Raw genomic sequence first — 57,671 nt, forward strand, 5'->3', positions numbered from 1 at the left:
TCGAGGCTCCATTCGGTGTCGGTGGTCCCGATGATCCAGTGCCGGCCCCAGGGGATGACGAACAGGACGGACTTCTCGGTGCGCAGGATCAGCCCGGTGGAGGAGTGGACCCGGTCCTTGGGCACGACCAGGTGGATGCCCTTGGAGGCACGGACGTGGAACTGCCCGCGCTCGCCCACCATCGCCTGCGTGTCGTCGGTCCACACCCCGGTCGCGTTGACGATCTGCTTCGCGCGGACCTCGTACTCCCCGCCGCCCTCGACGTCCTGGACCCGGGCGCCGACCACGCGCTCGCCCTCGCGCAGGAAGCCGGTCACCCGCGCCCGGTTGGCGGCGTGGGCGCCGTAGAAGGCGGCGGTGCGCACCAGCGTGGCCACATAGCGGGCGTCGTCCATCTGGGCGTCGTAGTACTGAAGGGCGCCGACGAGCGCGTCCTTCCTCAGACACGGGGCGACCCGCAGGGCATGACGCCGGCTCAGGTGCCGGTGTGCGGGCAGGCCCCGGCCGTGACCACGCGCCATCGACATGGCGTCGTAGAGCGCCACGCCCGAACCGGCGTACAGCCGCTCCCAGCCCTTGTGCTGCAGCGGATACAGGAACGGCACCGGCTTCACCAGGTGCGGCGCGAGGCGCTCCAGCAGCAGGCCGCGCTCCTTCAGCGCCTCTCTGACCAGTGCGAAGTCCAGCATCTCCAGATAGCGCAGGCCGCCGTGGATCAGCTTGCTGGATCTGCTCGACGTGCCCGACGCCCAGTCGCGCGCCTCGACCAGTCCCGTGGACAGGCCGCGCGTCACGGCGTCGAGAGCGGTGCCCGCGCCGACGACACCACCACCGACGACGAGCACGTCCAGCTCGCTCTCGGCCATGGATGCCAGTGACTCGGCACGCTGCGCCGGTCCCAGTGTCGCTGTCCTCACCGCTGCCTCCCGTTCGTCGGTCGCGCCGGGCACACCCTGTGGGGGCAGGACCGGGCCCGCATCCCCCATGCCCCAATCCTGACCGGGATGCCCGACTTCAGCCACCAGTCGCTCCCAGCCTGTGGACAACATTCGCGGGACTGTCGGGAAACACAGCCGACCAATACCGCATCAGGGTCATATTTACTCCTAGTGTGACATTGCGCTTCGTTCGTTTTGTCCACACGGCTTGCGCACCTGTCCCGCTTCGGTTAAAGGGAAGGACGGCCCACGCCATGCCCGCAGATCTCGCCGTCATCGGACTCGGTCCTCTCGGCCTGCCCCTGGCCCAGGCAGCCGTCGCCGCCGGTATCGCCACGCTCGGATACCGGACCGGGCCGGAATCCGGCTCGCTCAGCCCCGCCGAACTGCGCCGGATGCTCTCGGGGGGCTTCCGGACCGCCGCCGGGCCCGCCGAGCTCGGCCGGGTCCGCACCGCGGTCATCTGCGCGCCGACCCCGCGCGGCGCCGACGGCGGATTCGACCTGAGTCAGGTGGAGGCGGCCGCCCGCACCCTGGCCGAGCGGCTGCGGCCGCACACCACCGTGATCCTGGAGTCCCCCGTGTACCCCGGGACGACCGAGGAATTCCTGCGACCGCTGCTGGAGGAGGTCTCGGGACTGCGGGCCGGGCGCGACTTCCACCTCGCCTACGCGCCGGGCCGGGCGGACCCCGGCAACCGCGACTTCACCCCGGCCAACACCCCCAAGGTCATCGGCGGCCTCACGCCCGCGTGCACCGAGTCCGCCGCCGCCTTCTACGGCCGGCTCACCGACAAGGTGGTACGCGCGCGTGGCCCCCGCGAGGCCGAGACCGTGCACCTCCTGGAGACCAACTACCGGCACGTCAACATCGCCCTCGTCAACGAAATGGCCGTCCTCTGCCACGACCTGGGCGTCGACCTGTGGGACGTCATCCGCTGCGCGGAGACCAAGCCGTTCGGCTTCCAGGCCTTCCGGCCCGGCCCCGGCGTCGGCGGCCACGCCGTCCCGCAGGACCTGGCCGGCCACGGGGGCCGCCCCCTGCGGATGGTCGAGCTGGCCCAGCAGGTCAACAGCCGGATGCCCCGGTACGTCGTGCAGCGTGCCGCGGCCCTCCTCAACGAGCACGGGAAGTCGGCGCGCGGCGCGCGCGTGCTGCTGCTGGGCGTCACCTACAAGGCCGACCTCGCCGACCAGCAGGCCACCCCCGCGCACGAGATCGCGACCCGGCTCATGGAGCTCGGCGCCGCCGTCAGCTACCACGACCCGCACGTGCCGTCCTGGAGCGTCCTGGACCGGCCGGTGCCCCGCGCGGACTCCCTCTACGAGGCGGCGGCCCACGCCGACCTCACGATCCTCCTCCAGCAGCACCGCACGTACGACATGCAGGGCCTGTCGGTGAAGGCCCAACTCCTGCTCGACACCCGGGGCGCAACTCCCACGGGGGCGGCGCACCGGTTGTGAACGGGGGCGCGCGAGGCCGACCCGGACGCCGGGGATGGTGGCACAGGGCACGGCCCGCCGGTACCGTACGAAACAGGTGGAGCCCACCGCAGGGGCTACTGCGGCAGGCTCCTGATGGATCACGGGTGTCCGCCCCTAGCTTTCATAGGGGCCGCCGCTCAGCGTCCAAACAGGTGGAGCCCACCGCAGCGGCTACTGCGGCAGGCTCCTGATGGATCACGGGTGTCCGCCCCTAGGTTTTGTAGGGGCGGCCGCTCACCATCCGAAAAGACGCAAGATCCACCTCCTGCGGCACTGCACCGTCCGAAGACGGAGCCGGTCCCAGCGGGTGGGCTTGCGGTGACGGCCCATGGGCGCCCCCTTCCACGACACCGCCCAGTAGCCCGGTGGACGGTCCGTCGGAACGCGGGCCGGGCCCCGCGGGCCGGGGTCCGGAACCATGTCCTTGGAAGGGGGCGCTCCAGAAACCTGAGGCGCCGAGGTGGACGCTGTCGCCCGCGACCTCTCCGACCAGCCCGTTTCCGCCTCGAAGGCACCCGTGCGCCCCCACCGCGCTCCACACGCCCCTCGCGCCACGCGCCGCGGGCCCAGCGGGCATACGGAAGGGCCGGTCACCTCACCGACGTGAGATGACCGGCCCTTGCCGCCGCCCGGCGCCGTACGCCCGGCGCCGTACGGCCTACCGCTTGTGCTGCGAGTCCGCCACCGTCACCTCGACGCGCTGGAACTCCTTGAGCTCGCTGTAGCCGGTGGTGGCCATGGCCCGGCGCAGGGCGCCGAAGAGGTTCATCGAGCCGTCCGGGGTGTGCGAGGGGCCGGTGAGGACCTCCTCCAGCGTGCCGACCGTGCCGAGGTCGACCTTCTTGCCGCGCGGCAGCTCCTCGTTGACGGCCTCCATGCCCCAGTGGTGGCCCTTGCCGGGCGCGTCCGTGGCACGGGCGAGCGGGGAGCCCATCATCACCGAGTCGGCGCCGCAGGCGATCGCCTTGGGCAGGTCGCCGGACCAGCCGACCCCGCCGTCCGCGATCACGTGCACGTACCGGCCGCCGGACTCGTCCATGTAGTCGCGGCGGGCGGCCGCCACGTCGGCGACGGCCGTGGCCATCGGGACCTGGATGCCCAGCACGTTGCGCGTGGTGTGCGCCGCGCCGCCGCCGAAGCCGACCAGCACACCGGCCGCGCCGGTGCGCATCAGGTGCAGGGCCGCGGTGTACGTGGCGCAGCCGCCGACGATCACCGGCACGTCGAGCTCGTAGATGAACTGCTTCAGGTTCAGCGGCTCGTGCGAGCCGGAGACGTGCTCCGCCGACACCGTCGTACCGCGGATGACGAAGATGTCCACGCCCGCGTCGACGACCGCCTTGGAGAACTGGGCCGTGCGCTGCGGGGAGAGCGCCGCCGCCGTGACCACGCCGGAGTCGCGCACCTCCTTGATGCGCTGCCCGATCAGCTCCTCCTTGATGGGGGCCGCGTAGATCTCCTGGAGGCGCCGGGTGGCGGCGTCGTCGTCCAGCCCGACGATCTCGTCGAGCAGCGGCTGCGGGTCCTCGTACCTCGTCCACAGGCCCTCGAGGTTCAGCACGCCCAGGCCGCCCAGCTCACCGATACGGATCGCGGTGGCCGGGGAGACGACCGAGTCCATGGGGGCGGCCAGGAAGGGCAGCTCGAAGCGGTAGGCGTCGATCTGCCAGGCGATCGAGACCTCCTTCGGGTCCCGCGTACGGCGGCTGGGGACGACGGCGATGTCGTCGAAGGCGTACGCCCGGCGGCCGCGCTTGCCGCGCCCGATCTCGATCTCAGTCACGTCTGTGGCCTTTCCCTCTGCGTTTCAGCGTCTACCAGTATCGCCGACCGGCACGCCGAAGGCGGCCCCGGAGCTCCGGAGCCGCCCTCGTCCACACCTCGGCCGCACCGTCGTACCCGACCTGGTGCGTGTTCTCGTACGACGTCACGCGCGCGTGAGCCGGTACGGGATCACGCGCGCGTGCGGGTCACTTGCTGCGGCTGTAGTTGGGTGCCTCGACCGTCATCTGGATGTCGTGCGGGTGGCTCTCCTTGAGGCCCGCGGAGGTGATCCGCACGAAGCGGCCCTTGGACTCCATCTCCTCGATGGTGGCGGCGCCCACGTAACCCATGGTCTGGCGCAGGCCGCCGACGAGCTGGTGCAGCACGTTCGCGAGCGGGCCGCGGTAGGGCACCTGGCCCTCGACGCCCTCGGGCACGAGCTTGTCGTCGGAGGCGACCTCGGCCTGGAAGTAGCGGTCCTTGGAGTAGGAACGGCCCTGGCCGCGGGACTGCATGGCACCGAGCGAGCCCATGCCGCGGTACGACTTGAACTGCTTGCCGTTGATGAACAGCAGCTCGCCCGGCGACTCCTCGCAGCCGGCCAGCAGGCTGCCCAGCATCACCGTGTCGGCGCCGGCGGCGAGCGCCTTGCCGATGTCGCCGGAGTACTGCAGGCCACCGTCGCCGATCAGCGGGACACCGGCCGCGCGGGCGGCGAGGGAGGCCTCGTAGATGGCGGTGACCTGCGGGACTCCGATGCCGGCGACCACGCGGGTGGTGCAGATGGAACCGGGGCCCACGCCCACCTTGATGCCGTCGACACCGGCGTCGATCAGCGCCTGCGCGCCGTCGCGGGTGGCGACGTTGCCGCCGATCACGTCGACCGACACACTCGACTTGATCTTCGACATCCAGCTCAGGGCGTTGCTGTTGTGGCCGTGCGAGGTGTCGACGACCAGGAAGTCCACACCGGCCTCGGCGAGGGCCTGGGCGCGCTCCAGCGCCTCGGGGCTGGCGCCGACGGCGGCACCGACGAGCAGACGGCCCTCGGCGTCCTTGGCGGCGTTGGGGTACTGCTCGGCCTTGACGAAGTCCTTGACCGTGATGAGGCCCTTGAGGACGCCCTCGTCGTCGACCAGCGGAAGCTTCTCGATCTTGTGCTTGCGCAGCAGCTCCATGGCCTCGACACCGGTGGTGCCGACCTTGCCGGTGACCAGCGGCATCGGCGTCATGACCTCGCGCACCTGGCGGGAGCGGTCGGACTCGAAGGCCATGTCGCGGTTGGTGACGATGCCGAGGAGCTTGCCGGCCGGGTCGGTCACGGGGACACCGCTGATGCGGAACTTCGCGCAGAGCGCGTCCGCGTCGGCGAGCGTCGCCTCCGGGTGGACCGTGATGGGGTCGCTGACCATGCCGGACTCGGACCGCTTGACCAGGTCGACCTGGTTCACCTGGTCCTCGACGGAGAGGTTGCGGTGCAGCACGCCGACACCGCCGAGGCGGGCCATCGCGATCGCCATGCGGGACTCGGTCACCTTGTCCATGGCGGCCGAGAGCAGCGGAATGTTGACGCGCACGTTGCGCGAGATGCGGGACGAGGTGTCGACCGCGTTGGGGAGCACTTCCGATGCACCCGGCAGCAGCAGCACGTCGTCGTAGGTCAGCCCGAGTGTCGCGAATTTTCCGGGCACTCCGTCGACGTTCGCAGTCATGACACCATCCCCAAATAGCCTTGATCGGTGCGGATGTCCATGCTAACGGGAAGCGAGGGTCGCTCATTCCACGGTTCGGAGCGGCTCCCGGCTTCGTATGTTCGTACGGGAACGAGGGATCGCCCGTTCAGGTCCGGCGCGCGAGCGACGGCCCGAACAGGCAGCCCGATCCCCTGCCGCCGACCGACGACCCGGCCCGGCGGCATGACCCGCTCACTGCTCGGCGAGCGCCCGCAGTCGGCTGAGCGCCCGGTGCTGAGCCACCCGGACCGCGCCGGGTGACATTCCCAACATCTGGCCGGTTTCCTCCGCCGTCAGCCCCACCGCGATCCGCAGCAACAGCAGCTCACGCTGGTTCTCGGGAAGGCTGGCCAGCAGCTTCTTCGCCCACTCCGCGTCGCTGCTGAGCAGCGCCCGCTCCTCGGGTCCCAGCGAGTCGTCGGGGCGTTCCGGCATCTCGTCGGACGGGACGGCCGTCGAACCGGGGTGGCGCATCGCGGCACGCTGGAGATCGGCCACCTTGTGCGCGGCGATGGCGAAGACGAACGCCTCGAAAGGGCGGCCGGTGTCCCGGTAGCGGGGCAGGGCGAGGAGGACGGCGACGCAGACCTCCTGCGCCAGGTCCTCCACGAAGTGGCGCGCGTCCCCCGGCAGCCGGGACAGCCGGGTGCGGCAGTACCGGATCGCCAGGGGATGGACGTGGGCGAGCAGGTCGTGCGTGGCTTGATCGTCCCCGTCGACGGCACGGTGGACCAGTGCACCGATCGCCCCCGGGGCAGTGGCCACGTCGTCCTCACGCATCGGACCATGGTGCCCTGCGGCCGATTGGTCCGCGGCACCGCGCCCATCGTTGTGCACCGAAGCGTTATGAGCAGGTGCGCCGGAACTCATCTCCTGCGCCCTCCTCTTCCGCTCGACCGACTCGTCCCCGAGGAACTCCACACCTCAAGGATGCGGCATCCGCGGCGAAACAGGCAGCGGGCAGCGGGCGAGCCCGGTTGCCATCCCCGCCCACCTTGAGGTAGGCGGGGACCACCTGGGACTTCCTACGGGTTCCGCTGCCCCCGCGACGACGCGCCCGGTCCATCCGGCACGCCTAGCGCACCAGGCCCCAGCGGAACCCGAGCGCCACCGCGTGCGCACGGTCCGAGGCGCCGAGCTTCTTGAAGAGGCGTCGGGCGTGCGTCTTGACGGTGTCCTCGGAGAGGAACAGCTCCCGGCCGATCTCGGCGTTGGAGCGGCCGTGACTCATGCCCTCCAGGACCTGGATCTCACGCGCGGTGAGCGTGGGCGCGGCACCCATCTCGGCCGAGCGAAGGCGGCGCGGGGCGAGGCGCCAGGTCGGGTCGGCGAGGGCCTGCGTGACAGTGGCGCGCAGTTCGGCACGCGAGGCGTCCTTGTGCAGATAGCCGCGGGCGCCGGCGGCCACCGCGAGGGCGACTCCGTCCAGGTCCTCGGCGACGGTGAGCATGATGATGCGCGCACCGGGGTCGGCGGACAGCAGCCGCCGTACGGTCTCGACGCCGCCCAGGCCGGGCATGCGTACGTCCATCAGAATCAGGTCCGAGCGGTCGGCCCCCCAGCGGCGGAGGACTTCCTCGCCGTTGGCCGCCGTCGTCACGCGCTCGACGCCGGGCACGGTCGCGACCGCGCGGCGGAGCGCCTCTCGGGCAAGCGGGGAGTCGTCGCAGACGAGGACGGATGTCATGGCCGCCCTCCGCAGCTGATGCGCGTCACCTTGTGCCTCCAGGCTGGTACGAAATCGTCACCTGTGCGGTCGACCGTCTCGGACGCCTGCCCGAGCGTTTGCGTTCTCAACCGCATCCGCACTCTCAACGACGGTCACTCGAAAGAGTTACGGGGCTCTGTGCCATCTTCGGCACTCTACGTGAGGGGACGGACACGGGGCAGTCGCGCGCGGCTGTCCTCCCGTCTTTCATCACAAGCCATGCCCCATTTAGACCTATTTCTTCCCATCTGTTGGTGTCCGAGGCTAGATTCGCAATGAGTCATATTTTCATCTCCTTAGATCGTAGATGTACGGTCGTGAGCACCGTATCCGCTCAGAACGGCTGCAAGGGGTCACGCAATGGCAGATTTCTCCCGCCTTCCCGGACCGAACGCGGACCTGTGGGACTGGCAGCTCCTCGCCGCCTGCCGCGGGGTGGACAGCTCGCTGTTCTTCCACCCGGAGGGCGAGCGCGGGGCGGCCCGGAGCGCTCGTGAGAACTCGGCCAAGGAGGTCTGCATGAGGTGTCCGGTCCGCGCGCAGTGCGCGGCGCACGCACTGGCGGTGCGCGAGCCGTACGGCGTGTGGGGCGGATTGACCGAGGACGAACGCGAAGAGCTCATGGGCCGGGCGCGCAACCGGCTCGTATCGGCGTCGGCCGCCGGCGTGGACGCCGGCTCGAACACCTGAAGGAACGTTTTTTCATATACGCCCGGACATCACGCACGGACGTCACGCACGGACGTCATGACGCGACAATCGAGCGCCATGGACATGCAGGCATGGCCTGGCGGCAGTGCGGCCACCACCGGGGAGCTGTGCGCCCCCGGCATCAGTGATGTGCGGCGCCCCTGTATTTCGTGATGTGCGGCGCCCGGGACGCCCGACGCTTCCGGCCCCTCAGCGGACGGCCGCGCGCTCCAGCTCCGCCAGCGTCGCCGCCACCGCCGGCACCTGGGCCAGATCGGGCAGCGTGAGCGCGACGATGCTCCGCCGCACGGCCGGCTCCACCGTCACCGTGCGCACCCCTCTGGGACGTACGGACTCGACCGCGAGCTGGGGCAGCACGGCGACGCCGAGACCGGCGCCCACCAGGCCGACCACCGCGGGGTAGTCGTCGGTGGCGAAGTCGATGCGCGGGGTGAAGCCCGCGCTCTCGCACGCCTCCACCAGTTGTCCGCGACAGCGCGGGCAGCCCGCGATCCACGGTTCCCGGGCGAGGTCGCCGATGTCCACGGACTGCGCGCGGGCGAGCCGGTGGTTCTCGGGCACCAGGCCCACCAGACGGTCGGTCAGCAGGGAGCGCACGACGAGGTCGTCCCATTCCTCCGCGCCCGCCGCGCTCTCGTAGCGGAAGGCGAGGGCCACGTCGCAGTCGCCGTTGCGGAGCTTCTCGACCGACTCGGGCGGCTCGGCCTCCTCCAGGGAGACACGGGTGCCGGGATGCGCGGCGCGCAGGGCGGCGAGGGCGGCGGGCACGAGGGTGGAGCTGCCGCTCGGGAAGGAGACCAGCCGGACCCGGCCCGCGCGCAGACCCGCGATGGCCGCGACCTCCTCCTCGGCGGCGGTGAGTCCGGCCAGGATGCCGGCCGCGTGCCGGACGAGGGCCTCGCCGGCCTGGGTCAGACGCATCTCGCGGCCGCTGCGGATGAGCAGCGGGGTGCCGACCGACGCCTCCAGGGCCTTCATCTGCTGACTGACGGCGGGCTGGGTGCAGCCCAGCTCGCGTCCCGCCGCCGAGAAGGAGCCGGTGGCGGCGACGGCGCGCAGCACGCGGAGATGACGGGCCTCGATCACCCTTCGAGCATAAGCGCTTCTTGGATGCGGTGCCCAATAATGCGTCGACGCTTTGGGGCCGGGTCCCTTACCGTGCGTCCATGGAGCTTCTCTCGGTGAACCTGGGCCGTCCGCAGGCCGTGCCCTACACGGATCGGGCGGTAGGCCTGACCGGCATCGACAAGCGGCCGGCCGACGGGCCGGTGCGGGTGGCGGCGCCCGGGCCGAAGGGAACCGGCGGGAGCGGGCTGGCCGGGGACGCGGTGTGCGACAGACGGCACCACGGCGGCGACGACCAGGCCGTGTACGCGGTCGCGCGCGAGGACCTCGACGACTGGGAACGCGAACTGGACCGCACGCTCGCCAACGGCGTGTTCGGCGAGAACCTCACGACCCTCGGGGTCGACGTGTCCGGCGCGCTGATCGGCGAGCGCTGGCGCGTCGGGCGCGCGGTGGTGCTGGAGGTGACCTCCGGGCGGATCCCGTGCCGTACCTTCCAGGGCCACCTGAACGAGTCGGCGTGGGTGAAGCGGTTCACGCAGAAGGGTGCCCCGGGCGCCTATCTCCGGGTGATCGAACCCGGAGAGATCAGAGCGGGCGATCCGGTCGAGATCGTGCACCGGCCGGACCACGACGTGACCGTGACCCTCCAGTTCCGGGCGTCCACGACCGAACGGGAGCTGCTGCCGCGACTGCTCCCGGCCGGTGCGGCCCTGCACCCGGAGTCTCTGGCGGCGGCCCGGAAGTACGTGGGACGACGACAGCCTTGAGTCGTCGTCACCCGTCCCCGGGAAATCTCGTCCGGCGGGCGGACCGGGGCCGTCCGGCGGCCGTCCGGACGGCCGCCGCACCGAGCGGACCGATACGGTCCGGGTAACTACCCTTGGGCCATGACAACGGCTCTGATTACGGGATCGACGGCGGGCATCGGTGCCGCGTTCGCGCGGCGGCTGGCCGCGGACGGGCACAACCTCGTGCTGGTGGCACGCGACACCAAGCGGCTTCGGGAGCAGGCGACCGAACTGCACGACCGGCACGGCATCGAGGCGGAGGTGCTGACGGCCGACCTCGCGTCGGACGACGGCATCGACCTGGTGGCGGACCGGCTCGCCGATCGCAGGAGCCCCGTCGACCTGCTGGTCAACAACGCGGGCTTCGGCAACAAGGGCCGTTTCCTCGACGTGTCGATGGCCGACGAGCTGAAGATGCTCAAGGTGCACTGCGAGGCGGTGCTGCGGCTGACGGCCGCGGCGACCGGCGGGATGCGCGAGCGCGGTCGCGGCGGAGTCGTCAACGTCGCCTCGGTGGCGGCCTTCGTGCCCCGGGGTACGTACGGGGCGTCCAAGGCGTGGGTCGTGCAGTTCACCCAGGGAGCCGCACGGGACCTGGCGGGCAGCGGCGTCCGGCTGATGGCGCTGTGCCCGGGATTCGTACGGACCGAGTTCCACCAGCGGGCCGGGATGGGCACGGACAACATCCCGGGCTGGATGTGGCTGGACGCCGACAAACTGGTCGCGGCGGCGCTCGACGACCTGGCACGCGGGAAGACCCTGTCCGTCCCCGACCCGCGCTACAAGGTGCTGATGGGCCTGGTGAAGGTGACCCCACGTGGGCTGCTGGGCGGTGTCACCTCGCGGACGGGGCGCAAATACGGGCCCCAGTGAGCGAGGGCGTGATCGCGTCGCCGCCGGACAGGTGACGCCGCCGCTCCGGTGGGAGAATGACCGGAGGGAACCGGACCCAGGGGGGCCGGAGGCGGCGTCATGACGTTCGTACAGCTCATCGAGTGCAGGACGAGCCGGTTCGACGAGATGAACCGGCTGCTGGACACCTGGGTCGAGGAGACCAGGGGGAAACGGAGCGCGACGCACGATCTGATCGGCAAGGACCGGTCGGACGACGCGCACTTCGTACAGATCGTGGAGTTCCCCTCGTACGAGGACGCGATGCGCAACTCGCATCTCCCCGAGACCGACCGGATCTTCCAGGAGATGGCCGCCCTCTGCGACGGCATGCCGACCTTCACCGATCTGGAGGTGGTGCGCGACGAGCAGTTGTACGCGACCAACGCGCGCAGGCTCCTCGAGCTGATCGCCACCGACGGTGAACTGCCCCCGTTGAACAACGTGATGGCGGAGAACTACCACGACCACGACCCCGCCAACGAGCAGGACACCCTCGGGCTGGACAACATGCGGCGCGAGTTCGAGATGTGGCGGGGCGCCTTCGACTTCGCGTTCACCGTGGACGAGCAGATCGCCCAGGGCGACCGGGTGTGCACCCGCTGGACCTGGCAGGGCACGCACCGCGGCGACTTCCTGGGAATCCCGGCCACCGGCCGCCGGGTGTCGATGACGGGCACGACCGTCTTCCGGTGCGGCGAGGACGGCAAGCTCGTCGAGGGCTGGTGGCAGTACGACAGACTCGGCCTGATGGCGCAGTTGGGAGCACTGGACGCCCTGGGGAACTGAGCCACCGGTTCCCCCACGGACCCGCGAGGGGCGAAGCCCCCGTTCCCCGGACACCGGGGAACGGGGGCTTCCGCCGTGCTGCGCTTCGGCGGTGCGGCGTGTCTCAGTGAGCGCCCATGGTCGTACCTGGCCTCGGCCGCCGTCGGCGAACCCCCTACCGCCGAACCTCTGTCATAGGGGGCGACTAGGATTTCGCACCTGTTGTGAGGGAAAGCCTTGGCCCCGGCGCAAGCGCCCTCCCTCCTCTTGTTACCGCCGTCCCGGAGGTGCCCGGTGCCCGCTGTCCCCAAGCCGACGGCTCCCACCCCGCGGAGGCGCTGGTTCCAGCCGCAGCAGTCCGCGTTCGGCTGGGAGCAGGCCGGGCTGGACCATCTCCGTGAGCTGATGCCGAAGACCGAGCCCTACCGGGCATGGGCCACGTTCCAGTTCACAGCGGCGTCCGGCCGGATCAACGAGTGCGACGTGCTGATCGCCGTGCCGGGCGGGCTCTACCTGCTGGAGTTGAAGGGCCACCCCGGCAGGGTCGTGAACCACGGCGACACCTGGCAGTTCCACAGCGACCGCGTACGCACCCTGCGCAATCCCCTCCATCTGACCGACCTCAAGGCCAAGGAACTGAAGGGACAACTGGAGCGGGCGGCGCGGGTGCTCGGCCTGTCTCCCCGGGATGTTCCGTTCATCAAGCCTGCGGTCTTCCTCCACGATCCCGGGCTCGTCAGCGGACTGGACGAGTTCCAGCGGACCGCGGTCTACGGTCTCAACGACGGTGCGAGCGGCCTGCCGAAGATCTGGGACGACCTGCTGGGCCGCCCGCCCGAGCGGGAGAGCTGGCGGATCACGCCGGTGATCAGTGAGCGCCTGGAACGGCTGATGCAGAAGATCGGCATCAGCCACTCCACCGCCCATCTGCGTTTCGGGGACGACTGGAAGCTCGAACCCCGTGCCCTCGACGCGGGCCCCGGCTGGGAGGACCGGCTGGCTGTGCGTACCGACGGGCTCGTGCAGGAGAGCGGCCGTGTCCGTATATACCTGGCTGGAGCCGCCGCCTCCGAGGAGCAGCGCGCGAAGGTGGACCGGGCTGCCCGTCGTGAGTACCAGGTGCTGCAGGGCATCAACCACCGCGGCATCGTGCAGGCGGCACAGATCCGTGAGCACCAGGGCGGTCCGGCGATCCTGTTCCGGCACCGCGAGTCGGATCTCCGGCTGGACGCCTACCTCGACGCGTACGGCGGCCACCTCGCCCCCGGTCGACGCATCGATCTGGTGCGACAGCTCGCCGAGGCGGTGCGCTACGCGCACAACCGCTCTCTGTACCACCGCGCGCTGTCCGCGCGATCGGTCTACGTCTCGGCGCGCGAGGACGGCAGTGAGCCCGTCCTCAGGATCGCCGACTGGCAGACGGCGGCCCGCGACTTCGAGACGACCCTGCACAGGTCGCTCGGTGACACCCCGCTGGACGGGGGGCTGATCGCGGACACGGCACAGGTGTATCTCGCCCCGGAGACCGACCAGGAGTTCGCCGACCCGGTCGACCTGGACGTCTTTGGTCTCGGCTCGCTCACCTATCTCCTGCTCACCGGCCGTCCGCCGGCGGATCGTCGCAGCGCCCTTCTGGAACGGCTGCAGAGTGACACCGGGCTGCATCCCTACGCGGTCTCCGACTCCGTCTCGGCGGCTCTCGACACGCTCGTCTTCCGTGCCACGGCCGCGGACGTACGGGACCGGCTCGCGTCGGTGGACGAGTTCTTGGAGCTGCTGGCCTCGGCCGAGGCGGACGCGGCCGCCCCTCAGTCGACCGGCGGGCGCGTCGCCGATCCCCTCAGCGTGCAGCCCGGCCAGTCGCTGGACGACACCTGGACGGTAATCCGGGTGCTCGGCACGGGCGCCACGGCTCGCGCGCTGCTGGTCCGGCAGACCGACGCAGGGGACGAGGAGGTACCCGTCCGTGTCTTCAAGGTCGCCCTGGACCAGGAGAAGGACGCCCGCCTGCTCGCGGAGGCGAAGGCGCTGAAGGAGGTGGGCGGCGGACGCATCGTCAAGCTGCTCGCCGAACCGCGCGAGCTCGCGCACCATACGGTCCTGGAGATCGAGTACGCGGGTGGTTTCCGCGCGGAGGACGACCGTGAGCCGGTGAGCCTCGGTTCCCGGCTGCGCGACCAGGGCCCGCTGGGATACGACCAGTTGGAGAGGTTCGGCAACGACCTGTTCGAGGCGCTGGACACCTTGGCGGCACGCGGGGTGCGGCACCGGGACATCAAGCCGGACAACCTGGGCCTGTTCAAGCGCAACGACGGCTCCTGGCAGCTGATGCTGTTCGACTTCTCGCTGGCCGACGCTCCTGACCAGGATGTGCACGCGGGCACCCGCGGGTACCTCGACCCCTTCCTCGGCGGTGCCGGCCGTTCGCGCTACGACGACCACGCGGAGTGGTACGCCGCCGCCGTCACCCTGCACGAGATGGCCTCCGGTGAGAGGCCCGTGTGGGGTGACGGTCAGGGCGACCCGCGGATGGTGGCCGACGCGGCCCTGCACGTGTCGGCCGAGCTGTTCCCGCAGGCTCTCAGCGAGGGTCTGAAGGAATTCTTCGAGCGGGCGCTGCACCGAAACGTCGAGCAGCGCCACGACACTCTGGGGCAGTTGCAGGAAGCGTGGCGGCAGGTCTTCCGCAAGGCCGACGCGGCCCGGCCCGCGACCACGCCCGCCACTGTCGGGACGAGCACGGACGACCTGGAGGACATCCGTGAGCAGGCCGCCGAGGCGGCCCGTCTGAAGACTCCGCTCGCGGCGGCCGGTCTGTCGCCGAGGGCGGTGTCGGTCGCGGAGGGCCTGAAGGCCCACACCGTCGAGCAGTTGCTGGACATTCCGCCGCACCACATCTCCCGGGCCCGCGGTGCGGGCAACGCGATCCGCAAGGAGCTGAACCGCCGGCACCGTCAGTGGACGCAGGCGCTGCGTCGCCGGTCGGCGGTGAAGAAGCCGGTGGCTCTGGAGCCGGACGCTCCGGAGGAGGTGCTGGAGTCGATCGACACGCTGGCCGCGCGCCTCACCCCACCCGAGGGCAAGCGCCGTACCCGGCCCCGGTCCGACGTGGTCCGTGCGACGTTGCAGCTCCCCGGTGTGCTGGAGGCCGGCGAGGCGCTGGAACCGTGGCCGGCCCAGAGCGTGATCGCGAAGGCGCTGGGCATGAGCCAGCCGACCGTTTCCGGAAACCAGCGGGCCGCGGTCGAGGAGTGGGCGCGGCTGCCGTGGCTCGGACGGATCCGTGACGAGCTGGTGGCGATCCTGACCGACCGGGACCGGGTGTCCACGGTCGAGGAACTGGCCTCGGAGCTACGGGCCCGGCACGGCGCGGGCGCCGGCGACCCGGTGGAGGCACAGGCCAGGGCCTTGGCCGTGGTGCGTGCCGCGGTCGAGGTGGAAATCCGTAAGCGGGACGACGAGCGTTCCGATGCCGAGTCCGTCGACACGGCCGAGGCGCCGGCCCGGTTCGCCGTGCAGCGGCGTGGTGGCCGGGTCGTCATCGCACTGGAGGACCAGCCGGGCACGGACGATCCGACGCCCGCCGAACTCGCCGACTACGCGGCGGCGCTGGGCGAACAGGCTGCCGATCTGGCCGGTCGCGAACCGTTGCCCGGCCGTGCCACCGTGCTCCGCGAACTGCGTACGGTGCCCGCGCCCGAGGGCATGACGCCGCTCGCGGACACCCGGCTGGTGGAACTGGCCGCGTCGATGGCGGGTGGCGTGGCGTTCTCCCCGCGGTTGGAGCTGTTCCCCCTCGCCCTCAGTCTGGCCCGCGCCCTGCGCATCTCACAGGCGCCGGCGGGAGTGCGTCCCGACACCGGCATCACCACCGCGGACCTGCTCGCCCGGGTCCGGGCACGGTTCCCCGGACTGGCCGTGCTGGACGAGACGACCTATGTGGAGCTGGCCGAAGCCCTCGCGGAGTCCGGCTTCCCCCTGGTCCACGACCAGCAGCGACGCCGCTTCTTCCCCCGGGCCGACGAGGGCACGAGCAGCCGTCTGGGCCTGTCCTCCTCCATGCTGACCAGCACCGGCTCCCTCTACGCCGCCGCCCAGGGGCGTATCGCCGAGGGCAAGGACCCGCGCGAGGTGCTGTCCGCACGGCTCACGGAGGCTCGCCGCCGAGGCGGCTTCCTGGCCCTGACCCTGAAGGGGGCCGAGCTGCCGGGTGTCGCCCAGGCGCTGGCGGAGCGGTACGACACCACCGCCGTGCCACTGAATGCCCTGTTCCTGGACGCGCTGAAAAGCCTGTCCGAGGAGCAGTCGGTGCGTTGGGAGGCCCTGCTGAAGGCGGACGCCAAGTTCGCGGCGACCGGCACGCTGGGCGCGGCGCTCGCCTCGTACACACGGCTGGCGGCCGAGCGGGTGCGGCGGCAACTGGTCGATCTGGCCGAGGCTTCCGGTCCACGATCCGTCCTGCTGGTCCACGAAGCCGGTCTGGTCGCCCGGTACTGGGAGGCGGGCGGCCGTGAACTGCTGGCCACCGTGCAGCAGTCGGCACGGCGTCCCGCCGACACTCCGCACGGCCTGTGGATGCTGCTGCCGGTCGAGGACCCGCGCGCCACCCCCACCCTGGACGGACGCACGGTGGAGGTGGTGGACCGGGCCACGGAGTGGGAGGTGCTGGACGGACTTTTCCTGAAGGACCTGCGGTCCAGCAAAGTGTGACGATACGCATCCGGGAGACTTGTTTCTGCCATCCGATTACCCTGAATCGCTCGTCAGCCTCTTCGGGCAACCCGGCCCGAGCAACAACCTCTCCGAACACAGAAGTGTCCAAAACCCAGGCTCTGACAGCCGAGACGTCGGGCCGATACCTGATCGGCTATAGCGGAAAGTCCTCAACCATTGCGAAAGCGAAGGCGAGACGTCGGTCCAGCCACCCCACCTTGATAGAGATATCGAGGCTGCTGTCGAACTGCGAGATCCCCTTGGACTCCATAACCAACTGACCTTCGGCTTTCCACTCAAGTTTACGACCCTTCGCAGCCGGAGGGTTGGGGTCGGCCGTCGCCTCCAAGAGGAAAGTAAAGGTCGACTCAAGACCACGCATCGCCAGCTCTTTGGGGCTGTTGTTCGCAAAGGACCATTGGCTTAGGCCCGCGATCTCGGGACGGTCCGGCTGGTCTATGCGCCAACTATGATGAGCGAACTTGTTCGAGGCGGCAATCCGACGGAGCACACCGATCGCCTGACCCGCACCATCCCGGACAGTACGGTGCACCTCCTTGCCGACATTCACGGGATCGTCAAGTGCGCAGAGAACCCGATGGGCCGTCTCATCTTCGTACAGAACCGGATCAGACACTGGATTTGATGGCGAGTCGGTTCGGAAATAGGCGCAGGGAGCATAGGTACTGGCATCCTTCGTCTTTCGGGGTACCCGTACCGCAAGCCGCCCGAGCTGGGGCTTCTTCCCGTGGACGACTGAACGCTCGGTCCTACCGATGGTGAAACGGCGGACGTCCCTCCAATCGACAGCCGGCACAGGGGGACCCAACTCCTGCACCTTACGCTTGCCGAACATAGCTGACGACTCCTCCCGTTGCTTTTCAATGCAGCGATCCGAGCCTAGCGGGGCCACAGCGACAGCGTCACGGGGCCGACATCTGCGGCTCAAGTGTCCGATCCGACTCAATCACTCTGCGCAGCAAGGCAGATGGCAACACGGACCGTCACCGGCAACACTCCCGGGACGCCTCGTCACGCCTCGACGGACGCCGCGCCGTCACGTGCACTCGAAGCGACATGCCTGAAGCTCGACGGCTTGAACAGTTAAGAAACTGAGGGCATTTGTGGGATCATGCACCACAACGCCCCAACAGGCTGCACATACCGCCGGAGGAACCTTGGCGCTTCGCTACAAGAAACTGGAGTGAAGATCTCCCGTGCCTTCCTATGACAGCTCCCGGATGCGATTCAGGCTGGCGAACCGCCACACAGCGGTTTTCGGACATCTTCTGAACGGCGAGAATCCGCCCGACGAATTATGGCCCTCACTCGGCGAACTCGCGCAGATCGGACTCGTCGGCGAGGAGGGCGAACTGGCACCGATCCTCAGGGACATCCTCAGCGCCCTCGCTGCTCCGCTGGTCTTGGTGACCGTGGAGGTAACGGGCGAGCATGGGACGGTCAACCATGGAGTCGTCGTGGGCCAGGACGCGGTGATCGCGCATGAGGGCTGGCCCGGAGATGAAGAGTCTGTGTACACACCCATCGCCCCGCACAGTCTGGTCTGGGAGTTGGCGCGTATGGTCAATCTGCAGGCCGACGACGACTCACACTCCGAGGTCTCCCGCATCGAGACGACCATGGGCGCCTTCGACTCGGCGCTATCCGTGCTGAATCAGGGGGCCGGCGACGAGACTGCGGCCAGGGGGCTTGTGCGCGAGGCGCTGGCAGGGGCCGGGGCCCCCGAGGAGCCAGAGCTGAGCGAGTTCATCGAGCTGATCATGGCGCTCAACGCCACATGGCGTATCTCCACCGCCTGGGACGGCAAGCACGAGGGCGAGCGGGCCGCAATGATCCGGGCTCTGGCGGTATGGGACTGCGGTCCGCGCGGCTACTGGGTAAGGGAAAAGCCCGAAGAGCCCATCCTGGAGGGGCAGGTCGGGCCTGAGAGCAAGTTGCTCCTGGTGCGCAGAAGGAACGGCGAAATCTGGGAGAAAATCACGAACCTTCTCCCGGACAAGGCGGACCTGATCGACATCGAGGAAACTGCGTTCACCGCGTGAGAATTTTGCGGAACAGGGGAGCCACGCACAGATAACACTTCGACGGCTCCCCGCTCCAATCTTCCACCAGGTTTCAGAACCAGTTCTTGGGATTGAGCTCATGGCCGACTTTTTTGGCCGTGCCGACGGGATCATTCACAGCTTCCTCAGCCGCGTCACCGACTGCATCCACCGCCTTACCCGCGCCCTCTTTTATGCCGTCCCAGTGTTGAACGACCTTGGCGCCCACGTAGACGGAACCGAACACGACGGTGGCTCCGATGGTGATAGGCGTAGGAGCGACAGTGGCCGCCGTCAACGAGGCGTTGAACCCGGCTTCGGCGACGTCCGCGACATAAGAAGCGCCTTTCTCACGGGTGGAGAAGTTCCCTTTGTCCCACGGCCATCCGTCGTGGTAAACCGTGTTGGCGCTGATGACGGTGGAGGCGACACCGCTTACGATACCCACACCACGGAAGGCACCAGCCACTTTTCCGGTGGCAGCCAAACCCCTGACCACGGCCGCACCCCGGCCAAGCGCTTCGACGGTGCGCGCATCGGTGTACGCATTGCCTGCGACCCTGAGGAGGTTGGCGCTGGCGGCCCTGGCCGCGATGCCCGCGTGTGTAGTCCCTCCGAATTTCTCCGCAAGCTCGTTGTTCCCGCCAATGAATCGAACGATCGCGTTCGGGCCAAAGTCCATGAACCTCACGCCGGACAACCCGGTCCATGCCCTGGAACTAGCCCAAGTCTGTAGCGCGGACATTCCGGGAAAGCTTCCCAACCGCTGGAATCCCTGGCTTCGGTAGATGAATCCGGCAAGTTTCGTGGGAAGCCAGGAGCCTGGAGCGTTCAGCGATCTCGGCACCGGATACCAATCTCTGACAAACCTGCCGTAGCGCACCAGATTTCTATTGCCGCTCCTTCTCAGCAGCGTGTACACACCGTTCTGGAGGGGTTGCGTCCAGCCGCCCGCACGCCATGCCTCTCGAATCCGATTTCCGACCAGAATTCTCGTCAGTGTTGTCGCGATGAGAGTGGTCTGTGCGGCTGTCTCGGTGAATCCTGTGTATTCTCGGCAGGCCCCGACGATCGCCTCGACAGTCTTATTGTGCGGCTCAAGGCCGAGAATCGTCGTGAAGGCGGTCGCTTCAAGACGCTCGATCCACGCGTCAATCGATTCGTCATCGCCTCGGCGTAACGACTCGGCGGCCGGGTCGTCACTGGCGGCGACAGAGTTGGCCAGCAGCAGCTGGTCCGGATCGAGTCCCTGCCCCTTGTGCTTTCGAATTTCCTCGGCGCTGAAGCCGGCCCAGTAGAGACCCGCTTCCGAGTCACCGTTCTCCAGTCGTGCGTACGCCGCACGTTTGCGAAGATCGGGCGCCGCATCTGTCGCCCAGGCCCGTAAAGGTTTGAGCGCCGTCAACTTACTGGAGACACCGAGCCTGGAGGCTCTTGTGAAGGCTTCATCGAGCTTGTCCTGGATACCTCCCCTCCCGTCCAGGAGCTTGGCGAGCTGCTCAAGATCGTCTGGGTTGACAGTCCTCACGTTCTGCCTCCTTTAAGCTCCTGACGATACTGATCACGGAGGCGACGCTCACAGACGTCGTATCGTGTTCACGCTCGCCTTCGGCCGAGTTCGACTGTGCCGTCCGGGGCCGATCAGTGGTTGACGGCCTGAATCTCCTGGACGGTGACGTCCTGGTCACCGCCGAAGGCGCCGTCAGGCAGGGTGCCGCCGGTACCGCCGGAGCCGGTCCAGGTGATTTTCCAAGTGATGGTGGCCTGGAGCTTGAAAGCGTTGCTGCCGGAGGCCCGGAGGTATCTGATACCACAGGGAGGGATCTCGTCGGCCTTGCCCTTGGCGTATGGTTCGCCGATCGATCCGTCGCCATTGATCGCACATTCACCGGAAGACGGATAGGTCTCCGCGTCTGTGGTCCCGGGCTGCAGCTTCAGGGAGACGGGTGTCGCGGTGGTTGTGGCCCGGATGTTCAGGCCTGGTCCGTCGAGTGAGGCGGTAACGGATACCGGCTTGAACTCTCCCTTGTCCAGCCAGACCCAAGTGGGGAGATTCACCTTGGTCGCACCGGAAGGCGCGAGGGTGACTTCGGTTCCGGGAACCTTGATCTGCTCGTAGGCAAGGCCTGCCAGGATTTCCGGCGTAATGGCGTTCTTGACGTCGGGCGTTTCCCCGTTATCGACCCAGAACGGCAGTTGAGAATTACACGCGGTTCGCTCGAGGATGGGTGCATTGGGGTTCTCGACCGGCCCCCACCACATTCCCTTTCCTTGCTTGTCGAGGTTGTAGTTCTTGTACTCGCCGTCCTTGTAGGTCTGACGGTACTCGTACTGGCCTTTCCTTGCATGAGGAGGCTGATTGGGATCGTTCGAAACCTTCTCGTATGTGGCTTCCGTCTGCTGTGCAAACTCCTTGGCCGACCACAGGGGCGCTAACCAGCAGGCGGGTGGCGCCCAGGAACTGCCTGCCACCGCGACGGGACCGGCGGACGGGCCAGAGCCGTTGCGTGACGTGTCGTAAGAGATCGCCGCTGCTTTGGCATATAGATTCTTGCCCTCAAGGCCGGTGTCGGTCTCCGTCGTGCCCTTGTCGATGGGGCCACCGGCGAGAGCTACTTGGGCCGGACCGAGGAGCAGTGCGGCCGTCACCGCGGCAACGCCGAGCCATCTGTGCTTCACGCCTTGCACTGCGTGGCCTCCTTCTGCACTTCGATGGCCTCGGCGATCCACAGCCCCTTGGTCTCTTTGGACGCCGTCATGACGATTTCGAAGAAGTAGTAATCCTTGTCGCTCGGCTTGGTTTTGAGGATCTTCTTGGACTTGACCTCCTTTCCGTAGAACCTTGAGTCGTCGTCACAGAAGGAAACAGATGCGCGAGTGCCGTCGCTAGTCATGTCAACCTTGCCACGCGTGTACCGCTGGACTCCGGTGACCGTCCAGCCGCCGACGACGTATTGCCTGATCTGCTTCTCGGCGTATGCCTGGGCATTTCCGTTCGGAGTGGAATAGAACTTGTAGGCCGCATCCTCGGCGTCCTGGCGGACGATTCCATAGTTCATGGCCCGTACGAAATTCTCGGCGTCCCCAAGTGCGGCAGCATCGCGGGTATCGGAGGGCTCGACGCGATCGAAGATCATTTCGAAGTCCGAAGGAAAGGTCATCCTCGGACGGTCGATGGCGCCTGCGGTTTCCGAAGCGCTCGGCGATGCTGCCTTCGTGGCATCGGTGTCAGCTCCTGCGATCTCTCGATCGTCAGTGGACCTGTCGCCCCCACCGCCACAGGCCGTCAGCAGCAGGGTTGCTGTCGCGACAAGCGCGGCAGCAAGCGGCAAAGAGCGGCGCTTCACAGTGAACTCCCCGTGAGACAGATGTGCAGTCAAGGCAGCCGACGGTAGCGGGGAGGTTACCGGTTTCGCCAGCGCGAAGTTCGCCTGGCTCAGGAGCAAATTCGGACACACGGCTTACGTAGCCCCAGACGGCACCCTGAACCGCGAAGTCGACGAAGTGGGCCAGCCGGTACGGGACTGCCCAGTCGCCGTGTTCCCTGGCGGTGTTGGTCGTCTTGCGGGTCTGCATGGCAGATCGCATCTCTGCTTTCTCATGCTCCGGCAGGATGGATCGGGATCAGAGGACCTCGGTCGACCGCCGCACGTCGGTCTCACCGAGATAGGCGTCCACTCCGGCCGCCGCCAATGGGGAGAGGGTGCTCGGGTCGGGGCCGCTGTGCAGGCGCAGCAGTACGTGGTCGTCGTCGACCAGACAGTCGGTGTACGGCAGGGTGCGGGACAGGAGTTGGGCGAAGTCGTCGCAGGCGGCCCTGACGTCGACGCTGTGCAGACCGATCCAGACGTGCAGTGTGCCGTCCTGGACGGTCAGTTCGACGTCGACCGGGGTCCCGGCCGCGTCGGCGACCTCGCCGCACCACCTCAGGGTCTCGTGCAGCGCACCGAGCTGTACCCGCAGGGGTTCGAAGGATTCCCGGCGCATGAGATCGCTGACCGTGACGCCGGTATCGGGCGCCTGGTCGCGCCACCAGTCCTGGACGATGTCGCGGACGGTCTTCTCCCACGGCCCGGTGTGCACGGCGCGCAGTACCGCGTCGGCCGCGTGCCGCCGGACCACGCTCGCGCCGTCGGTGCCCTGGGCGGCGGCCATCCGGTGAAGGAGGGAGCGGGGGCCGCGGCGCGTGTCGTCGAGGACCTGTCGGTACAGCGCGCCCAGGGCTTCGGGCACGGGCGCGCCGTCCGGGCCGAGCAGGGTGCCGACCCGCTCGGCCCAGGCCAGGAACGCTTCCGTGTCGCCCGTGGCAAGGAGGTCGGCGCCGAGGTCGCCGCGGGCGAGGATGCGGGTGCGCTGCCGTTCGGTCGGGGTGCCGAGTCCGTCGAGCTGTGCGCGGAAGAGTCCGGTCAGGAGGTCGCGGCGGTGGAGGGTAAGGGTGTCGAAGACGTCGGCGGAGGCGGGGGCGGCGAGGATGTCGAGGATCTCCTGGGCGGTCGTCTGCTTGGCCTCCGGCTTCCCGCTGTGGCCGTCAGGCCTGCCGGTCCACCGGTGAACCCGGCCATTGTTCTCACGCAGGACGGCAGTGGCGGTGTACGTCTTGTCGTGATCTGGACCCGAAGTCTGGTACACGGAGTCGTACGTCATGCCGTACATGGCAGTCAGCGCGTTGAGAACGGTCACCGGGTCATGCCCGTGGTCGAGCGCGGTGAGCCATTCGTCCAGCACTACGGGCCGGCGCCGCAGGAGTTCCGGGCCGCGGGTGCGCCAGGCTGCGGCAACCACGGCCTGGGCCGCGTCAGAAATCGCCGCACGCCCTTCCCCGCGCTCCCCGTGACCGGTCAGCAGCCCGTCGCTGACGGCCAGCACGCCGCCGAGCCGGGCGGTGGCCTCCTCGGACGACGTGAGGAGACGGGTGTCGTCCTCGTCCAGTCGTAGATCGCGGGCGAACGCGGTACGGGCCCTGGTGTGGGCCGCCAAGTGGTCGATGACGAAAGCGCCGTGATGGGCAAGGAGGTCGTTGGCCCGCTGGTGGACGGCGGTGGCCGCGGCCTTGTTCTCGTAGGTCCAGGACGTGTGCGTGAGCGCTTGGGCGAGCAGCCCGTCCGCCCGGTGCCCGAGTTCGAACATGGCCGCCAGGTCGGTGACGGCGTCCCGGTGCCCGAGGTCCGGCAGCCGGTACGGCTGAGGGGGCATGGCCCGGGCCTCGGTCGGCGGGGCCGTCGGGGCGGTGGCCTGCTTCACCACCTGCGGGTACTTGTCCATCAGAGCGCGGGCCGCAGCAACGCGAGCGCCCTTCTTCGAGCGCCCGACGCCGAGCGCGCTCCGTCCGATACCGGTACGGGCGACGACCCGGAAGAGCTTCTCGTGGTCGGGCCCCTCCTCGCCGTCGTCGCCGTAGGTCAGCCCCTCTTTCCCGAAGACCGACTGCGCTTTGGCCACCGGATCGGGCCCCGTCTCCGCCGACGGCCGGTCGAGATCGGCCCAAACGGCTGCAACCAGCCGACGTGCCGTGTCGTGTGCGCCGGTCAGGCTCAGCACGCCGAGGATCTGGCGGGCGACACTCTCGGCCACGGACGCGGCCGGCTTCTGTGCCTCACCCGTTCCCATACGCGGCAGACAGCCATCGGTGGCCCACTTGCCCAGCGCCAGCTCCGCAGCTCGGCGGCGCCGGGTGTGGTCGACCGACTGTTCGCCGGACTTCCGCGGGCGGGCCCACCGCGCGTAGGCGTCGAGGAGGATCACGTCGAGAGTGGTGCCACCGAGCCGGTCCAGCAGGCCGAGGACGTGCGGGGTGACGCGCTCAATATCGCGGCTCTCGTGGAGGTGGCTGCGGTGCTCGGCTGCCAGCCCGAGCCATGCGGTCGCCTCCGGGGTGGTCTCCCACTCGCCGGCGGTCTGCCGTACGGCGGCGACCACCTCGACGCCGGATTCGGCGACCAATTCCGTGGGCGGAGCGACCAACGGCGGATACGTGATGTCACGGGAGGCGAGCTGCCGGTGGGGGCGGGGACCACGGTGTGCAGGTTCGACGGACGGCCGGTGGTCGTCCCTGCCCCTGACCTCACGGACGGGGGCGGGCTTACGACGGGACGACGGCTCCGGCCGACGACGGTCCGGGGCGTGGCTGAAGGTCGCCTGCCGCGGGAACGCATTCCGCTCGTGCGCCTTCTTCGGCGCGACGGCTCCCCGGTCGAGGGCGAAGCGCAGGTCGGCGACGAGCCAGCCGGGCAGCCCTCGCGGGGGTTGACCGCCGTTGAAGAACGCACCGGCCAAGTCGACGCAGTACTGCCAGTGGTCCCACTCGTAGCGGTTCGCATAGTCCTGGGCGAGCCTGCGCAGGGCCGCGCGCATGCGCTCGTACGGAACCTGTCGGCTGCCGAGCGTGTACGACGTGCGCTTGCGGGCCGCATCGATCGCGAGGGCGATGCGGTGCACGGGCGTGGGTGGTGCGGTCTCCCGCAGCGACACGATGCCGACCCAGTGATTCATGGCCCTCCCCCGGCAGGGGTGGCGCGGCCCGGCACGCGGCGGGGTGGCGCGGCATGAGCACGCTCCCCCGGTGACGTACGGGCGCCCCCTCCCCGACCTGCTGTTCCCCTCCTCCCGCCGCGCTCCTCGTCTCCGGTGATCACGGCGGAACTCCCTGATCAGGTTAGGTCGCCGCCCGTTCCCTGGACAGGGGTTCAGGGGATCTTCCCGGAGGCGGATCGTGCCGCATGCCCGCACGGGCGGGGGATGCGGCGCGGGCCGGTGAGCCGCACGATCACGGCTTTCTACCTGGGACGAGGCTTGGTCGCCTGCGAGCCTGTTCCGCTCGCCTTCGCCCGGCGGGTGCCCGTTCCGGGTGTCCCGGACTTCTCGGTGGACTGTGCCTTCTGTTTCGCCTGCAGCCGTTCCGCCTGCTTCTTCTTCCGGGCCTGCTCCCTCCGCCGCTCGCGTTGCAGGTCCGCCGCGGTCAACAGCATGTACGCGGGCGCGATCTTGGGAAAATTCTGCCGTCGGTCCACACCCCTGTCCGCGACGGGGACGGCCCGGACGGCGGGAGCCGCCGAGAGCGAGAGGCCCCGGGTCGGGCGCTTCTTCGCCCGCTTGCCGAGCAGACCCTGTCTTCCGGGTGCGGCCGGGACCGGCTTCTCCGCTCTGACCGGAGCGACCCCCAGTCCGTTGCGTCGCAGCTCGGCGTCGCGGGCGTAGTCCGCTTCAAGCAGAGCGCGTCGGCGCCGGAGCTCCGCCTCCTGCTTGGATGCCCGCTCGGCGGCAGCGCTCGCCTTGGCCCCACCCCTGGCTGTCAGCTTTCCGGGCCGGGGATTCGTACCGTTGTCCATCACACCTCCACTTCTCACTCGTCATCGGGCGTTGTGGCCCGTCGTCCGTGGTCTCAGTTGTCGTCCAGCTGAATGTGGCAGCGCGACCAGTCGACCGACCACTCGTCGGACATCTCGTAGCCGGCCTCGCCCAGCCGCTCGGTCGCCCGCGTCAGGACATCCCGCAGCCCGTCCAGGGTGTCGACGTCCGGGAACTCGTCGCCCGGTCGGTACACGGGCGCGTAGTGCATGATGTGCTGCTCTCCCCAGCGGGTGCCGACGATCTGGAGGACGGGAGCGTCATCGTCGTTCGTGATCGAGGCATGGCAGTGGATCGCGTCCGATTCCTCGTCCGGGTCGTCGCCGGAGGGGTTGAAGTCCTCGCCCTCCCAGGCCGGATTGGTGACGTCGGTCTCGCAAGAGGACCAGACCAGATGCCACGGCCCGACCGTGTCCCATCGCTCCGCGTCCAGCTTCCTCCGGGCGGCTTCGGTGAGGAGGGTGAGCGTCCGGAGCGAGTACGCGCGGAAGTCCGGCGGGAGTTCGCCGCTCAGGTCGAAGGAAGGGTCCTCGAACATCATTCTGTAGGCCTTCACGAGTTCGAGGACCAGCCGGCCGTCGCCCCCGTCGCCCTCCTGGTCTTCCCCGTCCTCGTCGTCCCCCTCGTCCCCGTCGTCCTGCCGGTGCCGACCGTTGTCGACCTTCGCATAGCGCTTCCGGTCCGGCTCGCAGTGCCAGCAGAGGGGCGTGCCGCTACAGACGAGGGCTTCCTCGTCGTCCTCGTCCGTCTCGTCCGTCCACTCCTCGTCGTCCTCGTCCGTCCACTCCTCGTCCTCCGTGGACACCACGGCGGGCCCCTCTTCCGGAGCGGGCCGGGACGGGTTGAAACAGACCGCTTCCAGTCGTGCTCGTCCGACGCGGGTGTTGTCCAGCCATTCCGGCACCCCGTCGCTCACACCGACGGGCCGTGCCTGTAGAGGCCGGTCCGCGTTTCGGTAGAAGGCGATGTCGCGGAATTCGCCGAGCCATCGGTCGAAGATCTCGTCGCTCCCCGGCGTGCCGAGGCCAGTCACCTCAGCCGTGCGGAACAGTTCCCGAGCGGCGGCGAGATCGATGAGAGGGAGGCCCGCGTGGCCCGGCTCGGCGTCGGAGGGTACGGGCATGTCGGACAGCCTTCCGGAGTCGGATGACCCCGGTAACGCGCTGCCGCGCCCCGGTGATCTGCACGGCCCGCGCACCTCGCGCGGGCCGGTCGCCACCCCGGGCGTCGCACGCCCGGGTGTGATCTCGTGCAGTAAGTCAGGGGTTTGACGCCGGATCACACGACCGAGCGGGAAGCTAACACCCGCACTGATCTTCCGCAAGATCTTCACAAACCCTTGCGCCGAGGCCATGATCATGAAATCTTGCGGCCTGACCGACCCGGCCGAACAGGACGGGGTCGGGGTCAGCACCGATCTCCCTGCACGAGCCGTAAGGGGGTCTTCGTTCCGAGGAGGCCCTTGTGCATGCCATCGACGCATCCGCCACGCCCAGCAACTGGGACTTGTACCGGACCGCGGTCGTCGACATCCGGTTCCAGGACCGGATCGTTCGCGTCGAGCCTCGCCCTCCGGGGACGGCCGAGGGTTCCTTTCCAGGACCGGCCGAGGGTGCCACCGTCCATGTGATCACCGCATGGAACCCCTACGGCCGTACGGCACCCTCTGACGCCAACACGCGCGCTCACTGTCTGCTGCTCGCCGAGATCCGCCGCCGTGGCCTCACCTGGTGGCCCGCGGAGGGCGGCGACGTACGGGGCACGCACCGCGAGGAGAGCGTCGGCGTCGTCGGCCTGAGTGATACGGCTGCCCGCGCACTGGGCCGTCGGTTCGGACAGGACGCGATCTTCGCCTGGACGCCCGGTGCGTGGCGCGTCCTGGCCTGCGACAGCGATGCCGCCTCGGTGATCAGCTGGGCGGCGTCCGAGCGGGGATGTTCCGCGGGTGCGGGCAGGCGTTGAGGGAGGGGAGAGGAAAGCCATGGGCATGTACCCGATGCGTACGCCGGATCACTGTCCGCGCTGCGGCAGGCGTCTCATCGACCCACCAGCCGAGCGGGTCAAGGCCGACGGCTTTCCGGCCGAGGTGACGTACGCGACCGATCCGGCGTGCGGGGCGCGCTGGCACGTGTGGGACAGGACGTCGCCGCTGCGCCGACTGGCCCGGCCGTATGTGGAGGGCCCGGAATGACGTCTGCCGCGCCGGGAGGCGCGGCGGCCGGCTGCCCGTGAAGGCAGGCGGCCGATGTCGTGCGCGGCAGCGCGCGAGGGACGGTCGGCAGGTGTCTACAGCCCTTGATGCCGGGCTGGCAGGATGGAACGGCGAGCCTTGGGGGGTTCGCCGTGAAATATGTGCATCCGTGGTGATCACGGTGCCGTGAGCAGGATGAGAGGTGCGGCTGTGACCGTGACAGCTGAGGGGACGCAGGGGGCGGGGGCCTCGCTCGATCGCACACGGCTGCTGAAGGATCTCCAGGCTCAGGCGCGGCTCCTTGAGGACGATCTTCGGGAGCGGACCGAGGCCGAGCCGGAGTTCCGGGACGCGCTGCGGATCGAGTACGACAAGGCCGTCATGGCGGAGCGTACGGCGGCGATGTACGAGACGTGGCGTGACGAGCGGGTCGTGCAGATCGCCGCCGCGTGGGTCCTGGCGTGCGTGTTCGTGCGGTTCAGCGAGGACAACGGGCTGATCTCGGAGCCGTGGCTCTCCGGGCCGGGGGATCGGCTGGCCGAGGCGCAGGACCGGCACGACGCGTACTTCCGGGAGAACCCGGCGAGGAACGACCGGGACTGGTTGCTGGACTCCTTCGAGTTCCTCGCCAAGTCGCACCGGACGGTGGCGGGGCTGTTCGACTCCACGCACAACCCGTTGTACGAGGTCACGCCGTCGTACGAGGCGGCCACGGCTCTGCTGGCCTTCTGGCGGCAGCGGGGCGCCGACGGCGAGATCGTGCACGACTTCACCGACGCCGAGCTGGACACGCGTTTCCTGGGTGACCTGTACCAAGACCTGTCGGAGCACGCCCGTAAGACGTACGCGCTGCTCCAGACCCCGGTGTTCGTCGAGGAGTTCATCCTCGACCTGACGCTGGAGCCCGCGGTGGAGGAGTTCGGGCTGACGCCGGCGTGGAAGCACCGGCCTGGCGGCTGGGACGGCGAGGTCTTCCCGGACGGGCCCGCGGGCGAGGAGGTCGTACGGGGGCTGCGGTGCATCGACCCCGCGTGCGGCTCCGGACACTTCCTGCTCGGCATGTTCGAGCGGCTGCTGGAGAAGTGGCGAGCTGCCGAGCCCGGGACCGAGCCGTGGGTACTGGTACGGCGGGCGCTGGAGTCCGTGCACGGGGCCGACAAGAACCCGTTCGCTGTGGCCATCGCGCGGTTCCGGCTGCTGGTGGCTGCACTGAAGGCCGGTGGGGTGCGGGAGTTGAGCGCGGCTCCCGGGTTGCCTATTCGGGTGGCTGTGGCGGACTCATTGTTGCATGGGCGGGGCGCGGAGACGGTCACGGAGGCGCTGGACACGCTGTTCGCAGAAGACGAGCCGTTCTATTTCCGGACCGAGGACGTGGAGGAGTACGCGCGGGAGGTGGACCTGCTCGGGCGGGGGACCTATCACGTGGTGGTGGGGAATCCGCCGTACATCACGGTCAAGGACGCGAACGAGAACAAGAACTACAAGGCTGCGTACGACGCTTGCTATCGGCAGTATGCGTTGTCGGTGCCGTTTGCTCAGCGGATCTTCGAGCTGGCGGTGCGGGCTGGGGGTGACCATCGGGATGGGGGGTTCACCGGGCAGATCACGGCGAACTCCTTCATGAAGCGGGAGTTCGGGAAGAAGTTGATCGAAGAGTTCTTCCCGAGGGTTCAGCTGACGCATGTGATCGATACGTCGGGAGCATTCATTCCCGGACATGGCACGCCGACCGTGATTTTGGCTGGGCGGAATCAGGTCGCTCGGCAGAGTGAAACTGTACGTGCGGCGCTAGGGGTACGGGGAGAGCCCAGCCAGCCCGCTAATCCCGAGAGGGGATTCGTGTGGCAGGCAATTGCGACTCAGGTGCGGGAACCCGGGAGCGAGTCGGAGTGGATCTCCACAGCCGAAATGGAACGGGAGTACCTCAGTTCATTCCCTTGGTCTCTTTCCGGCGGAGGGGCAGTCAATTGTCTTGCGCGACTGGAAAACGGGATCAGAACCCCACTTTCCAGCCGAATCGACGTTATCGGGCGCACGACAAATCCAGGCGAAGATGAGGCTTGGACTCTGCCAAACCATGCCACCGCGACGCGCCTCAGAGACGAAAAATTCGTGGAACGCTTCGTGGTGGGAGATAGCGTTCGAGATTTCAGACTACATGGCTCCCTGCTGGTACGAAGCCCCTATGCAGATAGATCCCACAAGACGATCGTGCCCGAGAGCGACCACCTTCCCGCACGAAGTCTCTGGCCATTGCGGTCCACCCTAAGAGCTCGGGGCCTCTTCGGTCGAACCCTAGAAGAACATGGGCGATCGTGGTACGAGCACCTGGAAAACTACGCCGAACGCCTCATCTCGCCCTTCACTATCACGTACGGCGAAGTGACTACCCATAACCACTTCACCCTGGACCGCGGAGGAAAGCTTTTCAAGCAGACAGCTCCAGCAATCAAATTGCCAGAAGGTGCCACCGAGGAGAGGCACCTAGAGCTGCTGGGCCTGTTGAACTCTTCAACCGCATGCTTCTGGATGAAACAGGTGAGCCAAGGTAAGGGTGGCAGCGGCGTCGGGTGCGGCATCAAAGACGAGGCGTGGGAAGAGCGCTACCAGTTTTCTTCAACCAAGCTTCATAAATTCCCACTCCCGGAGCAACTACCCCTCACACTCGGCCGCGAACTTGACGCCCTGGCCCAGGCATTGACCAAGCATGAACCTTCTTCCTTCGCCCGCAACGCCGCACCGACCCGGGAAACCCTGGACCAAGCTCGCCATACGCAGGAGCTGACCCACGCGCGCATGATCGCATTGCAGGAGGAATTGGACTGGACCATTTACGGCGCGTACGGCCTACTCAGTCCCAGGGAGGCTGCCCGCACCAACTCCGTCGACGTTCCCGAGGTCACGCTCGGGCAGCGCGCCTTCGAAATCGCGCTCGCGCGCAAGGTGGCCTCCGGGGAAGCCGAGACCGCCTGGTTCGAGCGGCACGGTTCCACCCCTGTCACCGATATCCCCGCTCACTGGCCGGAGGCATACCGTCAGGTCGTCCAGGCCCGTATCGACCTCATCCAGGCCAACACGGACATTCGGCTCATCGAGCGACCCGAGTACAAGCGCCGTTGGTCCACCGAGTCCTGGGAGAAGCGGGAAGCCGCTGCCCTGCGGAGCTGGCTGCTCGACGCTGCCGAGCGTGAAGACATCTGGTTCGAGGACCGGGACGGATTCACCGTGCCCCGGCCGCTCACCGTCAACCAGCTCGCCGACGCCCTCCGCCACGACAAGGACGTCCAGGCCGTCGCCGAGCTGTACGCCGCCGATCACCTCGGCAAGCGTGACGCCTCCCTCGCCACCGTCCTGGCGGCCGTCATCGAGGCCGAGCACGTGCCGTACCTCGCCGCCCTCCGCTACAAGGACACCGGGCTGCGCAAGCGTGCGCAGTGGGAGCAGGTCTGGGAGCAGCAGCGCGAGGAGGACCGGACCGGTCAGCGGCTCGACATCAAGGTGCCGCCGAAGTACACCGGCGCGGACTTCCTCAAGCACTCCTACTGGTCCAACCGCGGCAAGCTCGACGTGCCCAAGGAGCGCTTCATCTCCTACCCCGGCGCCTCCGTGGAGTCGGACACCTCCCTCCTCCTCGGCTGGGCCGGCTGGAACCACCGCGACCAGGCCGACGCCCTCGTCGGACTCATCCGCAACCGCATCGAAGACGGCGGCTGGGACAAGAAGGACCCCCGGCTCGTACCGCTCCTCGCCGGACTGCGGGAAGTCCTGCCCTGGGTTCACCAGTGGTACGGCGAGTACGACGAGGAGTGGGAGGGCAACCCCGCCGAGGAGTTCCAGGCCGCCCTCGAATCGGGCCGCGCGGACGCCGAGTTGTCAGAGACTGATCTCGCCAACTGGCACCCCGAGAAGAAGACGCGGGGTCAGCAGAAGAAGAGCGAGTAGGTGACGAGGGGCGGTCGGTAACCGACCGCCCCTCCCTCACATCAATCGCGCGCGGCCATCCGCACGAACGCTGCCCACTCATCGGCGCCGACGGAGAGGAACGCCTCCCCCGGCCGTTTGGAGTCGCGGACCAGTACGGTCGTACCGGCGTCAGCGACCTCAACGCAGTCGCCACCATTGCCTGCGCTGTAGCTGCTCTTGAACCAGCCCAGCTCCCCAGCGACATGCCCGGGGCTACCTGCCTTCATAGCTCTCCCAACAGCTTCTCGATGAAGGCCAGGGACTCCCGAGGAGTCAGCGCCTGAGCCCGAAGAACGCCGTACGTAGCTTCGAGCGGGCTGACCTTCTTCGACTCCGTGTACAGGGCGCTCACATCCTGTACTTCCATATAGGCCATCCTGCGCTCATTCTTCGAGTGGATCAATGTGAACGGCCCTGCAAGACCGGCATGTTCGTCTCGCTCTGCCGTCATGACCTGCATCTCGACGTTGCGCTGGTGTCCGTAGAGCAGAAGCTGTTCAAGTTGGCCCTGCCATACTTCGCGACCGCCCAACGGCCGCCGGAGCACATGCTCCTCAATAACGAAGCTCAGTAGCGGAGCAGGGCGCCGCGCGAACAGCTTCTGCCGTTCCATGCGTGCGGACACACCCTGTTCAATCGACTCCTCGTCCAGCAGCGGGCGCCACATACGGAACACCGCCCGCGCGCACTCCTCGGTCTGCAAGATGCCCTTGATGACATGGTTCACGTAGGCGTGCAGCTCAACGGCTTCGGCCTCCAGCTGCACATACCGCCGGAAGAACGAGGGATACCGAGCCCTGGCCACCTCTTCCTTCATGGCCACCAGCACCCCCCGAGCCCCCACCGCCCGATCCACCGCATCGATCAGCTCGGGCTTGGGAATCCGCCGCCCCTGCTCCACGGCCGCGATCTGCGCCTCGCCGTACCCGACCCGCTCCCCCAACTGCGCCTGGGTGAGCCCGGCCAGCTCCCGCAACAGCTTCATCTGGCGCCCGAAGCACCGCAGGAACTCGACGTCCGAGTCCGGTTCCGCACCCGCGTCCATCCCGCTCGCCCCCTGCCGCCTCCACGCTCCGTGAGCGCAGGCTAGGACGCCCCTGCGTCAACCAAGCGCACAACCAGGCAAGTTGGTTCGTGTGAGTGAAAGCCCCCACGAAAGCTTTCTTCACTCATTGTGTCCATTCAAACACTTTCCGTGCTGTACGGTCAGCATAAATACGGCCCCCGCAACGGCGCCAACCGTTCGCGAGGGCCTGAACCACCAGTGGAAGTAGTAGGGCTCCCACCGTGATTTATCGTCACCATATCGCGCCCCCGCGCGCCTTCACCCAGTTCTCCCACGAGCTCATCCGGCACCCCCGACTGTCGTCGGACGCCGTCCGCCTCCTGACCTGGCAGCTCTCCCTCCCGCAGGGAGCGCGCGAACCTCTCGCGCGCACCGCCGAACGCGCCCGTATCGGAGCAACCGCCTTCACCCGCGCCAAGCGCCAGCTGAAGGACGAGGGCTTCGTGCACGAACGGCGCGTCCAAGGTCCCGGCGGTCAGTGGGCCACCCAGCAGCTCGTCTCCAGCGTTCCGTTGAGCCCCACTGAGGCCGCCAAGCTCCTCGCCCGGATTCCGGTGGGCGTCGGCACCACCACCGAGCGGGTGTCGCCGCAGGTCGTACCGAGTCCCCGTTTCCCGGCCGTCGGCGAACCGACCACCCCGCCCACCGACGGTCATCCCAATAAAAACCCCGAGGAAAACACTTCCCACCAACCCCCCGAACCCCCCGGACAACCAGCTCCGCCCGAGCCGGAGAAGCCCCAGGGGAAGCCCCGAACACCCTTGGCCTCCCGGACCTCCCACACCCCCGAACTCCTCGAAGCCGCCCGCGCCCTCACCGCCGCCTACCCCGGGCTCTCCCCCGACCTCCGGCACATGCCTCGCGCCATGTACGCCGAGCTGACTGAGCTGACCGCCCGCTGGCTGGAAGCTGGCCACCCGCCCGCCGCCGTCCGCGCCCACATCCTCCGCGGTCTCCCCGACGACGGCACCCCCGTCCACCGCCCCGGCGGCCTGCTCCGCCACCTCCTCCGGGACGTACCGCAGCCCCCGCCCGGCAATCCCGCGCCCGCCCCTGGACGCGCACCCGATGCCTCCCTCGCCCCTGCCCCCAGCCCCCGCCTCTCACCCCGCCTCACCGGCACCCGGGAGTGCGAGGGCCACCACGTCCAGCCACGGCTCTTCAGGCCGGTCGGCGAGGAGGTCCTGTGCCCGGCATGCACCGCCCGCCGTATCCCACCGACACTCCCGGCCCCCGGCAGGTCACCGTTCCGGGCATCGGAGAACAGCGCCCTGCCCGGTGTCCGTGGCACCCGCTAGCGTTTCTTCCGGGTGAAAACTTCGGGGGAAGGGCACCAACATGGTGGGCGTCTTCGCATACCGTGACGACGCACGCGACCGACGGCGCCGACGACGGGAGGAGGTGCGGCATGAGGATCGAGCTCGCGCTCAAGCTTCGGGGGCCGCACGCGGGCATGGACGCCCAGGACTCCCTTCGGACCATGCAGAACATGCTGTCCCTCCTGCATGAGCTGGAGGTGACGGAGACCGCGCGGCCGAGCAGCGAAGGCACCCGCTGGGCCTTCAACGAGCTGCGGCTGGGCAGCGTCGCCTGCGTTCTCGAACCTCTGCGCATCGCCGAGCACTCCACCTACGACGTGGTGGAGCGCGTGGTCCGCACCACCGTGGCAGGACTGCACGAGGCCGAGTCCAGTGCCCGCATCCCCACCGGGTGGACCTTTCGCGCGGCGAACCTCGGGCGGCGCATGGCCCGGTCCCTCGGGGCCTCACCGGACGTCGGAATGTGCGTCGAGGTCAGAGCGGACGGAGTGGCGGTTCGTTCGGTCGAGGTCACTCAGCGGACGGCCCTGCACCTGGACGCGGCCGCGAGGGCACGCTTCAGTACGTTCGGCTCCCGGCGGGGACGTCTGAGCGGCCTGGAAGAGGACAAGCAGCACCACCGCCCCCGCGCACTGCTGCGCACCGAGGTCGGCGGTGAGGTGATCCCCGTGTACTTCGGTGACGACCTCGACCCCGAGCTCCGAAGGGCCTGGCGGCGTGACCGCGTGGAGGTGACGGGCGAGATCACCGAGAACGCGCAGGGGCAGAGCGTCCGGATGCGCGCGACCGAGATCGAGCTTCTGCCGACGGAGCCGCTGCTGTCGGACGAAGGCCTGCGGGCCGGCTTCTGGCCGGACATGACAGACGGCCAGGACGCGGTGGACTACCTGGAAGCCCTGCGCGGCGAGAACTGACCGCCCAGGTCGGTGCAGTTCAACGCCTCGAATCTCGACTGACAAGGTCGCTCCCGGCACCCGACGCACGGTCGACCGGCCCCAGGTCCTCAGGCGGTCGGGAGGTCCGTACGAGATCGTGCGCGCCAAGTCTCGGTCAGCGTACGGTAACCGCATGACTACCAACATCTACATCGACGGCTTCAACCTCTACTACGGCCGCCTCAAGAAGAACCCCGACCTCAAGTGGCTCGACCCGGTGTCCCTGTGCGCCAAGCTCGTCCCGGCCGGTCAACAGATCAAACGGGTGCGGTACTTCACGGCGAGAATCAAGCCAAGGCCGGACGACCCGGGCGGGCCGCTCCGCCAGGACGCCTATCTGCGTGCGCTCGGCACACTCCCCCAAGTGTCCGTCCACTACGGGAGGTTCCTGCAGACCACCCCACGCATGCGGCTGGCACAGCCACCGGTCGGCGGTCCGAACACGGTCGAGGTGATCAAGACGGAGGAGAAGGGGACCGACGTCCACATCGCCTCGCACATGCTGCTCGACGCCTTCCGCAAGGACTGCGACCTGATGGTCCTCGTCAGCAACGACAGCGACCTGTGCGAACCGCTGCGGATGGTCAAGGAGGAGCTCGGCGTCGACATCGGCATACTCAACCCGTTCGACAAGCCGAGCCACTGGCTCAAGCAGCTCCAGCCCGCGTTCATGAAGCCGATCCGGGAAGGCGTCGTACGCGCCTCGCAACTGCCCGACCCGGTGCTCCTGGGCGACGGCAAGGAGGTGCGCCGGCCCAAGGAGTGGGCCTGAGGAGCGCTCTCGCAGCAAAAAGCAGAGGCCCACCGAATCCTTGGTGGGCCTCGCGCCTGCTCGCCGCGACGAGCAGGGGAATAGATCTCCACACTAGCGCAACAATGGTTGCGCTACCAGACGAACAGCTACCGTCACGTAAAGTCCCCGCCGACCGGCCCCGTGTGCAGCAGACACGCGCCTTCGCAGGCTGGTCCGTCAGTAGTGGTACCGAGCCTTGATGATCACGATTTCCTTCTCGGTGGCCCGGTAGACGAGCCGGTGCTCGTCGTCGATCCGGCGTGACCAGTACCCCGACAGGTCACCCTTCAGCGGTTCCGGCTTGCCGATCCCCGTGAAGGGGTCGCGCTGGATCTCCCCGATCAGGCGGACCAGCTTGCCGAACAGCTTCTTGTCGGCGGACTGCCAGTACAGGAGGTCCTCCCATCCGGTCGGACGGAACCGTACGTCCCTCACTCCCCGTCCTCCGCCAGGGCCGTCAGCTCGTCCATGGTTTTGGTGATCAACGATGTCTCGGCAGCCCTGTCCTCGGCGACGGCCGCCATGAGGCGGGCGGCGTTGGCAGGGCTGCGGAGCAGGTAGACGGTCTCCTGCCAGGAGCGGAAGTCGTCGGCGGACATCAGTATGGCGTTGCCGCCCTTGGAGGTGATCTCGACCGGCTCGTGGTCGTCGTTGACCTGCTGGATCAGCGGGAACAGCCTGGCTCGGGCCTCGCTGGCGGTGATGGCCATGGTCCCATCCTCCCTAGAAGTGGTACCACAACACGGTACCACTCAACTGGTACAAGGATCCGGTACCGGTCAGGAGAAGCGGCGTGTGCCCGGTCGGCGCCGCCGCCCGGGATGTGGCATCTGCGGGCCGACACCCCACAACCCCGACAAGCCCCGAGGCCACCCCTACAAAAAGTGTCCGTAGGACCGTCACACCTGGTCAGCGACCTCCCGGGGACGGGATCTTCGCGTCATGACGCCCTTCATCCTCCGCTTCAGCGCCACTCCTCGCGGCGCCCGTCTCGCCCGCCGTCTCGTTTCCCGGCAGATGGACGTCTGGGGCTGGCCCTACGGCACGTCCGCGCACGACGCCGTGGAACTGGTCGCCGGGGAACTGGCGGCGAACGCCGTCACCCACGGCCGGGTCCCCGGCCGGGACGCGGAGCTGCGACTGAGCCGGTGCGACGGCGACCGGGTGCGGGTGGAGGTCGCCGACACCCTCGGCGAACGGCTGCCCCGCCGGGAGCCGGCCGGGCCCGACGCCGAGCACGGACGCGGACTCATCCTGGTCGCCACGCTCAGCGAGACCTGGGGTGTCGCCCCACGGCCGGGCGGCCCGGGAAAGACCGTGTGGGCAGTGATCGTCACACCACGCCTCGCCCCCGCCCGCCCACCGGCCCCCGCGGCACCGACGTCCCACATCGGGTCCCGCACGGCCACCGGATCCCGTCGAGATTCCACTGATGGAGTGAGCAACTCCGGATCCACAAGTCGACACGCCGGAGAAATCCCTACCGTCTCGTCCGGTGAACGACGACAACCGCCACAGCGGGCCGACCGTGATTCCGCGACCGGCATCCCCCATGCCCCACAAGGCGCACACAGCAAATTCCGTACGCCGGGCGGGCGACTTTTCCGAACATCCGAGAATGGCGAATTCGAAGAGTACTGAAACGACTATCGGACTGTTATTTTCGCAGTTCCACCCCTTCTCCGAGGGAGCCGCGATGGCACGTCCGTGGGAAGCCGATCCGACGACCGGGTTCAAACGCCGCCTGGGGCTCTCCCCCCAGGAACTGGGTACCACCTCGGCCGGCCCCGAGTGCCCGGACATCTGGGAACTGGGCAACGGGGACATCGCCGTCATCGGCCGTGACCTGACCGACGCCTACGAGCAGCGGCTCCCGGAGGGCGTGTCGATCGGCTCCGACGAAAAGCTCGTGGTCATCCCGCGCAGGACCCTGCTGGCGGCACGGTCGGACATCCCCCATGAATGACGCGTTCCGCGATCTGCGCACCGCTCCCGCCCGACGGCTCACCCGTAAGGAATATCTCGATCATTTCTGGCGGACCCTCCGCGGGGACATCCACCGCTTCGACAAACTGGAGCGGAGGCAGGAATTCCAGGAGCCGGGGACGGAAAGCTGGGAGGCGTTCCACCGCGGCGACTGGGAGACGGCCCTCGCACTGCTCGACACGAACCGGACCACCCTGGCGGAGTACTACGCCGCCCTGCGCCGCAGAGGGCTCGTCAACCGGCGGGTACGGGTCGTCGAACTGCCCGTGACCGCGTACCTCCAGTGGGAACTGCACGCCCTGCACACCTCGGCCCTGGCGGGCGAGGCGATCCGGGTCGTGAGCGCGGACGCGGTGCGGGACTGCGAGCAGGACGGGCCACTCCCCGAACTGGTCCTCCTCGGCGACAGCGACCTGTACGAGGTGCTGTACACCGAGGAAGGCGTGGGCGACGGCTGCCGACACATCGGCGACCCCGTGACCGTCGAGCGCGCGGCGCGAGCTGTCGACGCCCTCTTCCAGCGGGGCGAGGACCTGGCGGAGTTCTTCGACCGCGAGATCGCCCCCCTGCCACCGCCGCACGTACGCACCGGGAGAACTCTGTGACGGATCCGGACCCGGACCGCCCCGTGCGGTCGAACGGTCCCGTCAGACGGCACGCGAGCACCCTGTCCCTCACCCTCGCGGTCCTCGTGGTGCTCGCCCTCGTCATACTGTCCCCCTTCTCCCTGGTCCTCCTCGCCGACAACGACGGGGTGAACTGGGACTCGCTGAGCACGGTCGGACAGACCTACGGCGCCATCTCCGCCGTCCTCGCCGTCCTCGCGCTCGTCGGGATCGCGGCCTCGCTCGTCGTGCAGAGCCGCGAGGCGAAGGCCAACCGCGAACAGGGACTGCGGTCGCTGCACAACGAGCTGATGAAGATGTCCATGGCCGACCCCGACTTCATGGAGTGCTGGGGGCCGTTCCGGCCGGGCCGCGACCCGCGGCAGCTGCGGCAGACCGTGTTCACGAACATGATCGTCTCGCACTGGGAGTCGATGTTCGAGACCGGATCCCTGGACGAGCCGCATCTGCGCAACGTGAGCGCGGACATGTTCCGCGGCGCCCCCGGCCGCCGCTTCTGGGAAGGCGCCCGCGAACGCCGCCTCGCGACGGCCAACGGAAAGCGCTCGGTCAGGTTCCACCGGATCCTCGACGAGGAGTTCCGCCGCGTCGTCCGCGAGGGCGACACGGGAGGCTGACCCGGCGGGCCCACGCCGCCTTCCCGTCACGTTTTCCGTCCCGTTTCCGTCCCACCACTCCACTCCGGCGCGCGGCGCCGACCTGGCAGGATAAGGAGGAGTTGTGAAAGACACCAAGGGGAGCGGGAGCAGCCGATGGCCAGGGGTGGCGACACCGTCGTACTGAGGGACGTCCTCGACATCAAGGAGGACGTATACGCCGGCGACTTCAAGGTCGAGCTGTCCCAGGGGTTCAAGGGCGACACGGCCGGGCGGGTCGAGGAGTACGTGGTCACGCCGCAGCTCCAGGAGGAGTTCGGCAAGGCGCTGAAGCTGGTGCGCGGCGCGGTCCGCAAGAACACCTCGTACGCCGCCTACCTGCACGGTTCCTTCGGTGCAGGTAAGAGCCACTTCCTGACCGTGCTGCACGCCGTGCTCAACGGGGACGCCTCGGCGCGGGCCAAGCCGCGGCTGCGCGAGGTCATCGCCGAGCACGACGAGTGGCTGCGCGGCAAGCGGTTCCTCATGGTGCCCTACCACCTGGTGGGCGCGGAGAACCTGGACGAGGCGCTGCTCGGCGGATACGTACGGGCCGTACGCGACCAGCACCCCGAGGCGCCCACGCCCACCGTGTTCCGGTCCGACGCGATGCTCGCCGACGCCCGGCGGATGCGCGAGCAGCTCGGCGACGACGCGTTCGTCCGGCTGCTGCCCGCGGAGGGCGGCGGCCCCACGGCGGGGGACGACGACGATGACGAGCTCCAGGTCATCGGGGCCGGCGGGGCCTGGACCTCCGGTGAACTGGACGACGCCTTCGGCGCGCCCGCCGAGGACGCACGACGTGAGCGGCTGGTGTCCGCGCTGCTCACCGGGCCGATGCGGTCGTACGCGGAGAGCGCCCGCGGGGACGCCGCCAAGTACGTGCCGCTGGAGAACGGGCTGGCCGCGATCAGCCGGCACGCCCGCGCACTGGAGTACGACGGCGTCGTGCTGTTCCTCGACGAGCTGGTGCTGTGGCTCCAGGCGCACATGCGCGACCGGACCTTCGTCAACAACGAGATCCAGAAGCTGGTGAAGCTGATCGAGTCGGGGGACGCCGACCGGCCCGTGCCGATCGTGTCGTTCATCTCGCGCCAGCGCGACCTGTCCCAGCTCGTCGGCTCCGACGTGCTCGGCGCCGACGTCAAGGCGATGGAGCAGGCCCTCGAATACCTCAACGAGCGGTTCGACACGGTCGACCTGGAGGACCGCAACCTGCCGGAGATCATCAAGGAGCGGGTGCTGAAGCCGCTGCCCGGCAAGGAAGCGGTACTGGAGAACGCGTTCGGCGGGATCGACCGGTCCAACCAGCAGGTCAAGGACATCCTGCTGGACGGCGGCGGCGCCACCCACGCCGACTGGGCCGACTTCCGGGCCGTCTACCCGCTGTCCCCGGCGCTGCTCAACGTCCTCGTCGCCCTCTCCGGCGCCCTCCAGCGCGAGCGGACCGGTCTGAAACTCGTACAGCTGCTGCTGGAGCGGAACGCCGGTGCCGCCGTCGGCCGGTTGATCCCGCTCGGCGACCTGTGGGACGTGCTCCTGGACGGGACCGGAGCCGCCTTCACCGACAAGTTGAAGCGCGAGTCCGAGGCCGCCGTGAAGTTCCACGCCAAGGCGCGCGCCCACCTGCTGGAGAAGTACGGCTCGGACGAGCACGCCGACTTCCAGGCCGACGACCGGTTCGTGAAGACCCTGCTGCTCGGGGCGCTGGCACCGGACGTGCCCGCGCTGCGGCGGCTGACGGGCGCACGGCTCGCCGGGCTCAACCACGGTTCGGTGCGCTCCCGGACCGTGCCCGCAGGTGACGTCGTCGTGCGGCGGATGCGGGACCTCCAGGCCGCGTTCCCGTCCGAGGTGCGCTCCGACGGCGAGGCCGACCCGGTGTTCTCGCTGCACCTGTCCGACCTGGACATCGAGCCGCTCCTGGACGCCGTCGCCGAGGAGGACAAGGCGGGCGTGCGCCGGGTGTGGCTGCGCGACCGGCTGTGGGAGGCAGTCGGCGTGCGGGACGGTCAGTTCGTCGCCGAGAAGGAGATCGTCTGGCGCGGTACCCGGCGGGTCGCCGAGTTCGTCTTCGGCAACGTACGGGACCGCGCGGACCTGCCCGACGAGCAGTTCACTCCCGCCACCGCGGGCAACGTGCGGTTCGTCGTCGACTATCCCTTCGACGACGGCGACCACTACCCGAGCGACGACTTCCACCGTGTCGAGCAGCTGAAGAAGGACGGGGTGACCGCGCCGACCCTGGTGTGGCTCACCGACTTCTTCTCCGACCAGCGCAGGGCCCAGCTCGGTCGGCTGATGCGGATCGGCTTCCTGCTGGAACGCGACCGGCTCACCGACTACACCGGGAACTTCCCGCCCGACGACCGGGCCAAGGTCAAGCGGCAGCTTGAGGTGGCCCGCGACACCCTCACCGACCAGCTCACCGGAGCGCTCGCCGAGGTGTACGGGCTCGCCCAGCCGACCGACTCCAACCCCGGCCCCGAGGTGCCGGACGGGCGGCACGTGCTCTCGCTCCAGCCGGAGTTCGCGCACCCCCGCGAAGAGGGCGGCAAGGGCTTCGAGAAGAACGTGCAGCACCTGGCGGACGGCATGTTCTCCGCGCTGTACGCCAAGCACCCCGACTTCGGCCTGGACGGCAAGGGGCAGCGCAAGGCGGTGACGGCCGCCGAGCTGCGCACCGCCCTGGAGTGGATCACCCGAGCCATGGACGACGGCGGACGGGCCCAGAACGTCGACAGCCACCACCTGAAGACCGTCAAGCGGATCGTGGAGCCGCTGGAGCTCGGCACGGTCCACGACGGTCCGCTGGTCATGCGGCAGGACTGGCGCACCCGCATCAACCAGGCCGCCTCCGCACACAAGCAGCGCGGTGACCTCGCCGTCGAGGACATTCGCGGCTGGATCGCCAAGGACCTCGGCTACGGCGGCCTCGACAAACTCACCGGGAACCTCCTCATCTCGGCCTACGCGCTGCTCGACGACCGGGCCTGGGCGTACCAGGGCGGGCCGGAGCGGGAGGCGCCCGCGCTGCACGAGATCGGCCCCGGCTGGTCACTGCGCTCGCAGCCGCTGCCCAGCGAGGAGCAGTACTCGGCGGCCCGCGAGCGGGCGGCCAGGCTGTTCGGTGTCTCCGCCAAGCCGAACATGTACGCACGCAACGTCAACCGGCTCGCCGAGGACCTCCGTGCCAAGGCGGAGGCGTGGGAGAAGGACGTCGCCGGGGTACGGACCTCGCTGGACCGGCATGCCGCGCTGCTCGGTCTCGACAGCGAGGGCGAGACCGCACCCCGTACCGCGATCCTGCGTGAGGCCGCCGCTCTGCTCGCCCGGCTGACCCGGCACGGCAGCGACGCCACCGCGCTGGTGCGTGAGCTGGCCGCCGCCTCGTACACGACGACCGAGCGCGACCTCAACACCGCCATGGGCAGCGCGGGCGAGGTCCTGCAGGCCCTGGACGACGCCGCCTGGCCGGCCCTCACCAACGTGCGTGGCCTGGTGACCCGCGAGGACGGCGTGGGCGACCGGGCCCGACGGCTCTTCGACGAGATCGCGCTCGCCGCACGTGCCTCGGAGTTCGAGCGGTCGCTGGTGCCGGTGCTCGACGCGGCCGGCGAGCGGGCCAACGCGATCATCAACGCGGCGCTCCAGGTGGAGAACGTGTTCGTGCAGCGGCAGGAGCCCGCTCCGGGAGCGCAGGACGTACGGGTGACCGAGCCGGAAGTGGCGACCAGCCATCCCCGGCCCGCATCCGGTGCGGTACCTGTTCCCGGGCGGACCGAGCCCGCGCCCGCCGAGATGCCGGGTGCGGCAGGCGACGAAGCCCGGACCCGCCGGGCGGGGCGGCGGCTCATCGCCGTCAGCGGAGCGACCCCGCTGGAGGAGCGGCTGGCCGGTGAGCTGGCGGGCGTCCGGGACGACATCCGTGCCTTCCTCGCCGCCCATCCCGACGCCACGGTGGAGCTCAGCTGGAGGCCTGTCGGGTCCGGCGAGCCCGCCGGCTCCGACGAGTCCGGCGAAGGGGCCCGCTGATGGCGGCGGCCCGGCCCGCCGCCGGACGGCGTGCCATCGAGGTGCTGCTGGAGGCCGAGCTGCCGTACGCCGAAGGGCGACGGCTCGTGCTGGTCGACGCGGTGTGGGCGGGCGGCGACTCGGAACGGGAGTTCACCGTGCAGGTGGAGGGCACCGCCCGTCGCGTGCACGTCACCGATCAGGACTCGCCGCTCGGCATCGCCGACGCCTGGCGGCGCCACACCACCGACACCGACCCGGGCGGGGACAGCGTCCTCGTCGTCACCGGCAAGGTCCCCGCCGACCAGCTCGGCTGGGACCTGCGCGGCCACGCCGTACGCCGCCGGCCGCTGGCCGTCGAACGGGCCGACATCGTCAGGCAGTTGTTCGGAACCGGCGACCTGGACACCCGGATGGTGCGCGAGACCTGGCTGCTGGACGCGCTTCTGGAGGCCGAACCCACCGGCGGCTGGCCCCGGGCGGGTTCCGTCCTCACCCGTGACCGGGCGGTGCGGGCACTGCTCGCCGCCCGTACCGGCCTCGGCGACACCAGTGAGGACTCGCTGGACCTGGACGCCGACACCATGTTCACCTGGAGCCGATCCGCAGCGGGTCCGCGGCGCTTCGCCGAGCTGGCCGAACAGGAGCGGGCCGGTCTCACCGCCTGGCTGGCCGAAGTGACCGGACCGGCCGCGCCCACCCTGCTGGCGCTGGCCGCGGACGGGCGCGGCACCGACGCGCTGCCGCTCGGCGCGCTCGCCTCGGCCGCTCTCGGCTGCCCGTCCGCCGCCGACGCAGGCTTCGCGCTCGGCACGCTCTTCGGCCGGGCGCTCGGCTCGTTCGACGCACTCGCCCCGTACGCGACGGCCGCCACCGGTGTCCTCACGCGGTGGATCGCGCAGGCGGAAGCGGGCGGGAGCGCGGGCTCGGACGCCCGCGCCCGCGTCCTGACCGTGCTGGAACGCGCAGACCAGCTCGCCGAGACCGCGCGCCTGACCGGACTGCTCGCCGGGAACCGGCTGCTGCCCTCCGGGTACCGGACACGGCTGCGGACCCTCGCCTCGACACTCGACGGCCGACCCGGTCCCGCACAGGCCGCGCTGCGCGACCTCGCCGACCATCAGCTCGACAAGCTGCTCGCGGACTCCACCGAACGTGCCCGTACCGCCGTGCGCCTGCTGCGCTGGCTGGACTCCCCGCAGCCCGCCCCGGAGTCGGTCGGCAAGGGCGTACGCCACCACATGGAGTCCACCGGCTGGGTGGACCTGGCGACCGGGATCCTCGCCGAGGGCGACGCCTCACGTGACAGCGAGATCGGGGAGGCCTACCACCGGCTGATCGGCCGGGTACGGGACCGCCGCCGACAGCTCGACGAACAGTTCGCGGCGACCCTGGCCACCTGGGCGGAAGCCGCGTCCCAGCAGGCGCCGCACGGCGCCCTGCTCATCGAGGACGTGCTCGCGGAGGCCGCCGCCCCGCTCGCCCGGGACGGAGGCCGACCCCTCGTCCTCGTCCTCGACGGGATGAGCGCCGACGTGGCCGTCGAACTGGCCGCCGGGCTCGACCGACGCTTTTGGACCGAGGTCGTCCCCACGGCACCGGCAGGGGGCCGCCCCGGCCGGCTCGCCGCGGTCGCCATGCTGCCCACCCTCACCAGGATCAGCCGGGCCTCGCTGCTGAGCGGAGGCCCCGCCGAGGGCGGCCAGGACGTGGAGCGCGCCGGGTTCACGTCCTTCTGGAAGAAACGGCGTCGCGAGGCGGTGCTCTTCCACAAGGGCGGCTACGAAGGGACTGCCGGACACCGGCTCGCGCCCGAACTGCTCGACGCGCTCGCCGACGAGAAGAAGATCGTCGGCGTGATCGTCAATACGATCGACGACGCCCTCGCCGACGGACGTGAGAACGGGCGTGCCCGCTGGCGCATAGGGGACATCGCCAAGCTGGCCGACCTGCTCGACGCCGCTCTCAACGCGGGCCGGCCGGTCCTGCTCGTCTCGGACCACGGGCACATCCTGGACCGCAGCCCGCGCGAGGCCGGCCCCACCGCGGCGGACGGTGTCCAGGGTGCCCGCTGGCGCACCGGCCCGGCCCGACCCGGCGAGGTGGAACTAGCCGGACCTCGGATCCGGTCCGCAAGCGGGCGGATCACCGCCGCCTGGCGCGACGACCTGCGCTACACCGCCCGCCAGGCCGGTTACCACGGCGGAGCCTCGCTCGCCGAGGTCACCGTGCCCGTCCTGGCCTTCGTCCCGTCCGACAGCGAGATCCCCGCCGGGTGGACGGCCCTGCCCGGCGAGGACACCGCTCCCGGGTGGTGGCGGGGCAGTGCCGAGGCGGCGGAACCCCAGGCAGCCGTGCCGACGCCTCGTGGCAAGGGCAGCCCCAAACCACCGCCCCAGGCCGAGGGGCTGTTCCCGCAGAAGGGTCACGGCACGCCCGGCGAGCAGACGGTGCGCAGCAAGCCGTACGAGACGCAACGCGAGTTCGTGCGGAACGCGCCGAACAACACGGCCGTGGCAGCCGCGCTCGACGCGCTGCTCGCGGCCGGCGGCAAGCTCTCACCGGCCGCCGTCGCCTCGGCCGCCCAGGCCGCCACCGGCAAGTCGGAGCGCAATCCCCAGCGGTTCGTCACCATGCTCGAACGGCTGCTCAACATCGACGGCTACCCCGTGCTCCAGTTGGTGGAGTCCGGACGCACCGTCCACCTCGACAGGGAACTCCTGCGGCAGCAGTTCCCGGAAGGCACCCTCTCGTGAACACCCCGGTCGGCTCCGAAGCCCCCGACATCAGTCCCGCCCGCGCCCGGGACGTCGTCGACGCGCTGCGCCGCGGAACCGTGCCGCAGCAGGGGCTCGGACTGTTCGCCGTCGGCCTGGACCGGTTCGCGGACGCCCTCGACGACGACCTCTCCACCGTCGCCCGCGGTGGCTCCGCCTTCCACGCGCTGCGCGGCGAGTACGGCTCCGGCAAGACGTTCTTCGCCCGCTGGCTGGCCGAGCGGGCGAAACGCCGCGGCATGGCCGTCAGCGAAGTGCAGATCTCCGAGACGGAGACCCCGCTGCACCGCCTGGAGACCGTCTACCGGCGGCTCACGGAACGACTGACGACGTCCACGCACCCGCCCTCCGCGCTGCGCGCCGTGATCGACTCCTGGTTCTACGCGCTGGAGGAGGAGGTCCTCGACTCGGGGGACGTCGACGAGAACGACGAGGCCGGTCTCGCCCGCGCCGTGGACGAACTCCTGGAGCTGCGGCTCACGGACGTGGCCCGCACGACCCCTGCCTTCTCCGCCGCGCTGCGCGGCTACCGCGAGGCGGTTGCCGCCGGTGACTCCTCCCACGCCGAGGCACTGATCGCGTGGCTCGGCGGACAGAAGTCCGTGGCGGCGTCCGCCAAGCGCGCCGCCGGAGTGCGCGGCGACCTCGACCACTTCGCGGCGCTCGGGTTCCTCCAGGGGCTGCTGACCGTGCTGCGCGACTGCGGGCACTCCGGGCTGCTGCTCGTCCTCGACGAGGTCGAGACACTCCAGCGGGTGCGCGGCGACGTACGGGAGAAGTCCCTGAACGCGCTGCGCCAGCTGCTCGACGAGATCGACGCGGGACGGTTCCCCGGCCTGTTCCTCGTCATCACCGGAACCCCCGCCTTCTACGACGGACAGCAGGGCGTGCAGCGTCTGGCGCCACTCGCCCAGCGGCTGGCCACCGACTTCACTACCGACCCGCGCTTCGACTCCCCACGCGCGGTCCAACTGCGACTTTCCGGCTTCGACCTGGCATCCCTCGGCCGTCTGGGCCGCAACGTGCGCGGGGTGTACGAGGCCACGGCCAAACACCCCGAGCGGATCGCCGCGCGCGCCGACAACGCCTACCTCGACGACCTGGCGCGGGCGGTCACCGGTTCGCTCGGCGGCAAGGCGGGCATCGCTCCACGGCTGTATCTGCGGAAACTGGTGGCCGACGTTCTGGACCGGATCGACACGTTCGACGACTTCGACCCCCGCGTCCACTACACGCTCACGGTGAACGCCTCGGAACTCGACGAGGTGGAGCGCAACGCCGCCGCGAGCGCCGGTGACGTGGAGCTGGAGCTGCCGTGAACACGAGTGACGGGGAGCTGGAGCTGCCGTGAGTGCCGACGCGCTGGACCTGCTCGACCCGATCCTCACCCATCACATCGTCAACTCACTCGGCTGGCGCTCCCTGCGGCCGCTCCAGGAGGAGGCGATCGGTCCACTGCTGTCCGGGCAGGACGCCGTACTGCTGGCCCCCACCGCCGGAGGCAAGACCGAGGCCGCCGCCTTCCCCCTGCTCACCCGCGCCCAGCGGCACGGGTGGAAGGGCACGGGCATCCTGTACGTCACCCCGCTCAAGGCCCTCCTCAACAATCTGCATCCCCGCCTGGAGACGTACGCGGGCTGGGTGGGGCGGACTGCGGAGCTGTGGCACGGCGACATCGCCTCCACCCGGCGCCGCCGCATTCTCGCCCAACGTCCGGATCTGCTGCTGACGACGCCCGAGTCGCTGGAGGCCATGCTGGTCAGCACGCACGTGGACCACGGGGCGTTCTTCTCCGGAGTGCACAGCGTGGTGGTCGACGAGGTGCACGCCTTCGCGGGCGACGACCGCGGCTGGCATCTGCTCGCCGTGCTGGAACGGCTCCAGAAGATCGTGGAGCGGCCGGTGCAGCGGGTCGGTCTGTCCGCCACCGTCGGCAATCCGCACGAACTGCTGGACTGGCTCCAGGGCTCCGGCCACGGACGGCGGCCGGGGCAGGTCATCGCACCCGGGGTGTCGCTTCCCGTCCCTGAGACCACGCTGTCCCCGGCGGCAGCGAGCACGCCGCCGGGCGACATCGAGCTGGACTACGTCGGTTCCGTCGCCAACGCGGCCATGGTCATCGCGGCTCTGCACCGGGGCGAGAAACGCCTGGTGTTCTGCGAGACCCGACGCACCGTCGAGGAACTGGGTGAGCAGCTCCGGCTCCGCGGTGTCACCACGTTCCTCTCCCATGCCTCGCTCTCCGCCGACGAACGGCGGCGCGCGGAGGAGGCCTTCGCCGAGGCCCGGGACTGCGTGATCGTCTCGACCAGCACACTGGAGCTGGGCATCGACGTCGGGGACCTGGACCGGGTGATCCAGCTCGACGCGCCGGCCACGGTGGCCTCGTTCCTGCAACGCCTCGGCCGCACCGGGCGGCGGCCCGGCACCACGCGCAACTGTCTGTTCCTGGCCCTCACCGACACGGGATTCCTGTCCACCGCAGCCCTGTTGCTGGCCTGGTCGCGTGGCTGGGTGGAGCCGGTCAACGCTCCACCCGAACCACGTCACCTCGTCGCCCAGCAGATCCTCGCCCTGTGCCTTCAGGAGCACCGGGTCGGCGAGAACCTCTGGCAGGAATGGTGGGGCGGTCTCGGACCGTTCGGGAGCGCCGCCGAGCCCATCGTGAGGCACCTCGTGGAACAGGGCTACCTGGAGCGCGACGGAGGCACGCTGTTCATCGGGCCCGAGGCCGAACGCCGCTTCGGTCACCGGCACTTCATGAACCTGACGGCGTCGTTCACCGCGCCACCGGAGTTCACGGTGCTCAGCGGCCGCACCGAGATCGGCCGCACCGACCCGGACCTGCTCACCGAGGAGGTCGACGGCCCGCGGAAGCTGCTTCTGGCGGGCCGCAGTTGGCTGGTGACGTACATCGACTGGCGGCGCAGGCGCTGTTTCGTGGAGCCCGTGGACGAGGGCGGGCGTGCCAAATGGAGCGGGTTCGGGTCGATCCGGGTGCGCTCCTACATGCTGACCCGGGCCGCCCGTGAGGTGCTGCTCGGCAGTGATCCTCCGGTACTCCTCACCCGCCGGGCGCAGGCGAAGCTCGCGGAGGCACGGGAGACGCATCTGGACGTGGTGCACCCGGCCGGGACCGTCATCACCCGACGGGACGACGGCGATGTGCGGTGGTGGACCTGGGCCGGTCATCGTGCGAACGCCACCCTCGCCGCGTGCCTTTCAACCGTGAACCTGCGACACCGGCAGATCGACGACCGCTACATCCGGCTGCGCGACGATCTGACCCCTCAGAGCTGGCGGGCGGCAGTGGCCGACACCGAAGCGGGACTCACACTGCCGGAGGTGGACGCCCAAGCCGTACGCGGCCTGAAATTCGCCGAAGCCCTGCCCCAACGCCTCGCAGAAGCCACCCTCGCGGCGCGACTGGCGGACGAGGAAGGAGCCAGGACAGCCCTCGCAGAACCAGTCAGGTTCCTGATGCGGTACGGGGACTGACGATTCCGACGTCGCTGCGCAGAGAACGGTGTGGCGGGCTGCCACTCCGCTGACTACAGGGGAAAGTCCGCGACCATGGCGAAGGCGAAGGCCAAGCGGCGGTCCAGCCAGCCCACCTTGATCGAGATGTCGACGCTGCTGTCGATCTCCGAGATCCCCTTGGACACCATGACCAACTCGTCTTCGGCTCTCCACTCGAGTGTGCGGCCCTTCGAGACCGGGGTGTCCCCGTCCGCCGCCCCCTCCAGGATGAGATTGAGTGTCGATTCGAGCCCGCGCAGTGCGAGTCCCTTCGGGCTGTTGTTCGCCAGGGACCACTGGCTCCGACCCGCGATCCCGGGACGGTCCGGCTGCTCTATGCGCCAGGTGTGCTGGGCCAGCCTGTTCGAGGAAGGAACCCGGCAGATCGTACCGATCACACGCTTCGCACCGTCCTGAACGGTGCGGTGCACCTCCTTGCCGACCTCGGCAGGATCACCGAGTGCGCAGAGAATCCGCTGGGCCTCCGCGTCTTCGTAGAGGATGGGATCATCCACTGGATTGAGCGGTGAGTCGGTTCGGAAGTAGGCACAGGGCGCATAGGTGCGAACGTCTTTCGCCTTGCGGGGAACCCTCACGGCGAGCCGCCCGAGCTGCGGCTTCCCACCGTGGATGACGGATCGCTCGGTCCTGCCGATGGTGAAGTGGCGAACGTCCCTCCAGTCGACGGCGGGCACAGGAGGCTCCTGCTCCTGCGTCTTACGCTTGCCGAACATGGTTGCGGACTCCCTCTGCCGTTTTCACAATGCAGCGAGCCAAGGGTATCGGTGCCACATGACAGTGTCGTGATGCAGCCGTACGGAGCCGGAGCGCTCCATCGTGCTCAAGTAGCCCGCTCCATAGCGAAGATGGCGGTACGGACAGCCGTCGGTGACTCCTGCGGGCCGCCCCCGCCGCGCCTCGACGAGACACCACACCCATTGCGAACACCCGAGGCGGGCCGCCGGAGAGCCTGGTGGCTTCGGAAGCGACGTGGCTTGCGGTAGCCGTGGGATCATGTGCCGCGGCCCCCCGAACGGGCAACGCGCGCGTCGGGAAAACCCTGGAGCCTTCGTCACGAAAGACTGAGGTGAAGACATTCCCATGCCTTCCTTTGACAGCTCCCGAATGCGATTCCGGTTGACGGACCGCCACATAGCGGTATTCGGACATCTCCTGGAAGGCGAGAATCCGCCCGACGAGCTGTGGTCCTCGCTGGGCGAACTCATGCAGATCGGACTGGTCGGCGAGGAGGGTGAGTTTGCGCCGATCCTCAGGGATCTTCTCGGCGCTCTGGCCGCTCCGCTGGTCCTGGTCACCGTGGAGATCACAGGGGCACACGGCACTGTCAACCACGGGGTCGTCGTCGGGCGGAATGCGGTGATCGCTCACGAGGGCTGGCCCGGGGACGAGGAGTCCGAGTACACCCCCATCGCCCCGCACAGTCTGGTCTGGGAGCTGGCACGCATGGTCAACCTGCAGGCCGACGAGGCACGCTCCGGGCTCTCCCGCATCGAGACGACGATGGGCGCTCTCGACGCGGCGCTGTCGGTTCTGGATCAGGCAGAGGGTGACGAGGTCGCGACCAGGGGTCTCATTCGCAAGGCGCTGACCGAGGCCGACACCCCCGTGGGGCCGGAACTGAGCGAGTTCACCGAGCTCATCATGGCCTTGAACGCCACGTGGCGTATCTCGACCGCCTGGGACGGCAAACACGAGGGCGAGCGGGCGGCGATGATCCGGGCCCTTGCGGTGTGGGACTGCGGACCGCATGGCTACTGGGTGAGAGAAGAGCCTGAAGAGCCCATTCTGGATGGGCAGGTCGGGCCCGAGAGCCGGCTACGACTGGTCCACAGAAGGAACGGCGAGATCTGGGAGAAGATCACAGATCTTCTCCCAGACAAGTCTGATCTGTTCGGCACCGAGGAGACCCCGGCCCAGGAGTGAGGAGTTGGCCCGGTGCGGGGCGCCGCAGTCGAACAACACTGCGACCCGCGCCGGTCATTCTGTCGATGGCTCAGAACCAGTTCTTCGGATTCAACGCGTGGCCGACCTCCTTGGCCGTGCCGACCGGGTCTGTCACGGCTTCCTCAGCTGCACTACCGACTGCGTCCAGCGCTTCACCCGCGCCCTTCTTTATGCCATCCCAGTGCTGAACTACCTTGGCACCCGCGTAGACGGCGCCGAACACGACGGTCGCTCCGATGGTGATGGGGTTAGGCGCGATGGTGGCAGCCGTCAGTGAGGCGTTGAACCCGGTTTCGGCGACGTCCGCGACATAGGAGGCACCCTTCTCCCGCGTGGAGAAATTGCCGTTGTCCCACGGCCACCCGTCGTGATACACGGTGTTGGCGCTGATAGCGGTTGAGGCGACGCCGCTCACAATACCGACGCCGCGGAAGGCGCCGGAGACCTTGCCGGTGACGGCCAAGCCCCTGACCACAGCCGCTCCACGCCCCAGTCCCTGGACGGCGCGCGCGTCGGTGTACGCATTGCCGGCGACCCTGAAGAGGTTGGCGCTGGCGGCCCTGGCGGCGACGCCGGCATGCGTGGTCCCTCCGAAGGCCGCCGCCAGCTCGTTGTTCCCACCGATGAATCGAACAACCGCATTCGGGCCCATATCCATGAATCTGGCGCCGGCCAGCCTGTTCCACCCCCTGCTGCTGGCCCAGGTCTGAAGTGTCGACATGCCAGGAAAGCTTCCCAACTGCTGGAAGCCCCGGCTCCTGTAGATGAAGCCGGCGAGTTTCGTGGGAAGCCACGAACCCGGAGCATTCAGCGATTTCAGCTCCGGATACCAAGCTCTGACGTTCCTGCCGAACCGCACCAGGTTCCTGTTGCCGGACCTTCTCAACAGGTTGTACACGCCGTCCTGGAAGGGTTGTGACCAGCCGCCCGCGCGCCACGCCGTGCGCAGTCGATTGCCGACCAGGACCCTTGTCAGGGTCGTCGCAATGAAGGTGCTTTGCGCAACTGTCTCGGTAAAACCTGTGTATTCCCGGCAGGCCCCGACGATCGCTTCGACGGTCTCCTTGTGCGGCGCGAGTCCGGGGATCTTCGTGAAGGCGGTCGCTTCAAGGCGTTCGATCCACGCGTCTATCGACTCGTCGTCGCCCCGACGCAACGACTCGGCAGCCGGGTCATCACTCGCGGCCACGGAGTTGGCCAGCAGCAACTGGTCCGGGGAGAACTCCTGACCCTTGCGCTTTCGAATGTCCTCGGCGGTGAAACCGGCCCAGTAGAGACCCGCCTCCGGATCACCGCTTTCCAGCCGGGCGAAGCCCGCCCGCTTGCGAAGGTCGGGCGCCGTGTCGGTCACCCAGTTCCGTAAGGGTTTGAGAGCCGTCAACTGGCTGGAGACGCCAAGCCTGGAGGCTCTGGTGAAAGCTTCATCGAGCTTGTCCTGAACACCTCCTCGCCCATCCAGAAGTTCGGCGAGTCGCTCCAGGTCGTCCGGGTTGGCGGTCCTCACGTTCTGTCCCCCTCAAACTCCTGGCTATAACTGACGGTATCGGGGAGGTTACCGGTCTTGCCAATGCGAAGTCTTCGGGGCAGGAGTGAACCGGGGTACGTGGGCTCGCCCAGTCACGCCGGGACAGGGGCCGACGCAAGTGGCCGCGGATGAACTGTGCAGACCCCTCCGGCAGCACTTCGCCCCGCCGCGAGATGTCGCGGCGGGGCGAAGTGGTCGGGCTTGAAGCCGTCGGCGTCAGTCCTGTCGGGTGGACGCCGACGGTGGGTCAGGGCCCGTCCGGGTCACCGGAGTGCGTCAGTGGGAGTGGCCGTGGCCGTGGCCTGCCTCGGCCGGCTCCTCTTCCTTCTTCTCGACGACCAGGGTCTCGGTCGTCAGCAGGAGGGAGGCGATGGAGGCGGCGTTCTCCAGGGCGGAGCGGGTGACCTTCACCGGGTCGATGACGCCGGCCTTGACCAGGTCGCCGTACTCACCGGTGGCGGCGTTGAAGCCCTGGCCCTTGTCGAGGTCGGCGACCTTGGAGGTGATGACGTAGCCCTCCAGGCCGGCGTTCTCGGCGATCCAGCGCAGCGGCTCGACGACCGCGCGGCGGACCACGGCGACACCGGTGGCCTCGTCGCCGGTCTTGTCGAGGTTGCCCTCGAGGACCTTGGCGGCGTGGACGAGCGCGGAGCCACCACCGGAGACGATGCCCTCCTCGACCGCGGCGCGGGTCGCGGAGATGGCGTCCTCCAGACGGTGCTTCTTCTCCTTCAGCTCCACCTCGGTGGCGGCGCCGACCTTGATCACGCACACGCCGCCGGCCAGCTTCGCGAGGCGCTCCTGGAGCTTCTCGCGGTCCCAGTCGGAGTCGGTGTTCTCGATCTCGGCCTTGATCTGGTTGACGCGACCGTGGACGTCCTCGGTCTTGCCGGCACCGTCGACGATCGTGGTGTCGTCCTTGGTGACGGTGACGCGGCGGGCCGAGCCCAGCACGTCGATGCCGGCCTGGTCGAGCTTGAGGCCGACCTCCTCGGAGATGACCGTGGCGCCGGTGAGGATCGCCATGTCCTCCAGCATCGCCTTGCGGCGGTCACCGAAGCCGGGCGCCTTGATGGCGACGGCGTTGAACGTGCCGCGGATCTTGTTGACGACCAGGGTCGACAGGGCCTCGCCCTCGACATCCTCGGCGATGATCAGCAGCGGCTTCGAGGAGTTGGTCTGGATGACCTTCTCCAGCAGCGGCAGCAGGTCCTGGATGGAGGAGATCTTGCCCTGGTTGATGAGGATGTAGGGGTCCTCCAGGACGGCCTCCATGCGCTCCTGGTCCGTCACGAAGTACGGCGACAGGTAACCCTTGTCGAAGGCCATGCCCTCGGTGAAGTCCAGCTCGAGACCGAAGGTGTTGGACTCCTCGACGGTGATGACACCGTCCTTGCCGACCTTGTCCATCGCCTCGGCGATGAGCTCGCCGACCTGCTGGTCCTGGGCGGACAGCGCGGCCACGGCGGCGATGTCGGACTTCTCGTCGATCGGGCGGGCCGAGGCGAGCAGGTCCTCGGAGACGGCCTTGACCGCGGCGTCGATGCCCTTCTTCAGGGAAGCCGGGGAAGCGCCGGCGGCGACGTTCTTCAGGCCCTCGCGCACGAGCGCCTGGGCGAGCACCGTGGCGGTGGTGGTGCCGTCACCCGCGACGTCGTTCGTCTTGGTGGCGACCTCCTTCACCAGCTGGGCGCCGAGGTTCTCGTACGGGTCGTCGAGCTCGACCTCGCGGGCGATGGTCACGCCGTCGTTGGTGATGGTCGGGGCGCCGAACTTCTTGTCGATGACGACGTTGCGGCCCTTGGGGCCGATCGTCACCTTGACCGTGTCGGCAAGCTTGTTGACGCCGCGCTCGAGGGCGCGACGGGCGTCCTCGTCGAACTTCAGGATCTTCGCCATGGGAGCGTTTGCCCTCTCGGAAATCTCGAGGTGAATCAGGGTGAACGACTGCGCCCCCGACGCCCGGCTGATTAATGGTCGCGGGGGCCAGGGGCGCAGTTCAAATACAAAGCGCTTCGCGAGGAAGCGAGGTGACTACTTCTCGATGATCGCGAGGACGTCGCGAGCCGAGAGGACGAGGTACTCCTCGCCGTTGTACTTCACCTCGGTGCCGCCGTACTTGCTGTACAGCACGATGTCGCCGGTCTTGACGTCGAGCGGAAGACGCTCGCCGTTCTCGAAGCGGCCCGGGCCCACGGCCAGGACGACGCCCTCCTGGGGCTTCTCCTTGGCAGTGTCCGGGATGACCAGGCCAGAGGCCGTGGTCTGCTCGGCGTCCAGCGGCTGGACCACAATGCGGTCCTCGAGCGGCTTGATGGCAACCTTGGAGCTGGTGGTCGTCACGATCCGACCTCCCCCTTCGGAGATCTCACGGGGTTAACTGTCTGAGGTGGCGACCAGGTGGATCCGTCGTCGCGGGTGCCGGACCTGCCCGTCGCGTGTTGGCACTCTCCAGGGAGGAGTGCCAGAGCCGAGACTATGACCGCGATTAGCACTCGGTCAAGCGGAGTGCCAATTGCGGACGGCGCGGCGTGATTTTTCGCGCCCGGCCGACGGCGATCCGGGGCTCGGCGGCGCGGGGTCCGGTGGGCGGTGCGCGCGGCCGGACTACAGGTAGTCGACTACAGGTAGTCCTCCAGCCGAGCCACCGTCAGTCCCTGTTCCTGGATCCGGCGCAGCAGGTGGGTGGTGCGCCTTCCGAGGCTCGGGGCCTGGGTCTCGTCCGGGCTGATGGCCACGATGTCGCCGGAGAGCAGCCGGTGCGGACCCCGGGCGTACCTCAGGCCGGCCGTGCCCATCGACACCCGCCACAGCACCACCGTCGAGATGCCGCACCCGGCGGCGGCCCGCAGGGTGGCGTGGTCGTACGTCCCGTAGGGCGGCCGGAACAGCCGCGGACGCAGGCCGAAGCGGGTCCTGAGCTTCTCCTGCTGCCCGCAGATCTCGGCACGCTGGCCGCGATAGGGCAGTCCGCGCAGGGAGGGGTGGTCGAGGGTGTGGTTCTGGATGCTCGCACCGACCGAGCGCAGCCGGGCGAAGTGGCCGTACCCCGGTCCGGCGACGCTGTCGGTGAGGAACATGCTGACCGGGAGCCGCAGTTCGCGGACCATGTCGACGAAGCGCGGGTCGCGTTCGGCGCCGTCGTCGTAGGTGAGGAAGACGACCCGGTCGTGGGTCCTGACCCGGTCGACCACCTCGGGCAGGCCCGGTGCGGTGGCGGTGAGCGGCCGGGCCGCCCGCCGGGGGGCCGGGGCCAGCGGGGCCGAGAGACCCCAGTGGCGGTACGCCTGCGGAGCGGCCGGGCCGTGCGGCCGTACCCGCTGCGCCGCCTTCTTGCCCAGCCGTTCGATCGGGTCGACGGACTGGGCGCAGCCGGTGAGCAGCAGCACCGCCGACGCCAGCACTCCCGCGGTCAGTGCCCGCAGCCTCACAGGTAGTCCTCCAGGCGGGCCACCGCGTACCCCTTGTCGGTCACCTTCTTCAGGAACCGGCGGATCATGTCGGGCATGGTGCCCCGCCAGTCGGAGCGGCCCCGGAAGTGGGTCAGGACGATGTCGCCGGGGTGCAGGTCCTGGTCCCACTCGCGGTACTCCCAGTGGTCGGCGAAGACCTCCTCGTCCCAGATCGGGGCGTACTTGATGCCGCAGGCCTTCGCGGCGACCAGGGTGTCCCGGTTGTAGTTGCCGTACGGCGGGCGGAAGACGGTCGGGCGCCTGCCGTACTGACGCTCGATCACGTCCTGCATGCCGCAGATCTCCTGCTTCTGCCGCTCGTACGACAACCCGGGGAGGTAGGGGTGGTGCAGGGTGTGGTTGTCGAGGACCACCCCGTTGCGCTGCATCTTCCTGAAGTAGCCGTAGTCGTCCTTGATCAGGTAGTCGCTGAGGAAGGCGGTGTACGGGATCTTCAGCTCGCTCATCATGCGCAGGAACGCCGGGTCCTTCTCGGCGCCGTCGTCGATGGTGAGGAAGAGGATTTTTTTCTTGGTGGGGATCGTGGTGAAGACCGGGGGCAGGTCCCGCTCCTCCTGGCCGTCGACCTCGAAACCGGCGCGCGCGGTGATCCGCGGCTTCCTCGCGGGTGGCGCCGGGGGCGTCAGCGGGACCGTGGCCGGACCCCAGCGCCGGGCCGCGGCCACCCGTGCCGCGTACTCGGCGCGCAACCGGCCCGCGTAGGCGTCGAGGGCGCGGGCCGGGGGTGCCTGGAGCCCCTGCTGTCCGGGGGCCGGGCGCACCTGGGCGGGCTCGCCGCCCCGGACACAGCCCGAGGCGACGGCGGCGACGGCGAGCACGGCGACACCGCCGCGGATCCGGGAGACCCGGCAGGCGCGGGAGACCCGGCAGGCGTGGGAGACCCGGCAGGCGCGGGAGCCCCGAGAGATCCG

45 protein-coding genes (1 of these 45 only partly in view) are annotated in these 57,671 nt (G+C 69.0%); 22 read left to right on the top strand and 23 right to left on the bottom strand.

Features of this window, described 5'->3' with window-relative positions:
* Nucleotides 1-917: the 5' portion of a glycerol-3-phosphate dehydrogenase/oxidase gene (locus ACWC24_RS11665; protein WP_450662641.1), read on the bottom strand. Its footprint begins 790 nt before the window's first position; only the first 917 of its 1,707 coding nucleotides appear in the window; the start codon lies at nt 915-917; its stop codon lies beyond the left edge, outside the window.
* A gap of 275 nt (nt 918-1,192) precedes the next feature.
* Here ACWC24_RS11665 and ACWC24_RS11670 point away from each other — a divergent pair, with 275 nt between their 5' ends.
* Nucleotides 1,193-2,401 carry a nucleotide sugar dehydrogenase gene (locus ACWC24_RS11670; RefSeq protein ID WP_450662642.1) on the top strand — a complete coding sequence of 403 codons (1,209 nt, stop codon included), beginning with the start codon at nt 1,193-1,195 and terminating at the stop codon, nt 2,399-2,401.
* A 679-nt stretch (nt 2,402-3,080) separates the two neighbouring features.
* Here ACWC24_RS11670 and ACWC24_RS11675 read toward each other — a convergent pair.
* From ACWC24_RS11675 to ACWC24_RS11690, 4 genes are all read right to left on the bottom strand, one after another.
* Nucleotides 3,081-4,205, bottom strand: a complete 1,125-nt coding sequence (locus ACWC24_RS11675) for a GuaB3 family IMP dehydrogenase-related protein (protein WP_450662643.1) — start codon at nt 4,203-4,205, stop codon at nt 3,081-3,083.
* A gap of 187 nt (nt 4,206-4,392) precedes the next feature.
* Nucleotides 4,393-5,898 (bottom strand): IMP dehydrogenase, encoded by a 1,506-nt coding sequence (gene guaB / locus ACWC24_RS11680; RefSeq protein WP_450662644.1) that lies wholly within the window; start codon nt 5,896-5,898, stop codon nt 4,393-4,395.
* Nucleotides 5,899-6,111: 213 nt separating this feature from the next.
* Nucleotides 6,112-6,699 (bottom strand): sigma-70 family RNA polymerase sigma factor, encoded by a 588-nt coding sequence (locus ACWC24_RS11685; protein ID WP_450662645.1) that lies wholly within the window; start codon nt 6,697-6,699, stop codon nt 6,112-6,114.
* A 295-nt stretch (nt 6,700-6,994) separates the two neighbouring features.
* A complete protein-coding gene (locus tag ACWC24_RS11690) occupies nt 6,995-7,606 on the bottom strand; it encodes a response regulator transcription factor (protein WP_003948568.1) in 612 nt (203 codons plus the stop codon).
* A 381-nt stretch (nt 7,607-7,987) separates the two neighbouring features.
* Between ACWC24_RS11690 and ACWC24_RS11695 the strand changes: the two genes are divergently transcribed.
* Nucleotides 7,988-8,317: a WhiB family transcriptional regulator gene (locus ACWC24_RS11695; RefSeq protein ID WP_450662646.1), complete on the top strand. Its 330-nt coding sequence runs from the start codon at nt 7,988-7,990 to the stop codon at nt 8,315-8,317.
* A 210-nt stretch (nt 8,318-8,527) separates the two neighbouring features.
* On the opposite strand, the gene ACWC24_RS11700 is transcribed toward ACWC24_RS11695, so the two are convergent.
* Entirely contained in the window at nt 8,528-9,424 is an 897-nt protein-coding gene (locus tag ACWC24_RS11700) for a LysR family transcriptional regulator (RefSeq protein WP_450662647.1), read from the bottom strand.
* 80 nt (nt 9,425-9,504) lie between these two features.
* Between ACWC24_RS11700 and ACWC24_RS11705 the strand changes: the two genes are divergently transcribed.
* The 4 genes from ACWC24_RS11705 to pglW all read left to right on the top strand — a co-directional run bounded on the left by ACWC24_RS11705 (nt 9,505) and on the right by pglW (nt 16,563).
* Nucleotides 9,505-10,173, top strand: a complete 669-nt coding sequence (locus tag ACWC24_RS11705) for an MOSC domain-containing protein (protein WP_450662648.1) — start codon at nt 9,505-9,507, stop codon at nt 10,171-10,173.
* A 120-nt stretch (nt 10,174-10,293) separates the two neighbouring features.
* Nucleotides 10,294-11,067, top strand: coding sequence for an SDR family NAD(P)-dependent oxidoreductase (locus ACWC24_RS11710; RefSeq protein WP_450662649.1), 774 nt, complete (start codon nt 10,294-10,296; stop codon nt 11,065-11,067).
* 99 nt (nt 11,068-11,166) lie between these two features.
* Nucleotides 11,167-11,874 (top strand): ester cyclase, encoded by a 708-nt coding sequence (locus tag ACWC24_RS11715; RefSeq protein WP_450662650.1) that lies wholly within the window; start codon nt 11,167-11,169, stop codon nt 11,872-11,874.
* Between the two features lie 273 nt (nt 11,875-12,147).
* Nucleotides 12,148-16,563, top strand: a complete 4,416-nt coding sequence (pglW, locus tag ACWC24_RS11720) for a BREX system serine/threonine kinase PglW (protein WP_450662651.1) — start codon at nt 12,148-12,150, stop codon at nt 16,561-16,563.
* 157 nt (nt 16,564-16,720) lie between these two features.
* On the opposite strand, the gene ACWC24_RS11725 is transcribed toward pglW, so the two are convergent.
* On the bottom strand, nt 16,721-17,422 hold the full coding sequence (locus tag ACWC24_RS11725) for a hypothetical protein (protein WP_450662652.1): 702 nt from the start codon (nt 17,420-17,422) through the stop codon (nt 16,721-16,723).
* A 361-nt stretch (nt 17,423-17,783) separates the two neighbouring features.
* Between ACWC24_RS11725 and ACWC24_RS11730 the strand changes: the two genes are divergently transcribed.
* Entirely contained in the window at nt 17,784-18,629 is an 846-nt protein-coding gene (locus ACWC24_RS11730; RefSeq protein ID WP_450662653.1) for a hypothetical protein, read from the top strand.
* 73 nt (nt 18,630-18,702) lie between these two features.
* Here the strand turns inward: ACWC24_RS11730 and ACWC24_RS11735 are convergent, their stop codons facing one another.
* From ACWC24_RS11735 to ACWC24_RS11760, 6 genes are all read right to left on the bottom strand, one after another.
* Complete coding sequence (locus ACWC24_RS11735) at nt 18,703-20,157, bottom strand: PE-PGRS family protein (RefSeq protein WP_450662654.1); 1,455 nt, start codon at nt 20,155-20,157, stop codon at nt 18,703-18,705.
* A 113-nt stretch (nt 20,158-20,270) separates the two neighbouring features.
* Entirely contained in the window at nt 20,271-21,317 is a 1,047-nt protein-coding gene (locus ACWC24_RS11740; RefSeq protein WP_450662655.1) for a hypothetical protein, read from the bottom strand.
* On the bottom strand, nt 21,305-21,976 hold the full coding sequence (locus tag ACWC24_RS11745) for a hypothetical protein (protein WP_450662656.1): 672 nt from the start codon (nt 21,974-21,976) through the stop codon (nt 21,305-21,307). Before ACWC24_RS11745 ends, ACWC24_RS11740 begins: the two co-directional genes overlap by 13 nt.
* Nucleotides 21,977-22,253: 277 nt before the next feature.
* Nucleotides 22,254-25,118, bottom strand: a complete 2,865-nt coding sequence (locus tag ACWC24_RS11750) for a putative dsRNA-binding protein (protein ID WP_450662657.1) — start codon at nt 25,116-25,118, stop codon at nt 22,254-22,256.
* Nucleotides 25,119-25,402: 284 nt separating this feature from the next.
* Nucleotides 25,403-25,954, bottom strand: a complete 552-nt coding sequence (locus tag ACWC24_RS11755; RefSeq protein ID WP_450662658.1) for a hypothetical protein — start codon at nt 25,952-25,954, stop codon at nt 25,403-25,405.
* A gap of 53 nt (nt 25,955-26,007) precedes the next feature.
* Nucleotides 26,008-27,096 carry a hypothetical protein gene (locus ACWC24_RS11760; protein ID WP_450662659.1) on the bottom strand — a complete coding sequence of 363 codons (1,089 nt, stop codon included), beginning with the start codon at nt 27,094-27,096 and terminating at the stop codon, nt 26,008-26,010.
* A 341-nt stretch (nt 27,097-27,437) separates the two neighbouring features.
* Here ACWC24_RS11760 and ACWC24_RS11765 point away from each other — a divergent pair, with 341 nt between their 5' ends.
* The 3 genes from ACWC24_RS11765 to pglX all read left to right on the top strand — a co-directional run bounded on the left by ACWC24_RS11765 (nt 27,438) and on the right by pglX (nt 32,106).
* Nucleotides 27,438-27,935, top strand: coding sequence for a DUF3293 domain-containing protein (locus ACWC24_RS11765; protein ID WP_450662660.1), 498 nt, complete (start codon nt 27,438-27,440; stop codon nt 27,933-27,935).
* 19 nt (nt 27,936-27,954) lie between these two features.
* Nucleotides 27,955-28,164, top strand: coding sequence for a hypothetical protein (locus ACWC24_RS11770; RefSeq protein ID WP_450662661.1), 210 nt, complete (start codon nt 27,955-27,957; stop codon nt 28,162-28,164).
* Between the two features lie 210 nt (nt 28,165-28,374).
* The gene (gene pglX, locus ACWC24_RS11775) at nt 28,375-32,106 is read left to right on the top strand and encodes a BREX-2 system adenine-specific DNA-methyltransferase PglX (protein WP_450662662.1); all 3,732 of its coding nucleotides are present in this window, start codon (nt 28,375-28,377) and stop codon (nt 32,104-32,106) included.
* A 41-nt stretch (nt 32,107-32,147) separates the two neighbouring features.
* Here pglX and ACWC24_RS11780 read toward each other — a convergent pair whose 3' ends face one another.
* Together ACWC24_RS11780 and ACWC24_RS11785 are read right to left on the bottom strand one after the other, a co-directional pair.
* A complete protein-coding gene (locus ACWC24_RS11780) occupies nt 32,148-32,354 on the bottom strand; it encodes a DUF397 domain-containing protein (RefSeq protein ID WP_450662663.1) in 207 nt (68 codons plus the stop codon).
* A complete protein-coding gene (locus ACWC24_RS11785; RefSeq protein ID WP_450662664.1) occupies nt 32,351-33,172 on the bottom strand; it encodes a helix-turn-helix domain-containing protein in 822 nt (273 codons plus the stop codon). The genes ACWC24_RS11780 and ACWC24_RS11785 overlap by 4 nt, the downstream gene beginning before the upstream one ends.
* 242 nt (nt 33,173-33,414) lie before the next feature.
* Here ACWC24_RS11785 and ACWC24_RS11790 point away from each other — a divergent pair, with 242 nt between their 5' ends.
* The 3 genes from ACWC24_RS11790 (at nt 33,415) to ACWC24_RS11800 (ending at nt 36,219) form a co-directional block, all read left to right on the top strand.
* Entirely contained in the window at nt 33,415-34,491 is a 1,077-nt protein-coding gene (locus ACWC24_RS11790) for a hypothetical protein (protein WP_450662665.1), read from the top strand.
* Between the two features lie 110 nt (nt 34,492-34,601).
* Nucleotides 34,602-35,426 (top strand): hypothetical protein, encoded by an 825-nt coding sequence (locus ACWC24_RS11795; RefSeq protein ID WP_450662666.1) that lies wholly within the window; start codon nt 34,602-34,604, stop codon nt 35,424-35,426.
* Between the two features lie 154 nt (nt 35,427-35,580).
* Nucleotides 35,581-36,219, top strand: coding sequence for an NYN domain-containing protein (locus ACWC24_RS11800; protein WP_450662667.1), 639 nt, complete (start codon nt 35,581-35,583; stop codon nt 36,217-36,219).
* A 198-nt stretch (nt 36,220-36,417) separates the two neighbouring features.
* On the opposite strand, the gene ACWC24_RS11805 is transcribed toward ACWC24_RS11800, so the two are convergent.
* A complete protein-coding gene (locus tag ACWC24_RS11805) occupies nt 36,418-36,675 on the bottom strand; it encodes a Txe/YoeB family addiction module toxin (protein WP_386604097.1) in 258 nt (85 codons plus the stop codon).
* Complete coding sequence (locus ACWC24_RS11810; protein ID WP_450662668.1) at nt 36,672-36,950, bottom strand: type II toxin-antitoxin system Phd/YefM family antitoxin; 279 nt, start codon at nt 36,948-36,950, stop codon at nt 36,672-36,674. The genes ACWC24_RS11805 and ACWC24_RS11810 overlap by 4 nt, the downstream gene beginning before the upstream one ends.
* Nucleotides 36,951-37,182: 232 nt before the next feature.
* Here ACWC24_RS11810 and ACWC24_RS11815 point away from each other — a divergent pair, with 232 nt between their 5' ends.
* From ACWC24_RS11815 to ACWC24_RS11850, 8 genes are all read left to right on the top strand, one after another.
* Nucleotides 37,183-37,881 (top strand): ATP-binding protein, encoded by a 699-nt coding sequence (locus ACWC24_RS11815; RefSeq protein ID WP_450662669.1) that lies wholly within the window; start codon nt 37,183-37,185, stop codon nt 37,879-37,881.
* Nucleotides 37,882-37,936: 55 nt separating this feature from the next.
* Nucleotides 37,937-38,206: a hypothetical protein gene (locus tag ACWC24_RS11820; protein WP_450662670.1), complete on the top strand. Its 270-nt coding sequence runs from the start codon at nt 37,937-37,939 to the stop codon at nt 38,204-38,206.
* A complete protein-coding gene (locus tag ACWC24_RS11825; RefSeq protein WP_450662671.1) occupies nt 38,199-38,831 on the top strand; it encodes a DUF6879 family protein in 633 nt (210 codons plus the stop codon). Before ACWC24_RS11820 ends, ACWC24_RS11825 begins: the two co-directional genes overlap by 8 nt.
* Nucleotides 38,828-39,469, top strand: coding sequence for a DUF6082 family protein (locus ACWC24_RS11830; protein WP_450662672.1), 642 nt, complete (start codon nt 38,828-38,830; stop codon nt 39,467-39,469). Before ACWC24_RS11825 ends, ACWC24_RS11830 begins: the two co-directional genes overlap by 4 nt.
* 135 nt (nt 39,470-39,604) lie before the next feature.
* Complete coding sequence (locus tag ACWC24_RS11835) at nt 39,605-43,522, top strand: hypothetical protein (protein ID WP_450662673.1); 3,918 nt, start codon at nt 39,605-39,607, stop codon at nt 43,520-43,522.
* Nucleotides 43,522-46,257 carry a BREX-2 system phosphatase PglZ gene (gene pglZ / locus ACWC24_RS11840; protein ID WP_450662674.1) on the top strand — a complete coding sequence of 912 codons (2,736 nt, stop codon included), beginning with the start codon at nt 43,522-43,524 and terminating at the stop codon, nt 46,255-46,257. Before ACWC24_RS11835 ends, pglZ begins: the two co-directional genes overlap by 1 nt.
* The gene (brxD, locus tag ACWC24_RS11845; protein WP_450662675.1) at nt 46,254-47,597 is read left to right on the top strand and encodes a BREX system ATP-binding protein BrxD; all 1,344 of its coding nucleotides are present in this window, start codon (nt 46,254-46,256) and stop codon (nt 47,595-47,597) included. Before pglZ ends, brxD begins: the two co-directional genes overlap by 4 nt.
* Before the next feature lie 28 nt (nt 47,598-47,625).
* On the top strand, nt 47,626-49,776 hold the full coding sequence (locus ACWC24_RS11850; protein ID WP_450662676.1) for a DEAD/DEAH box helicase: 2,151 nt from the start codon (nt 47,626-47,628) through the stop codon (nt 49,774-49,776).
* A gap of 53 nt (nt 49,777-49,829) precedes the next feature.
* Here the strand turns inward: ACWC24_RS11850 and ACWC24_RS11855 are convergent, their stop codons facing one another.
* Nucleotides 49,830-50,531 (bottom strand): hypothetical protein, encoded by a 702-nt coding sequence (locus tag ACWC24_RS11855; protein ID WP_450662677.1) that lies wholly within the window; start codon nt 50,529-50,531, stop codon nt 49,830-49,832.
* 367 nt (nt 50,532-50,898) lie between these two features.
* On the opposite strand from ACWC24_RS11855, the gene ACWC24_RS11860 reads away from it, so the two are divergent.
* Complete coding sequence (locus tag ACWC24_RS11860; RefSeq protein ID WP_450662678.1) at nt 50,899-51,741, top strand: hypothetical protein; 843 nt, start codon at nt 50,899-50,901, stop codon at nt 51,739-51,741.
* Between the two features lie 70 nt (nt 51,742-51,811).
* Here ACWC24_RS11860 and ACWC24_RS11865 read toward each other — a convergent pair whose 3' ends face one another.
* The 5 genes from ACWC24_RS11865 to ACWC24_RS11885 form a co-directional block, all read right to left on the bottom strand.
* Nucleotides 51,812-53,266 carry a PE-PGRS family protein gene (locus ACWC24_RS11865; protein WP_450662679.1) on the bottom strand — a complete coding sequence of 485 codons (1,455 nt, stop codon included), beginning with the start codon at nt 53,264-53,266 and terminating at the stop codon, nt 51,812-51,814.
* 297 nt (nt 53,267-53,563) lie between these two features.
* A complete protein-coding gene (gene groL / locus ACWC24_RS11870) occupies nt 53,564-55,186 on the bottom strand; it encodes a chaperonin GroEL (RefSeq protein WP_392609281.1) in 1,623 nt (540 codons plus the stop codon).
* A 135-nt stretch (nt 55,187-55,321) separates the two neighbouring features.
* Complete coding sequence (gene groES / locus ACWC24_RS11875; protein WP_003998759.1) at nt 55,322-55,630, bottom strand: co-chaperone GroES; 309 nt, start codon at nt 55,628-55,630, stop codon at nt 55,322-55,324.
* A gap of 278 nt (nt 55,631-55,908) precedes the next feature.
* Complete coding sequence (locus ACWC24_RS11880) at nt 55,909-56,718, bottom strand: polysaccharide deacetylase family protein (RefSeq protein WP_450662680.1); 810 nt, start codon at nt 56,716-56,718, stop codon at nt 55,909-55,911.
* The gene (locus ACWC24_RS11885; RefSeq protein WP_450662767.1) at nt 56,715-57,596 is read right to left on the bottom strand and encodes a polysaccharide deacetylase family protein; all 882 of its coding nucleotides are present in this window, start codon (nt 57,594-57,596) and stop codon (nt 56,715-56,717) included. Before ACWC24_RS11885 ends, ACWC24_RS11880 begins: the two co-directional genes overlap by 4 nt.
* Between the last annotated feature and the right edge of the window lie 75 nt (nt 57,597-57,671).

Source organism: Streptomyces sp. NPDC001443 (genome assembly GCF_053597355.1).

Coding starts and splice junctions, on each gene's coding strand:
- ACWC24_RS11685 (WP_450662645.1), bottom strand. CDS start 6,699: ATGCGTGAGGACGACGTGGCCACTGCCCCGGGGGCGATCGGTGCACTG.
- ACWC24_RS11835 (WP_450662673.1), top strand. CDS start 39,605: ATGGCCAGGGGTGGCGACACCGTCGTACTGAGGGACGTCCTCGACATC.
- ACWC24_RS11825 (WP_450662671.1), top strand. CDS start 38,199: ATGAATGACGCGTTCCGCGATCTGCGCACCGCTCCCGCCCGACGGCTC.
- guaB (WP_450662644.1), bottom strand. CDS start 5,898: ATGACTGCGAACGTCGACGGAGTGCCCGGAAAATTCGCGACACTCGGG.
- ACWC24_RS11815 (WP_450662669.1), top strand. CDS start 37,183: ATGACGCCCTTCATCCTCCGCTTCAGCGCCACTCCTCGCGGCGCCCGT.
- ACWC24_RS11725 (WP_450662652.1), bottom strand. CDS start 17,422: ATGTTCGGCAAGCGTAAGGTGCAGGAGTTGGGTCCCCCTGTGCCGGCT.
- ACWC24_RS11810 (WP_450662668.1), bottom strand. CDS start 36,950: ATGGCCATCACCGCCAGCGAGGCCCGAGCCAGGCTGTTCCCGCTGATC.
- ACWC24_RS11690 (WP_003948568.1), bottom strand. CDS start 7,606: ATGACATCCGTCCTCGTCTGCGACGACTCCCCGCTTGCCCGAGAGGCG.
- ACWC24_RS11670 (WP_450662642.1), top strand. CDS start 1,193: ATGCCCGCAGATCTCGCCGTCATCGGACTCGGTCCTCTCGGCCTGCCC.
- ACWC24_RS11785 (WP_450662664.1), bottom strand. CDS start 33,172: ATGGACGCGGGTGCGGAACCGGACTCGGACGTCGAGTTCCTGCGGTGC.
- ACWC24_RS11800 (WP_450662667.1), top strand. CDS start 35,581: ATGACTACCAACATCTACATCGACGGCTTCAACCTCTACTACGGCCGC.
- ACWC24_RS11780 (WP_450662663.1), bottom strand. CDS start 32,354: ATGAAGGCAGGTAGCCCCGGGCATGTCGCTGGGGAGCTGGGCTGGTTC.
- ACWC24_RS11820 (WP_450662670.1), top strand. CDS start 37,937: ATGGCACGTCCGTGGGAAGCCGATCCGACGACCGGGTTCAAACGCCGC.
- ACWC24_RS11770 (WP_450662661.1), top strand. CDS start 27,955: ATGGGCATGTACCCGATGCGTACGCCGGATCACTGTCCGCGCTGCGGC.
- ACWC24_RS11795 (WP_450662666.1), top strand. CDS start 34,602: ATGAGGATCGAGCTCGCGCTCAAGCTTCGGGGGCCGCACGCGGGCATG.
- ACWC24_RS11710 (WP_450662649.1), top strand. CDS start 10,294: ATGACAACGGCTCTGATTACGGGATCGACGGCGGGCATCGGTGCCGCG.
- groL (WP_392609281.1), bottom strand. CDS start 55,186: ATGGCGAAGATCCTGAAGTTCGACGAGGACGCCCGTCGCGCCCTCGAG.
- ACWC24_RS11750 (WP_450662657.1), bottom strand. CDS start 25,118: ATGAATCACTGGGTCGGCATCGTGTCGCTGCGGGAGACCGCACCACCC.
- ACWC24_RS11705 (WP_450662648.1), top strand. CDS start 9,505: ATGGAGCTTCTCTCGGTGAACCTGGGCCGTCCGCAGGCCGTGCCCTAC.
- ACWC24_RS11860 (WP_450662678.1), top strand. CDS start 50,899: ATGCCTTCCTTTGACAGCTCCCGAATGCGATTCCGGTTGACGGACCGC.
- ACWC24_RS11855 (WP_450662677.1), bottom strand. CDS start 50,531: ATGTTCGGCAAGCGTAAGACGCAGGAGCAGGAGCCTCCTGTGCCCGCC.
- pglZ (WP_450662674.1), top strand. CDS start 43,522: ATGGCGGCGGCCCGGCCCGCCGCCGGACGGCGTGCCATCGAGGTGCTG.
- ACWC24_RS11760 (WP_450662659.1), bottom strand. CDS start 27,096: ATGCCCGTACCCTCCGACGCCGAGCCGGGCCACGCGGGCCTCCCTCTC.
- ACWC24_RS11715 (WP_450662650.1), top strand. CDS start 11,167: ATGACGTTCGTACAGCTCATCGAGTGCAGGACGAGCCGGTTCGACGAG.
- ACWC24_RS11695 (WP_450662646.1), top strand. CDS start 7,988: ATGGCAGATTTCTCCCGCCTTCCCGGACCGAACGCGGACCTGTGGGAC.
- ACWC24_RS11755 (WP_450662658.1), bottom strand. CDS start 25,954: ATGGACAACGGTACGAATCCCCGGCCCGGAAAGCTGACAGCCAGGGGT.